46 protein-coding genes and 2 tRNA genes (2 of these 48 only partly in view) are annotated in these 57671 nt (G+C 62.4%); 13 read left to right on the top strand and 35 right to left on the bottom strand.

All coding sequences use genetic code 11. The annotated features are described in order from the left end of the window. A protein-coding gene (gene queC / locus AC1DUY_RS02230; protein WP_478111941.1) for a 7-cyano-7-deazaguanine synthase QueC crosses the window boundary here: on the bottom strand, positions 1-31 show its 5' end (the start). 686 nt of this gene lie to the left of the window's left edge; only the first 31 of its 717 coding nucleotides appear in the window; the start codon lies at positions 29-31; its stop codon lies off the left edge, out of view. A gap of 119 nt (positions 32-150) precedes the next feature. Here queC and mazG point away from each other — a divergent pair, with 119 nt between their 5' ends. Both mazG and AC1DUY_RS02220 read left to right on the top strand, forming a co-directional pair. Then, entirely contained in the window at positions 151-975 is an 825-nt protein-coding gene (gene mazG / locus AC1DUY_RS02225; protein ID WP_478111939.1) for a nucleoside triphosphate pyrophosphohydrolase, read from the top strand. Between the two features lie 31 nt (positions 976-1006). Continuing rightward, entirely contained in the window at positions 1007-1792 is a 786-nt protein-coding gene (locus AC1DUY_RS02220) for a sulfite exporter TauE/SafE family protein (protein WP_478111937.1), read from the top strand. Positions 1793-1809: 17 nt separating this feature from the next. On the opposite strand, the gene hflX is transcribed toward AC1DUY_RS02220, so the two are convergent. The 8 genes from hflX to dusB all read right to left on the bottom strand — a co-directional run bounded on the left by hflX (position 1810) and on the right by dusB (position 12109). Beyond that, entirely contained in the window at positions 1810-3201 is a 1392-nt protein-coding gene (hflX, locus tag AC1DUY_RS02215) for a GTPase HflX (RefSeq protein WP_089264307.1), read from the bottom strand. A gap of 23 nt (positions 3202-3224) precedes the next feature. Further along, entirely contained in the window at positions 3225-3470 is a 246-nt protein-coding gene (gene hfq, locus AC1DUY_RS02210; RefSeq protein ID WP_068731834.1) for an RNA chaperone Hfq, read from the bottom strand. Positions 3471-3657: 187 nt separating this feature from the next. Next, positions 3658-4515, bottom strand: a complete 858-nt coding sequence (locus tag AC1DUY_RS02205; RefSeq protein ID WP_441229655.1) for a D-amino-acid transaminase — start codon at positions 4513-4515, stop codon at positions 3658-3660. Positions 4516-4561: 46 nt separating this feature from the next. After that, positions 4562-5932: a nitrogen assimilation response regulator NtrX gene (ntrX, locus tag AC1DUY_RS02200; protein WP_089264305.1), complete on the bottom strand. Its 1371-nt coding sequence runs from the start codon at positions 5930-5932 to the stop codon at positions 4562-4564. 32 nt (positions 5933-5964) lie between these two features. After that, the gene (locus tag AC1DUY_RS02195; protein ID WP_478111933.1) at positions 5965-8250 is read right to left on the bottom strand and encodes a sensor histidine kinase NtrY-like; all 2286 of its coding nucleotides are present in this window, start codon (positions 8248-8250) and stop codon (positions 5965-5967) included. A gap of 192 nt (positions 8251-8442) precedes the next feature. Further along, positions 8443-9885: a nitrogen regulation protein NR(I) gene (ntrC, locus tag AC1DUY_RS02190; RefSeq protein ID WP_068731842.1), complete on the bottom strand. Its 1443-nt coding sequence runs from the start codon at positions 9883-9885 to the stop codon at positions 8443-8445. Between the two features lie 14 nt (positions 9886-9899). Then, positions 9900-11078, bottom strand: coding sequence for a two-component system sensor histidine kinase NtrB (locus AC1DUY_RS02185; protein WP_231080673.1), 1179 nt, complete (start codon positions 11076-11078; stop codon positions 9900-9902). Continuing rightward, a complete protein-coding gene (dusB, locus tag AC1DUY_RS02180) occupies positions 11075-12109 on the bottom strand; it encodes a tRNA dihydrouridine synthase DusB (RefSeq protein WP_283805448.1) in 1035 nt (344 codons plus the stop codon). The genes AC1DUY_RS02185 and dusB overlap by 4 nt, the downstream gene beginning before the upstream one ends. Positions 12110-12341: 232 nt before the next feature. On the opposite strand from dusB, the gene AC1DUY_RS02175 reads away from it, so the two are divergent. Next, complete coding sequence (locus AC1DUY_RS02175; protein ID WP_478111929.1) at positions 12342-13538, top strand: bifunctional 2-C-methyl-D-erythritol 4-phosphate cytidylyltransferase/2-C-methyl-D-erythritol 2,4-cyclodiphosphate synthase; 1197 nt, start codon at positions 12342-12344, stop codon at positions 13536-13538. Between the two features lies 1 nt (position 13539). Continuing rightward, positions 13540-14163 (top strand): CinA family protein, encoded by a 624-nt coding sequence (locus AC1DUY_RS02170; RefSeq protein ID WP_093758557.1) that lies wholly within the window; start codon positions 13540-13542, stop codon positions 14161-14163. Here AC1DUY_RS02170 and AC1DUY_RS02165 read toward each other — a convergent pair. Continuing rightward, the gene (locus tag AC1DUY_RS02165) at positions 14153-14638 is read right to left on the bottom strand and encodes a type II toxin-antitoxin system RatA family toxin (protein ID WP_478111927.1); all 486 of its coding nucleotides are present in this window, start codon (positions 14636-14638) and stop codon (positions 14153-14155) included. The two genes, AC1DUY_RS02170 and AC1DUY_RS02165, sit on opposite strands and share 11 nt — an antisense overlap. Positions 14639-14648: 10 nt before the next feature. After that, positions 14649-15608 (bottom strand): lipoyl synthase, encoded by a 960-nt coding sequence (lipA, locus tag AC1DUY_RS02160; RefSeq protein ID WP_184516693.1) that lies wholly within the window; start codon positions 15606-15608, stop codon positions 14649-14651. 100 nt (positions 15609-15708) lie between these two features. On the opposite strand from lipA, the gene AC1DUY_RS02155 reads away from it, so the two are divergent. Further along, positions 15709-16311, top strand: a complete 603-nt coding sequence (locus AC1DUY_RS02155) for a DNA-3-methyladenine glycosylase (RefSeq protein ID WP_478111924.1) — start codon at positions 15709-15711, stop codon at positions 16309-16311. A gap of 136 nt (positions 16312-16447) precedes the next feature. On the opposite strand, the gene AC1DUY_RS02150 is transcribed toward AC1DUY_RS02155, so the two are convergent. The 5 genes from AC1DUY_RS02150 to AC1DUY_RS02130 form a co-directional block, all read right to left on the bottom strand. Beyond that, a complete protein-coding gene (locus tag AC1DUY_RS02150; protein WP_478111922.1) occupies positions 16448-19321 on the bottom strand; it encodes a valine--tRNA ligase in 2874 nt (957 codons plus the stop codon). 176 nt (positions 19322-19497) lie between these two features. Next, entirely contained in the window at positions 19498-20241 is a 744-nt protein-coding gene (locus AC1DUY_RS02145) for a PopZ family protein (protein ID WP_478111920.1), read from the bottom strand. 291 nt (positions 20242-20532) lie between these two features. Further along, on the bottom strand, positions 20533-21924 hold the full coding sequence (locus tag AC1DUY_RS02140; RefSeq protein ID WP_478111918.1) for a TolC family outer membrane protein: 1392 nt from the start codon (positions 21922-21924) through the stop codon (positions 20533-20535). Positions 21925-22156: 232 nt separating this feature from the next. Beyond that, positions 22157-22735 (bottom strand): protein-L-isoaspartate O-methyltransferase family protein, encoded by a 579-nt coding sequence (locus tag AC1DUY_RS02135; RefSeq protein WP_478111916.1) that lies wholly within the window; start codon positions 22733-22735, stop codon positions 22157-22159. Between the two features lie 151 nt (positions 22736-22886). Beyond that, a tRNA-Asn gene (locus tag AC1DUY_RS02130) sits at positions 22887-22961 on the bottom strand. A 276-nt stretch (positions 22962-23237) separates the two neighbouring features. On the opposite strand from AC1DUY_RS02130, the gene AC1DUY_RS02125 reads away from it, so the two are divergent. Further along, on the top strand, positions 23238-23411 hold the full coding sequence (locus tag AC1DUY_RS02125; RefSeq protein WP_170849674.1) for a hypothetical protein: 174 nt from the start codon (positions 23238-23240) through the stop codon (positions 23409-23411). 48 nt (positions 23412-23459) lie between these two features. Here AC1DUY_RS02125 and AC1DUY_RS02120 read toward each other — a convergent pair whose 3' ends face one another. From AC1DUY_RS02120 to AC1DUY_RS02105, 4 genes are read right to left on the bottom strand one after another with little or no spacing between them, the layout of a single operon-like run. Further along, on the bottom strand, positions 23460-24164 hold the full coding sequence (locus AC1DUY_RS02120) for an ABC transporter ATP-binding protein (RefSeq protein ID WP_093758551.1): 705 nt from the start codon (positions 24162-24164) through the stop codon (positions 23460-23462). Beyond that, complete coding sequence (locus AC1DUY_RS02115) at positions 24151-26031, bottom strand: branched-chain amino acid ABC transporter ATP-binding protein/permease (RefSeq protein WP_478111913.1); 1881 nt, start codon at positions 26029-26031, stop codon at positions 24151-24153. Before AC1DUY_RS02115 ends, AC1DUY_RS02120 begins: the two co-directional genes overlap by 14 nt. Then, a complete protein-coding gene (locus AC1DUY_RS02110; RefSeq protein ID WP_068736430.1) occupies positions 26028-26903 on the bottom strand; it encodes a branched-chain amino acid ABC transporter permease in 876 nt (291 codons plus the stop codon). The genes AC1DUY_RS02115 and AC1DUY_RS02110 overlap by 4 nt, the downstream gene beginning before the upstream one ends. Before the next feature lie 8 nt (positions 26904-26911). Then, positions 26912-28228: an ABC transporter substrate-binding protein gene (locus AC1DUY_RS02105; RefSeq protein WP_478111911.1), complete on the bottom strand. Its 1317-nt coding sequence runs from the start codon at positions 28226-28228 to the stop codon at positions 26912-26914. A 346-nt stretch (positions 28229-28574) separates the two neighbouring features. Between AC1DUY_RS02105 and AC1DUY_RS02100 the strand changes: the two genes are divergently transcribed. The 4 genes from AC1DUY_RS02100 (at position 28575) to AC1DUY_RS02085 (ending at position 30513) form a co-directional block, all read left to right on the top strand. Further along, positions 28575-29546, top strand: a complete 972-nt coding sequence (locus tag AC1DUY_RS02100) for a LysR family transcriptional regulator (RefSeq protein ID WP_478111909.1) — start codon at positions 28575-28577, stop codon at positions 29544-29546. 173 nt (positions 29547-29719) lie between these two features. Further along, positions 29720-29899, top strand: a complete 180-nt coding sequence (locus tag AC1DUY_RS02095; RefSeq protein WP_068736432.1) for a hypothetical protein — start codon at positions 29720-29722, stop codon at positions 29897-29899. Positions 29900-29984: 85 nt separating this feature from the next. Next, positions 29985-30058, top strand: a tRNA-Cys gene (locus AC1DUY_RS02090). Between the two features lie 131 nt (positions 30059-30189). Further along, positions 30190-30513 carry a hypothetical protein gene (locus AC1DUY_RS02085; RefSeq protein ID WP_231080662.1) on the top strand — a complete coding sequence of 108 codons (324 nt, stop codon included), beginning with the start codon at positions 30190-30192 and terminating at the stop codon, positions 30511-30513. Positions 30514-30540: 27 nt separating this feature from the next. On the opposite strand, the gene AC1DUY_RS02080 is transcribed toward AC1DUY_RS02085, so the two are convergent. From AC1DUY_RS02080 to AC1DUY_RS02060, 5 genes are all read right to left on the bottom strand, one after another. Beyond that, positions 30541-31275 carry a tRNA-uridine aminocarboxypropyltransferase gene (locus AC1DUY_RS02080; RefSeq protein ID WP_093758548.1) on the bottom strand — a complete coding sequence of 245 codons (735 nt, stop codon included), beginning with the start codon at positions 31273-31275 and terminating at the stop codon, positions 30541-30543. Positions 31276-31331: 56 nt separating this feature from the next. Then, entirely contained in the window at positions 31332-34409 is a 3078-nt protein-coding gene (locus AC1DUY_RS02075; RefSeq protein WP_478112413.1) for an efflux RND transporter permease subunit, read from the bottom strand. Positions 34410-34441: 32 nt separating this feature from the next. Continuing rightward, the gene (locus tag AC1DUY_RS02070; RefSeq protein WP_478111906.1) at positions 34442-37564 is read right to left on the bottom strand and encodes an efflux RND transporter permease subunit; all 3123 of its coding nucleotides are present in this window, start codon (positions 37562-37564) and stop codon (positions 34442-34444) included. Positions 37565-37626: 62 nt separating this feature from the next. Then, positions 37627-39015 (bottom strand): efflux RND transporter periplasmic adaptor subunit, encoded by a 1389-nt coding sequence (locus AC1DUY_RS02065; RefSeq protein ID WP_478111904.1) that lies wholly within the window; start codon positions 39013-39015, stop codon positions 37627-37629. Further along, the gene (locus AC1DUY_RS02060; protein WP_478112411.1) at positions 39005-40441 is read right to left on the bottom strand and encodes an efflux transporter outer membrane subunit; all 1437 of its coding nucleotides are present in this window, start codon (positions 40439-40441) and stop codon (positions 39005-39007) included. Before AC1DUY_RS02060 ends, AC1DUY_RS02065 begins: the two co-directional genes overlap by 11 nt. Positions 40442-41131: 690 nt before the next feature. On the opposite strand from AC1DUY_RS02060, the gene AC1DUY_RS02055 reads away from it, so the two are divergent. Then, entirely contained in the window at positions 41132-42361 is a 1230-nt protein-coding gene (locus AC1DUY_RS02055; RefSeq protein WP_093758543.1) for an SAM-dependent methyltransferase, read from the top strand. A gap of 125 nt (positions 42362-42486) precedes the next feature. After that, entirely contained in the window at positions 42487-43527 is a 1041-nt protein-coding gene (locus AC1DUY_RS02050) for a cysteine synthase A (protein WP_309949045.1), read from the top strand. A 9-nt stretch (positions 43528-43536) separates the two neighbouring features. Here the strand turns inward: AC1DUY_RS02050 and AC1DUY_RS02045 are convergent, their stop codons facing one another. Genes AC1DUY_RS02045 through AC1DUY_RS02030 form a run of 4 tightly spaced genes read right to left on the bottom strand, consistent with a single transcriptional unit; the run spans position 43537 to position 48049 of the window. Then, positions 43537-44283 (bottom strand): amino acid ABC transporter ATP-binding protein, encoded by a 747-nt coding sequence (locus tag AC1DUY_RS02045; protein WP_120289657.1) that lies wholly within the window; start codon positions 44281-44283, stop codon positions 43537-43539. Between the two features lie 6 nt (positions 44284-44289). Further along, positions 44290-45810, bottom strand: coding sequence for an amino acid ABC transporter permease (locus AC1DUY_RS02040; RefSeq protein ID WP_184516718.1), 1521 nt, complete (start codon positions 45808-45810; stop codon positions 44290-44292). Continuing rightward, positions 45807-47018 carry an amino acid ABC transporter permease gene (locus tag AC1DUY_RS02035; RefSeq protein WP_184516721.1) on the bottom strand — a complete coding sequence of 404 codons (1212 nt, stop codon included), beginning with the start codon at positions 47016-47018 and terminating at the stop codon, positions 45807-45809. Before AC1DUY_RS02035 ends, AC1DUY_RS02040 begins: the two co-directional genes overlap by 4 nt. A gap of 14 nt (positions 47019-47032) precedes the next feature. Beyond that, positions 47033-48049, bottom strand: a complete 1017-nt coding sequence (locus tag AC1DUY_RS02030) for an amino acid ABC transporter substrate-binding protein (RefSeq protein ID WP_093758538.1) — start codon at positions 48047-48049, stop codon at positions 47033-47035. Positions 48050-48385: 336 nt separating this feature from the next. Between AC1DUY_RS02030 and metC the strand changes: the two genes are divergently transcribed. Next, a complete protein-coding gene (gene metC / locus AC1DUY_RS02025) occupies positions 48386-49582 on the top strand; it encodes a cystathionine beta-lyase (protein WP_478111899.1) in 1197 nt (398 codons plus the stop codon). A 26-nt stretch (positions 49583-49608) separates the two neighbouring features. On the opposite strand, the gene AC1DUY_RS02020 is transcribed toward metC, so the two are convergent. The 6 genes in view from AC1DUY_RS02020 to AC1DUY_RS01995 are tightly spaced (at most 56 nt apart) and all read right to left on the bottom strand, a layout consistent with a single transcriptional unit that may run on beyond the window. Beyond that, complete coding sequence (locus tag AC1DUY_RS02020) at positions 49609-49947, bottom strand: lipid-A-disaccharide synthase N-terminal domain-containing protein (protein WP_089264280.1); 339 nt, start codon at positions 49945-49947, stop codon at positions 49609-49611. Further along, a complete protein-coding gene (locus tag AC1DUY_RS02015) occupies positions 49948-50703 on the bottom strand; it encodes a glycosyltransferase family 2 protein (protein ID WP_120289651.1) in 756 nt (251 codons plus the stop codon). Positions 50704-50759: 56 nt separating this feature from the next. Next, complete coding sequence (locus AC1DUY_RS02010; protein ID WP_478111896.1) at positions 50760-51602, bottom strand: phosphatase PAP2 family protein; 843 nt, start codon at positions 51600-51602, stop codon at positions 50760-50762. Beyond that, positions 51602-53344 (bottom strand): ArnT family glycosyltransferase, encoded by a 1743-nt coding sequence (locus AC1DUY_RS02005; protein WP_120289647.1) that lies wholly within the window; start codon positions 53342-53344, stop codon positions 51602-51604. Before AC1DUY_RS02005 ends, AC1DUY_RS02010 begins: the two co-directional genes overlap by 1 nt. Before the next feature lie 50 nt (positions 53345-53394). Next, entirely contained in the window at positions 53395-55602 is a 2208-nt protein-coding gene (gene pbpC / locus AC1DUY_RS02000; protein ID WP_478111894.1) for a penicillin-binding protein 1C, read from the bottom strand. Next, positions 55599-57671: the 3' portion of an alpha-2-macroglobulin family protein gene (locus AC1DUY_RS01995; RefSeq protein WP_478111892.1), read on the bottom strand. Its footprint extends 3147 nt past the window's final position; the window shows 2073 of its 5220 coding nt (coding positions 3148-5220); its start codon lies off the right edge, out of view — the gene reads right to left on this strand; its stop codon occupies positions 55599-55601. Before AC1DUY_RS01995 ends, pbpC begins: the two co-directional genes overlap by 4 nt.

The raw sequence follows: 57671 nt of genomic DNA, 5'->3' as shown, positions 1-57671 counted from the left end.
GCGCGGTTTGATCTGGGAAAGTGTCGCTCATCGGCTGCAGATAGCACTCTGCAGCCCTGTGTGAAAGACAGGCAAAACCGGGCATTTCCGCTGGGCCACGCCGCCGTCCTGCGGCATAGCAAAGGCTCCTGCTGTGAACCGTGGTGCCTCATGACCCCTTCCCGCGATATCGTCGGCCTGATCGAGATCATGGCCCAGTTGCGCACGCCCGTGACGGGGTGCCCATGGGATCTGGAGCAGGATTTCGCGAGTATCGCGCCCTATACGATCGAGGAGGCCTATGAGGTCGCCGATGCCATCGTCAGGCACGATCTCCACGACCTCTGCGATGAACTCGGCGATCTCCTGCTGCAGGTGGTGTTCCATGCGCGGATGGCCGAGGAGCAGAACGCCTTCGCTTTCGGCGACGTCGTTGAGGCGATCACCCGCAAGATGATCCGCCGGCATCCGCATGTGTTTCCCGGCAAGGATGGCAAGATCGCACCGACGGATGTGAAGGGGACGTGGGGGCGTATCAAGGCCGAGGAAAAGGCTGAACGCGCCGCCCGGCGCGGCGTTGAGGCCACGCCGCCCTCCTCGTTCCTTGCCAGCGTTAAGGCCGGGCAACCCGCGTTGAGCCAGGCCATGGAGCTGCAAACAAAAGCCTCCAGCGTCGGCTTCGACTGGAATGATCCGCGTGCCGTGCTGGCGAAAATCCGCGAGGAAGCCGACGAGATCGAAGCCGCACTCGATCGCGGCGACCAGAGCGAAGTCGCGGCCGAGACCGGCGACTTGATGTTCGCGCTGGTCAATCTGGCGCGCCATGTGGACGCCGATCCCGAACTCGCACTACGCGGCACCAACGTGAAGTTCGAGCGACGTTTTGGCTATATCGAACAGGCGCTGGCGGCGAAGGGACGGACCCTGCAGGAGGCGTCGCTCGAGGAGATGGATGCGCTGTGGAATGAGGCGAAGGGTAACGAAATCGCGGATTGAATGACTCCCAACCGCCAAGGAACAATCGACGATGACACGGACTGACGTCCTCGGCGGTCTTCTGGCGGGCGGTGTCGGCGGCATGGCGTCCGGCTTGCTCGGTATTACCAGTGGCGGAATCCTCGTCCCGCTGCTGGTGCTCCTGCTTGGCAAAGATCAGCACGTCGCCCAGGGCGTTTCTCTCGTCGTGCAGGTCGTGCCCACCAGTCTTTCCGGCGTCCGCAACTATCAACGCAGCGGCCATCACGTGCCGCCGCGCTGGCTTGCCTGGCTGGCCATCGGATTTGCAGTGGGCGGGTGCGTTGGCGCCTTGCTCGCAACAACCGTTTCTGCTCGCGCGCTGCAATGGACTTTTGTCGGCTATCTGCTCGTTCTCGAAGTGATCGTCATCTGTCGGCCGTCACATCCCAAGCTCGAAGGCACTGCAGACGAAGCGAAAGAGGTGCCGTTACGCGGGTCAGCGCTCGTCGCCATCGGCGCGGTCGCGGGCTGGTCGTCGGGATTTCTGGGGATCGGCGGCGGGCTTGCGATCAGCGCCTTGATGACGGGCCTGCTGAAGGTGTCCCAGCATCAATCCCAGGCCCTTAGCCTTGCCGTTACAGCACTGCCCGTCACTTTACCGGCCGCCCTGCTCTATGTGCAGCAGGGCACGGAGCTGCCGTGGCTCACGATTGCAAGTCTGATCATTGGGCTGTGGATCGGTACCGGTCTTGGATCACGGCTGGCGAATCGCATGAGTCAGAGAGCTTTGCGGATAACACTCATCGCTGTCATCGCCGGCATGGCGGTGTTCATGGCGTTTAAAGCTGCCACCTGAACAACAACGGAGTTTCGTCAGGCACTCAGATCCGCGACCGGATGCAGCACTGCACTGAATCGACTCATGACGATATCGCGTTTGGTCTCATCGACACGCACCACCATGTCGAAATGGCCGTCGTGCAATTCTTTCACCAGTACTTCCGCATTGCGATGCAGCCAGCTCACGCCAGCACCGTCCGCAGCGTCGATCGACAGATCCAGCGTGATGCGGCTGGCGGCGAGCCGTGTTTCGATGGCAGCGAGCAGATCGTCGATGCCCTCGCCGGTTTCGGCTGAGACCATGAAGCACGGCTTGTCCAGCGGCCGCCGCGCCGCGATATTGGCGAGGTTCTCGCGCTCCTCCGGAGGGAAACGATCGATCTTGTTCCAGACTTCGAGAATGCGCGCTGTTGCATCCGTATCGATGCCGAGCTTGCGCAGCACGTTGTCGACGTCGCTTTGCTGCGCTTCCGCATCCTCATGCGAGATGTCGCGGACATGGAGAATGATGTCGGCTTCCAGTACCTCTTCCAGCGTCGCGCGAAACGCGGCTACGAGCTGGGTCGGCAGGTTGGAGATGAAACCCACCGTGTCCGACAGCATGGCCTTGCCGCCATGCGGCAGCGTCAGCGCACGCAGCGTCGGATCGAGGGTCGCGAACAACATGTCCTCGGCCTGCACGTCGGCGCGCGTCAGCCGGTTGAACAGCGTCGACTTGCCGGCATTGGTGTAACCGACCAGCGCAACAACGCGATACGGCACGCGCTGGCGGCCGGCGCGATGCAGGCGCCGCGTCGCCTGGACCTTCTTCAGATCGGCTTCGAGCCGCGCGATGCGGTCGCCGATCATGCGGCGATCCGCCTCGATCTGGGTTTCGCCGGGGCCGCCCATAAAGCCAAAGCCGCCGCGCTGGCGCTCCAGATGGGTCCATGAGCGGACGAGACGGCTGCGCTGATAATTGAGATGCGCGAGCTCAACCTGCAGCGTGCCTTCCTTGGTCTTGGCACGGCGGCCGAAGATTTCAAGGATGAGACCGGTACGGTCGAGCACCTTGGCCTTCAGTTCCTTTTCGAGATTGCGCTGCTGGATCGGCGACAGCGCGCAATCCATCACCACGATGCCGATCTCGTTCGCCGCGATCAGGCCGGCGATCTCCTCGACCTTGCCCTTGCCGAGATAGGTGGCCGGGCGGATCTGGCTCAGCGGCGCGGCGACGGCCTCGACCACGGTGAGGTCGATGGCGCGTGCGAGACCGACCGCCTCTTCGAGCCGGGCTTCCGTATCGCGGACATGAGAATAGGCTTGCGCGTCGGCGTCGCCCCGCCGTTCGCGCAGGTAAGGACCGACCACGAGGACGCGGCCGGTCGATTCGCTGCTGGCCGAGGGCCGGTCAGCAGCATTGCCTTCGAAGCTACGAAATTCCAATCAAGCGTCTCTCAGGAGTTCGCTCAAGCCGGATCCTCGCCACCCTCAAAAAGCTGAATCGGTGCGCCCGGCATGATGGTCGAGATCGCATGCTTATACACCAGCTGCGAGTGTCCGTCGCGCCGGAGCAGAAGACAGAAATTGTCGAACCAGGTGACAATGCCCTGCAATTTGACGCCGTTCACCAGAAAGATCGTGAGCGGAGTCTTGGTCTTGCGTACGTGGTTGAGGAAGGTGTCCTGTAGATTTTGTGCGCGGTCTGCCGCCATTTTTTTTAATCCCGCAGTCTGTTTTGTTGCTTTTTTTGAACCCGGCGCAGCCCTCTCCGGGGCCTTACCAAGCTGCCGCACTTTCCCCTGAGATCCCCCTCCGGGAGCGCGACGACGTGATTAGACGGCAGGCGCGCTTTTTAGGCAAGCCGGAACGCGGAATTGGTGCCTAAAAGCCCGGCAAATTTTATGAAATCGCTGCGAATTTATGGAATTCCTGCCTCAGGCGCGTCGCGATACCACCAGGCTTGCCGTCGCCGATCGGTTTGCCATCGATATTGATGACCGGCATCACGATCTGACTCGCCGACGAGACGAAGGCTTCTGCGGCGTCATAAGCCTCGGCTGGTGTGAAGTTCCGCTCTTCCAGCTTGAGCTGCATCGAGGCCAGGACCTCGATCAGTACGGCGCGGGTGATGCCCGCGAGAATGCCTGACGCGGCCGTGCGCGTCACCACCCTGCCGTCCTTGGTGACGATCCAGGCGTTGCACGACGCGCCCTCGGTGACGAAACCGTCGGCGTCGACATACCAGGCTTCATAGGCGCCCTTGTCGCGGGCTTCCTGTCGCGCCAGCACATTGGGCAGCAGGCCGACAGTCTTGATGTCGACGCGCGGCCAGCGATTCTCGGCCGTGGTGATGACCTTCACGCCCTTGGCAGCAGTCGCCTGGTTCTTGGCGAAGTTGAGCGATTTCGCCGTCACGACCACACTTGGCTTCACGTCCGGCGACGGAAATCCGTGATCGCGATGGGCGACGCCGCGGCTGATCTGCAGATAGACGATGCCGTAATTGATGCGGTTGCGACGAATGACTTCCTGCATCACCACCTTGAGCGATGTCAGCGGCATGGCTTCGGCGATGCGCAGCTCCCGCAACGAGCGCTGCATGCGCGCAATATGACGGGGAAAATCGACCATCTTGCCGCCGATGATCTCGCAAACCTCGTAAATGCCATCGGCGAACTGATAGCCGCGGTCCTCGACGTTCACGGCGGCATCGCGCAGGTTGACGTATTGACCATTCACATAGGCGATGCGCGACATGTTCGTTCCGAGGCTTGAGTTGAAAGCTTGAGGTGAGGTGAGTGATTTAGCCGACGCCGAGCGCCTTGAGCTTGCGGTGCAAGGCGGAGCGCTCCATGCCGACGAATTCAGCGGTGCGCGAGATATTACCCGAAAAACGGCTGATCTGCGCAATCAGATAATCGCGTTCGAACACTTCGCGGGCCTCACGCAGTGGCAGGCCCATGATGTGCTCGCCATTGTTGCTGGTCGGCATCGACGGCACCATCGAACCGACGTCCTGCGGTAGCATGTCGGCGGTGATGATCACCTCCGGCCCACCGCCCGCTAGGATCATGACGCGTTCGACGTTGTTGCGAAGCTGGCGGATATTGCCGGGCCAAACGTGGGATTGCAGGACCGCCATGGCGTCCTCGCCGATCTGCCGCTTCGGCAGGCCCGTCGCGATGGAGATCTGCTCCATGAAATATTCGATGAGCTCCGGGATATCCTCGCGGTGCTCGGACAGCGGCGGAACGCGGATCGGCACCACCGAGAGGCGATGATAAAGATCCTCACGGAAACGACCTTCGGCGATTTCCTCTTCGAGATTACGCGCGGTCGACGAGATGATGCGGACGTCGACATTGACCTTGGTGGTGCCCCCTGCCCGCATGAAAGTCTGGTCGACCAGCACGCGCAGGATCTTGTTCTGGGTCTCGCGGGGCAGATCGCCGATCTCGTCGATGAACAGCGTGCCGCCATGGGCTTCTTCCAGAGCGCCAGCCTTGCGCGCCTGTTCGCCATTGGACTGTTCGATGCCGAACAGTTCGACTTCCATGCGCTCCGGCGTAATCGCTGCAGCGTTGATGACGACGAACGGTCCCGTGGAGCGAGCAGAGGCCGTGTGCAGCGTGCGCGCGGCGAGCTCCTTGCCGGCGCCCGACGGGCCGACGATCAGAATGCGGCTATTGGCCTTGGCGGCGCGATCGATGGTCTGGCGTAGCTGGTTCATGGCGGCCGAGCGCCCCGTCAGCGAATTGGCGACCGGTGCGAGTTGTTTCAGTTCCTTGACTTCGCGTTTCAGCCGCGAGGTCTCAAGCGCGCGCGTCGCGACAAGGATCAGCCGGTCAGCTTTGAACGGCTTTTCGATGAAGTCGTAGGCGCCGCGCTTGATTGCCGCGACAGCGGTTTCGATATTGCCGTGGCCTGAGATCATCACCACAGGCAATTCGGGATTGTCGCGTTTGACCTGCTCGAGCAGTTGCAGGCCGTCGAGCTTGCTGCCCTGCAGCCAGATGTCGAGAAACACCATGTTGGGGCGGCGATTGGCGATTTCCGCGAGCGCGGAATCGCTGTCTCGTGCGGTGCGGGTGGTGAAGCCCTCATCGTCCAGAATGCCCGCAACAAGATCGCGAATATCGGCTTCGTCGTCGACGATCAGAATGTCATTTGCCATGGGTCAAAATATCCTGGTCACGTTTATTCTTGTCAGTTGCCGGTAGCAGTTTTGATCTTCGGTTCGTCATCAGGCGGGGCTTCCGGTTCACTCTTGTCCGCGTCAGCCTTCTGACCGGAGATAGAAAACCGCAGCCGCATCCAGGCACCGCGCTGTCCAGGACGAACGCTCGATGCGTCGCCAAGTTCGATGCCCCCACCATGATCCTCGAGCACCTTGCCGACGATCGCGAGGCCGAGGCCGGTGCCCTTCTCGCGAGTCGTGACATAGGGTTCGAGCAAACGCGACCTGTTGACGGTCGGCAGACCGATGCCGTTGTCGATCACGTCGATCAAGATCATGTCGTTCTCGCGCGACGCTGTGACATCAATACGACCTTTGCCGAGTTCTTCTGGCGGCACGGCCTCGATCGCCTCTGTCGCATTCTTGATGATATTGGTGAGCGCCTGCGAGATCAGCCGGCGATCGAACCGCGCGCGCATCGGCTCTTCCTTGATCTCGGCGGAGATGTCGAGCTCGGGGTGACCGACCCGCATCAGGAATACGGCCTGACGCACAGTGTCGGCGACATCCTCACCCTCGATCACGGGCTTGGGCATGCGCGCAAAGCGCGAAAATTCGTCGACCATGCGCCTGATGTCATCGACCTGCCGCACGATGGTGTCGGTGCATTGTTCGAAGATCGCCTTGTCATCGACGATCACCTTGCCGAATTTGCGCTTGATGCGCTCGGCCGAGAGCTGGATCGGCGTCAGCGGATTCTTGATCTCATGTGCGATGCGGCGCGCCACGTCGGCCCAGGCCGAGGTGCGCTGAGCCGAGACGAGTTCGGTGATGTCGTCGAGGGTGATGATGTAGCTGTCGCGCGACTGGCTGGTCTGTTCGGCGCTGACGCGCACCGACAGATTGCGCTCCTGCCCGTCGCGGGTGATCGTCACCTGGCCCTGCACCAGCCGCTGCGATCCCTCGCGTGCGGTCTGCATCAATTCATCGAGCTCGGGAATGATCTCGTGCAGCGGGTGGCCCAGCGTCTCGGACTCCGAATGTCCGACCAGCTTCTCGGCCGAGCGGTTGAGAATGCCGATCATGTTCGAGCCATCGACGCCGATGATGCCGGCGCTGGCCGATGACAACACGGCCTCGATGAAACGGCGGCGACTGTCGATGACGTCGCTGGCGCTGACCAGTTCGTCACGCTGGGTGCGCAGCTCCTGCGTCATCTTGTTGAAAGTCTCGCCGAGATGAGCGAGATCGCCCTCGGACTGGATCACCGGTACCTGGACATGAAGATCTCCGGTCGAGACCATGTTCGCAGCGCCCATCAGGCGGCGGATCGGCGCCACCAGCCAGTTGGCGAAATTCAGGCCGATCAGCACAGCGGACATCAGCACCGTCAGTGCGATCACGGTGAACATCAGCGCGAAGGCGACCTGAATGCCGAGCCTGCGCGATTCCAGTTCGGCATATTCGGCCGCGCCGGCCTGGCTCTGATTCATCTGCGCGACCACGCGCGGATCGAGCTTGCGGGCGACATAGAGGAACATGTTGTCGAACGCTCGCAATCGGATCACGGCGGCGACGTAATTTCCCTCGGGGATCACAGCGATGGCCGGCTCGGACGCGCTGACATTGACGAGGAAGTCTGCCGGCGGCGGTGAGAATTCCTGTTTGACGCCGGGCTGGTCGGGTTCGATGACGTTGCGATCCTTGTCGATCAACATGGCGCCCGGCAAATTGCGCGCGGTTGCATTTGCCATCATCAACGAACGGAACGTACCGCGGTCCTGATAGAAAAGCGGCTGGATGCGCGCGAGATCGTCGGCCATACCGAGGATATCACCGCCAATCAATTGGCCGTGCTCGTGCAGATAGGCGCTGGCGATGACGAGCGAATTGTTGATGACCGCCTTGGTTGGGCCGGAGAACAGCCGGTCGAGGCCGCGGTCGAGGGTCACATTGGCGACGATCGAGACGAGCACCGCCGGCAGCACGGCGATCACCGAGAACAGGCTGACGATCTGCACATGTAGCCGGGCCGCCGCCCTGCCCCTGCGACGCGCCTGGACAACCTTCCAGATCTCCCGCGCAATGATCAGGACCAGCAGGAGGACGCTGGCGGCATTGATCAGCAGGAAGGTGACGACGACCTGATGGGTCGGCGCGATCGGCGTGAGGCCATTCAGGACGAGGAAGGTCAGGCATGACGACAGGAGTGCCAGGCCGACAGCCAATGGCACGAACAGCCGCCGCAGGGTCCACCTGCGCGGCTCCGCCATCGACGGTTCATAGGCTGTAGCCGACGTGTCTGCGCTGGTCATTCCGACAATGTGGTGAGCGTGGACGCCGTGCGGCTGCCGGAGACAGCCCGGACCGCACTGATGCAATCATACAACAATGTTGCCCAATTACGACAAATCCACGGCGCAGACTAGCCAACGAAAACGCATACCCTGCGTTTTCGTGTGTTTTTGCGTCTCAAACCCTGGAATTGCTCGATCCCGCTACCGAGATCAGCCGCCGGTTCGATAGACCTGAATGTCGAGATCGCGAATTTTCTTCCGCAGGGTGTTGCGGTTGAGGCCGAGCAGATCCGCAGCGCGAATCTGGTTGCCTCGGGTCGCGGCCAGTGCTGCGGTCAGCAGCGGTACCTCGATCTCGCGGAGAATGCGGTGATAGAGGCCCGGCGGCGGCACGCCGTTCGGGAAGCCGGAGAAGTGCGAGGACAGATAGACCTCGACGGCACCACCGAGATTATCCACGCCGGTCGGCGCGCTACCACCCGAGGCCACAGCGGGCGGCGCCAGTTCGCCGTCGATCACCGAGCCGGTAATGACGTCCTGCGGATAGAGTGCTGCCAGACGGCGCGCGAGGTTTTCCAGTTCGCGAACATTGCCCGGCCAGCGATGCTGCTTCATGCGCTCAAGCGCCAAAGCGTCGAGCTTCTTCGGCGGCAGGCCGTCCTTCTCCGCGAGTGCAAAGAAGTGGCGGATCAGATCGGGCAGATCCTCGATGCGCTCGCGCAGCGGCGGCAGGCGCAATGGCACGACGTTGAGGCGGAAAAACAGATCCTCGCGGAACAGGCCCTGCTGGATCAGGATGCGTAGATCCTTGTTGGAGGCGGCGACGATACGCACGTCGGTCTTGATCGGCGTGCGGCCGCCAACCGTCGTGTATTCGCCCTGCTGCAACACGCGCAGCAAACGGGTCTGGGCTTCCATCGGCATGTCGCCGATTTCGTCCAAAAACAGTGTGCCGCCTTCAGCCTGCTCGAAGCGACCGGTGGCGCGGGCATTGGCGCCGGTGAAGGCGCCGCGCTCGTGGCCGAACAGTTCGGACTCGATGAGGTCGCGCGGGATCGCCGCCATGTTGACCGCAACGAACGGGCCATTGCGGCGCTTGCCGTAGTCGTGCAGCGCGCGGGCCACCAGTTCCTTGCCGGTGCCGGACTCGCCGGAGATCATCACCGTCAGATCGGTCTGCATCAGGCGGGCGAGGACGCGGTAGATTTCCTGCATCGCCGGTGAACGGCCGACCAGCGGGATCGAGTCGAACTCGCCGTCATCGGCGTGGCTTGCGACACGCTCCTTCGGCTCGGACAGCGCGCGACCGACGATGGCGATCAATTCCTTCAGATCGAACGGCTTCGGCAGATATTCATAGGCACCGCGCTCGGAGGCGCGGATCGCGGTCATGAAGGTGTTCTGCGCGCTCATCACGATAACCGGCAGATTGGGCCGCATCTTCTTGATACGCGGCAGCAGATCGAACGCGTTCTCGTCAGGCATCACCACGTCGGTGATCACAAGGTCGCCCTCGCCCTGGCTGACCCAGCGCCACAACGTGGCTGCGTTCCCGGTCAGGCGAACCTCATATCCGGCGCGCGATAGCGCCTGATTGAGGACGGTGCGGATCGCCGTATCATCGTCCGCAACCAGAATGCTACCTGCAGCCATCGTTAGTCCTCGTCTTACGTCTGTGAGGTGTGCGTCGGTGCCGCGGGGGCATCGGCGCTGCTCGGATCAAGGGTCTTGTCGTCCAATTTCTTGGCGGGGTTGAACATCGGCAACAGCACGCGAAAAGTCGTCTTTCGTGGCTGCGATTCACATTCGATGATCCCACCGTGATCGCCGACAATCTTCGCAACCAATGCAAGACCCAGGCCGCTTCCGGTGGGCTTGGTGGTGACGAAGGGATCGAACAGGTTGGGCAGCAGATCTTCGGGAACGCCGGGTCCGTTGTCCTTGACGCAGAATTCCAGCGGTAGCGAGACGCGCGATTTCTTGCCCGGCACTGACAGGCGGACGCCCGGCCGGAACGCGGTGGTGAGCTGGATCTCACCATCGGAACCGAGATCGACGATGGCTTCGGCAGCGTTCTTCACCAGATTCAGGAACACCTGGATGAGCTGGTCCTGATTGGCCAGCACCGGCGGCAGCGACGGGTCGTAATCCTCGATGAAGCGGATGTTGCGGGCGAAGCCGGACTGCGCGAGGCGCTTCACGTGATCGAGGACGGAGTGAATGTTGACCGGGCCACGCGCCACCGGGCGGTCGTCGCCGAACACTTCCATGCGATCGACCAGCGTCACGATGCGATCGGCTTCGTCCATGATCAGGCGTGTCAGCATGCGGTCTTCCGACGATGCCGACTGCTCAAGGAGCTGAGCGGCTCCGCGAATGCCCGACAGCGGGTTCTTGATTTCATGCGCCAGCATGGCCGCCAGCGCGATCACCGAACGCGCGGCGCTGCGATGGGTGAGCTGACGGTCCATCTTGTCGGCAATGGTGCGTTCCTGCAGCATCACCACGATATGGCCGGGACGCTCGGTGAGCGGCGCGACATGCAGATCGACCTGGCGGTCGCCGCCGATGCGCGGCGTGCCGAGATCGACCTTGTATTCGTTCACCGGCGAACCCGCGGCGCGAACCTGATCGATCAGCGCCAGCAGCGGACTGCCGAATGGCACCAGTTCTTTCAGAGACTGCCTGCGCAGGAATTGCGTAGAAATCTCGAAGAAGGATTCGGCCGCCATATTGGCGTCGACGATCTTGCCGTCGGGCGCGATCAGGATCACCGGATTAGGTAGTGCGTTGAGAATGGCCTCACTGTCGGTCGGGACAGGGCGACGGTGCTCTGCGGCGTTCATGCGGCAGCACTCCATGCGAAATCATCAAAAGCGTCATTCAGAGATCGCTGCACACCGGAGGGATCTTCGGATGTAAGGATCTTCTGTCGCCAGGTCTTCAGGGTCTCGGTCGGCGCGCAGCTCGTAGCCGCGGCCGCATCGAGCGCCCAGCCGAGATGTTTGCGTGCGTGGCGCAGGCCGATGCGCAGGCCGTAGTGACGGACCACATCGTCGTAGAGAGCGCAGATATAGGCGAGCTGCTGCTGCAGCGACGGCACGGCTTCCGCGATACCGGTTTCAAGACGTCGGCCGATCTGGCCGGGCAGCCAGGGCATGCCCTGCGCGCCCCGACCCATCATCACGGCATCGGCGCCGGACATCTTCAGCGCACTCACCGCCTTGTCGTAGGAGGTGATGTCACCATTGACGATCACTGGGATGCTCACCGCGTCCTTCACCGGGCGCACGGCGCTCCAGTCGGCTTCGCCCTTGTAGAACTGGCATCGCGTGCGACCGTGGACGGTGATGAGCTGGACGCCCGCCTGCTCTGCGCGCTGCGCAAGCTCAGGCGCGTTCAGCATGCGATCGTCCCAGCCCAGACGCATTTTGAGAGTCACGGGTACTTTCACGGCAGCGATGGTCGCCTCGATCAGCTTCAATGCGTGGTCGAGGTCGCGCATCAGCGCGGAGCCCGACTGGCCGCCGGTCACATGCCGCGCCGGGCAGCCCATATTGATATCGATGATGTCGGCGCCGGCGGCTTCGGCCACACGGGCCCCCTCGGCCATCCAGTGGGTCTCACAGCCGGCCAGCTGGACCACATGGGGCCCGATCCCGGTCGCTTCGCAGCGCAATACCGACATGGGACGACCATTGACGAGATCGTCGCTGGCGGTCATTTCTGACACGACGAGGCCGGCCCCGAGTTCGGCGGTCAGCCTGCGAAACGGCGCATCGGTGATGCCCGACATCGGCGCCAAAACGACCCGGTTGGCGATCTCGATGCCACCGATTTGTAACGGCTTGCTGTATACTGAGTCCGGGGTGGTCACAGACCTGCTCGTCGTTGTCTCGTCCGCTGCATTGCGGGCATAGGGCGCATAATGCGCACATTTGTTGTGCAGTCAACCGTCATGCCTACACATTAGACAGATGCGCTCATTTTGCAAGTGCAGTGCAGCAATGCACTCTTATGCAGCCACGAGAATGTAATCATACTGTTTTTGCGTGCGGCCGTGCTAAGGGCTGTGCGATCACCGCTTACCCCTTAATCACCTGACCCTGATGACAAAATCACCTAATCCTGCCGGTTTGAAGACAGCCGCCATTATCGTTGCCGCCGGCCGCGGCCTCCGTGCCGGCGCCGGTGGACCGAAGCAATATCGCATGATCGGAGGCCGCAGCGTTATTTCGCGGGCTATGGAGCCGTTTTGCAACCATCCCCAGGTCTTTGCGGTCCAGCCGATCACCAATCCTGACGATATCGCTGTGTTCAACGAGGCGGTCAGCGATTTGAGGTATCATGTTCCTGCCAATGGCGGTGCGACGCGTCAGGCGTCGGTGCATGCTGGACTCGAAGCGCTGGCAGATCACGCGCCGGACATCGTGCTGATTCACGATGCAGCCCGCCCGTTCGTAACCCCTGCTTTGATCGAGCGCGCGATTGCCGCGGCACAGATCACTGGCGCTGCGGTGCCCGGTGTCGCCGTTACCGATACGATCAAACAGGTCAACGAGGCCGGACACGTGGAAGCGACGCCGGACCGTGCACGCTTGCGCAGCGCGCAAACGCCACAGGCATTTCGTTTTGATGTCATCCTTGAAGCGCATCGTCGTGCTGCAAAGGAAGGCCGCGATGATTTCACCGACGATGCCGCGCTCGCCGAATGGGCGGGATTGACCGTGGCAACCTTTGAAGGCGATCTTGCAAATATGAAGCTCACGACTCCCGAAGATTTCATTCGCGAAGAAGCGCGTCTCGCCGCCTCGCTCGGTGATATCCGCATGGGCACGGGCTATGACGTGCACGCCTTCGGCGACGGCGATCACCTGATGATCTGCGGCGTCCGTGTGCCGCATACGCGCGGCTTCCTTGCTCACTCAGATGGCGACGTCGGCTTGCATGCGCTGGTCGATGCGATCCTGGGCGCGCTGGCTGACGGCGATATCGGTTCGCACTTCCCGCCGAGTGATCCCCAGTGGAAGGGCGCGGCGTCCGACAAGTTCCTGAAATACGCCGTGGACCGCGTCACCGCACGTGGCGGCCGTATCGCCAATCTCGAAGTAACGCTGATCTGCGAACGGCCCAAGATTGGCCCGCTACGCGATGCGATGCGCGAGAAGATCAGCGAGATCTCCGGCGTGGCACTGTCACGCGTCGCGGTGAAGGCGACCACCAGCGAACGTCTCGGCTTCACCGGCCGTGAAGAAGGCATCGCCGCGACTGCGGCTGCCACCATTCGCCTTCCCTGGATGGACTGACATGGCAGCGAGCGACGCACGAGCCCTCTCCCGCGCGCTGCTCGATCTCTGCCGCAGCCGCAAGCTGACGATCGCGACCGCCGAGTCCTGCACCGGCGGTCTTGTCGCCGGCGCGCTGACCGAAATTCCCGGCTCGTCCGATGTGATCGATCGCGGCTTCGTCACCTATTCCAATGCCGCCAAACACGCGATGCTTGGCGTCAAGACTGCGACGCTCGACAGCTTTGGTGCGGTCAGCAAGGAGACGGCGATCCAGATGGCGGTCGGCGCTTTGGAAGAAGCCGACGTCGACCTCGCAGTGTCGATCACAGGCATCGCAGGTCCCGGCGGCGCCACGCCGGGCAAACCGGTCGGCCTCGTGCATTTTGCTGTGGCGTCACGTGACGGCCGCATCGTCAACAAGGAATGCCGTTTCGGCGCCATTGGCCGCAGCGCGGTGCGTCAGCGCTCCGTGCTTGAAGCTCTACGGATGCTGATGGAATTGGCACGTGGGCCACAGCCGCCGGCCAAGAAGCGCGAAGCAGCGAGTCTGGCGCGCCCGCGCGTGGCGCGTTCGCCGCGACGGACCGCCGTCAAGCGTCGCCGGCCGACCGCGCCGCTAAAAAAGCCGACGACTAAGAAGTAGACGGAACGCCCGTGACGCGCGGCACACGATAGACTTCATCCGCGCGCTTCTCGAAGGCTACGGCAAAGCGCTGGAATGCCGCGTCGAACATCGTGCCCATCAGCATCGCCAGCATGCGGCTCTTGAACTCATAGGCAATGAAGAAGCCGACGTCGCATTCCTGACCTTCAGCCTTCGGATCAAAGGTCCAGCGGTTTTCGAGATTGCTGAACGGACCGCGCAGATATTCGACCATGATCTTCAGGTTCGGCCGATCCAGCGTCACGCGGCTGGTGAAGGATTCCTGGACCAGCTTGAACGACACGGTCATGTCGGCAACGATGATCTCGGTGCCATTCTCCTGCGGCGTGCGCTGGCGAATCTTCAACGACTTGCACAACGGCACGAATTCCGGATAGCGCTCGACATCGGCAACCAGATCGAACATCTGGGAGGCGCTGTGGCGCACGCGGCGCTTGTTGGCAAATCTCGGCATTGTCGCGTTCTCAGCGCGCGAGAGCGGCGCGCGCAGCCTGCAGCTTGGCGAAATCCTCGCCGGCATGATGCGACGAGCGCGTCAGCGGGCTCGCCGACACCATCAGGAAGCCCTTGGTGTAGGCGACTTTCTCATAGCCGCTGAATTCATCGGGGGTGACATAGCGCGACACCACGTGATGCTTGCGCGTCGGCTGCAGATACTGGCCGATGGTCAGGAAGTCGATATCGGCCGAGCGCATGTCGTCCATCACCTGCAACACTTCAGGGCGCTCCTCGCCGAGGCCGACCATGATGCCGGACTTGGTGAAGATGGTCGGGTCGAGTTCCTTGACCTTCTGCAGCAGGCGCAGCGAATGGAAATAGCGCGCGCCCGGTCGCACTGTCAGATAGCGCGACGGCACGGTTTCCAGATTGTGGTTGAACACGTCGGGCTTCGCCGCGACGACGACTTCGAGGGCGCCCGGCTTGCGCAGGAAGTCAGGCGTCAGGATTTCGATGGTGGTCGTGGGACATGCCGCGCGGATCGCACGAATCGTCTGCGCAAAATGTTCGGCACCGCCATCGGCGAGATCGTCGCGGTCCACCGAGGTGATGACCACATGATGCAGGCCGAGCTTGCGCACGGCTTCGGCGACATGCTCGGGCTCCATGCCGTCGAGTGCGTTGGGCATGCCCGTCTTGACGTTGCAGAACGCACAGGCGCGGGTGCAGGTGTCACCCATGATCATGAAGGTGGCGTGCTTCTTCTGCCAGCACTCGCCAATATTCGGGCAGCCGGCTTCCTCGCACACGGTAACGAGGCCGTTTTCCTTGACGATCTTGCGGGTGTCGCCATAGCCACGGCTAGTCGGCGCACGGACCCGGATCCAGTCCGGCTTCGGCGGCGAGAACGAATCCGGCCGATTCACTTTTTCAGGGTGACGTGGGCGGAGCTGCGTGGTGGATACGGTATCGAGGACGACGACCATGAACTGTCCGTTCTGAGTGAAGCCTTAGGTAATCCGCCGGGCCCTGTCCTGCAACCCGCCCTCGCCTTGCCCGGCCCTGCATCGTAACATAGCAGGCAGAATGGCTCCAAAACCTCACCAAATCCCCCAAAAGCTCGGCAAGGCACTCAAACGCAGCTTTTTCGCTCGGAGCGTGCACGATGTGGCCCCCGAACTGATCGGCGCGACGCTCCTGGTCGATGGCATCGGTGGCGAGATCGTCGAGGTCGAGGCCTATCATCACACCGAGCCCGCGGCCCATTCCTTCAACGGGCAGACGCCGCGCAACCAGATCATGTTCGGGCCGCCCGGCTTTGCCTATGTCTATCGCTCCTACGGCATCCACTGGTGCGTGAACTTCGTCTGCGAGGCCGAGGATTCGGCCAGCGCGGTGCTGATCCGGGCACTGCAACCGACCTTCGGGATTGGCGAGATGCAGCTGCGACGCGGGCTGCAGGATGAGCACATGCTGTGCTCGGGACCTGGCAAGGTCTGCCAGGCGCTCGGCATCAGCATCGCGCATAACGGGCTGGCTTTGGACAAGCCGCCGATTGCGATTCACGCAAGGACGGAAGTGCCGGACATTATCGCAGGTATCCGCATCGGCATCACCAAGGCCGTGGAATTGCCGTGGCGATACGGGGTGAGAGGCTCGCGTTATCTCAGCAAGCCGTTTGCGAGGTAATTATAGCGCCGTCATGCTCGGGCTTGTCCCGGGTATCCACGCCTTCGCCACTACTAGCACGGAAGACGTGGATGGCCGGGACAAGCCCGGCCATGACGAACATTGAGACTTGTAGCAGTCGCGGAATTGCGGCGCATCACACCGCGTTCTTGAGCCGCTCCAGCGCTTCCAGCGTCTTGGCCTTGCGGGCCTCGGCTGCCTCGCGCTTCTCGCGCTCTTCCTCGACGATCTCTTCCGCTGCGTTGGCGACGAATTTCTCGTTGGAGAGCTTGGCGTCGGCGCGCTTGATATCGGCTTCGGCTTTCACCAGTTCCTTGTCGAGACGGGTCTTCTCGGCGCCGAGATCGATCACGCCCTTCAACGGCAGCGCTGCGACCTCGCCGCGGATCAGAAGCTGCACGGCGCCCTGCGGCGCGACCTCGGCGAAGGATATGTCGCCGAGACGAGCGAGGCGCTTGACGACATCGCTCCAGCGCTGGGCACGGGCTTGAGTTTCGGCAGACGCACCGGCCAGCACGAGTGGCGTCAATGTTGCCGGCACGATGTTCATCTCGGCACGCACCGAACGAACCTCCGTCACCAGGTCGATGACCCAGCCGATTTCGGCTTCGGCGGCGTCATCCTTGAAATCGGCGACCGGTTCGGGATCGCCCATCAGGATCGGCGCGACGATCGGATCGCTCGCGGCGGTCGCGATGATCAGCGCTTCCTGCTCGCGCGTCAGGCCGCTCGCCTTGCGCGACCACGGCGCTAGCGCCAGCAGACCGTCGCGCGGCGCCGTCACGGCCCAGAGTTCTTCCGTGATGAACGGCATGAACGGATGCAGCAGCTTCAGGATCTCGTCGCGGGCCCAAGCGACCATCGCGCGGGTTTCGGTCTTGGCCGGACCGTCCTCGCCCATCATGAATGGCTTGGCGAGTTCGAGATACCAGTCGCAATACACGTTCCAGACGAAGCGATAGGCCGCGCCCGCCGCATCGTTGAAGCGATAGGCTTCGATGGCTTCGGTGACTTCGCGCGTTGCCTTCACGGTCTCATGCGCGATCCAGCGGTTGAGCACTTCCTTGGCCTTGGTCGGATCGAAGCCCGCCGGCAGCACGCACTCGTTCATTTCGGCGAAGCGGCAGGCATTCCAGAGCTTGGTCGCGAAATTGCGATAGCCCTCGACGCGCTGGGTCGCGAGCTTGATGTCGCGGCCCTGTGCGGCCATCGCAGCCAGCGTAAAACGCAGCGCGTCGGCGCCGTACTGGTCGATCAGGTTCAGGGGATCGATGACGTTGCCCTTCGACTTCGACATCTTGGCGCCCTTCTCGTCGCGGACGAGGGCGTGGATGTAGACGGTCGGGAACGGCACGTCCTTCTTGAAGTGCATGCCCATCATCATCATCCGGGCGACCCAGAAGAAGATGATGTCGAAGCCGGTGACCAGCACATTGGTGGGATAGTAGCGATCCACATCGACCGAGCTCTGCGGCCAGCCCAGCGTCGAGAACGGCCACAGCGCCGACGAGAACCAGGTATCGAGCACGTCTTCATCGCGCGTGATGAAGCCCTCGCGCTTCGCTGGATCGAGCGCCATCTCGTGGCCCTGCTCTTCCGTGATCACTTCCTGCTCGACATAATAGCCGAGCGCGTTGCCGACCGCTTCTTCCTCGGTCTCGGCGACGAACACCTTACCATCCGGGCCATACCAGGCCGGGATCTGATGACCCCACCAGAGCTGGCGCGAGATGCACCACGGCTGGATGTTCTCCATCCATTCGTAATAGGTCTTTTCCCAGTTCTTCGGCACGAACTCGGTCGCGCCGGTGCGCACCGCGGCGATCGCTGGCTGTGCCATGGTCTTGGCGTCGACGTACCACTGGTCGGTCAGATAGGGCTCGATGACGACGCCGGAGCGGTCGCCATGCGGCACCATATGCGTGTTGGGCTCGATCTTCTCCAGGAAGCCGAAATCTTCCAGCCGCTGCACGATGGTCTTGCGCGCCTTGAAGCGCTCCATGCCGTGCAATTCTTCGACCAGCTCTGACGCCGCGAGCGGCAGTCCGCGCAGATAGTCCTCGTTGTCGGCGAGTGCGAGCTTGCCTTCGATATCGAGGATGCTGATGCGTGCAAGGCCGTGGCGGTTGCCGACTTCGAAGTCGTTGAAGTCGTGTGCCGGCGTGATCTTCACCGCGCCGGAGCCCTTCTCCGGGTCGGAATATTCGTCGGCGACGATCGCGATCAGGCGGCCGACCAGCGGCAGAACCACGTTCTTGCCGATCAGATGGGTGTAGCGTTCGTCATCCGGATTCACGGCGACGCCGCTGTCGCCGAGCATCGTCTCGGGACGCGTGGTGGCAACGGTGATGAACGAGGTCGGATCTTCCGGATCGAAATTCTTGCCTTCGAGCGGATAGCGCAGATGCCAGAGGTTACCCTTGACCTCGACCTGCTGCACTTCGAGATCCGAAATCGCAGTCAGCAGCTTTGGATCCCAGTTCACAAGGCGCTTGTCCTTGTAGATCAGGCCCTCGCGGTGCAGCTGCACGAACACCTTGATGACGGCCTCGGACAGGCCCTCGTCCATGGTGAAGCGCTCGCGCGACCAGTCACAGGATGCGCCGAGGCGCTTCAACTGATTGACGATGACGCCGCCGCTCTCGGCCTTCCACTTCCAGACGCGTTCGAGAAATGCCTCGCGTCCCATGTCGCGGCGACCGGGCTCCTGGCGCTCCATCAACTGGCGCTCGACCACCATCTGGGTCGCGATGCCCGCATGGTCGGTGCCGGGCTGCCACAGCACATCGCGGCCGCGCATGCGCTCGAAACGACAGAGCACGTCCTGCAAAGTGTTGTTGAGGGCGTGGCCCATATGCAGCGAACCGGTGACGTTCGGCGGCGGGATCACGATCGTATAGGGCTCGGCATCCACCCGGTCCGCGCGGCCCGCCTTGAACGCGCCTTCGGCTTCCCAGGCAGCGGCGATGCGGGTCTCGATATCGGCGGGCTGATAGGTCTTTTCGATCATGACAATTCAATCAAATCAGGGGTTTTTGGCCACGGTTTTGAGGCCTGGGGCGAACGCAGGAAGCCGATGGCGCTAGAAACCCGCCAGCGCGGCTCAAGTCAACATATAGGGCTGTTTAGCCACCCCGGAGGGCCAAACGAAGGCCCCGAAAGGCCGTCGTTGCTTGTCTCGCGGGCCTAGCGGCCGCCACCGCGTGAGACGCGCTCGATCTCAGCCTTGACGATGCGCTCGACGAGGCCCGGCAGGTTGTCGTCCAGCCAGGACTTCAGCATCGGACGCAGCATCTCCTTGACGAGATCCTCGAGGGTCCGCGCATTGTTGCTCAGGACCGTATTGGCCAGCGCATTGAAGGCCGACTCCACGGACGACACGGTGCTGTGCGACAGGATCTGCTGCTGCGGTGCGACCGGGGGCGGATCATAGGACGGCGGGTCGAAGCGCGGTGCGGGGCGTTGGCTGCTGGCGGCTACAGCTTCGGCGAATTCGAGGTCGTCATCCGGCTCGACATGCTGGAATGCGGGTTCCGGCTCGGGCGCGGCGACCACCATCTCGTCGGTCAGTTCGAATACGTCACCGTCGGGCTGCGCCGGGCGCACCTCTTCCTCGGTGGTCGCGGCTTCCAGGCTAGCCAACATCGCGTCGATGTCGTCCTGGCTGTTGGAGGCAGCAGGCTCCGGCGGCGGCGGCGCGGGCTTCGGGGCTGGCGGCGGTGCTTTGGCGGCAGCAGCCTGCGCGGCAGGAATCGCCGACGGCGGGATGTCTGTCATCGCAGCAGGCTTGGGTGCAGGAGCCGGCTTGGGCGGCGGCGGAGGAGCAACTTCGGCGACGGCCGGCTTCGCTTCGTCGTCGGCGATGATACGTCGGATCGACGCCAGAATCTCCTCCATCGAGGGCTCCTGGACCTTTGCAGGTTGCGTCATGTCCGACTCCGCATCATCAACGCTCTCGTCAATATTTTACACCAGACGAGGCTGAATTTGCGGGTTGTCGTTTTGACGACCGTTCGATTCAGCGCGTAAGCCTGACTTGTCCCCAAGATCAAGCGACGCCTGACCACCAACTGTCGCGTGGGAAATGCCCAAGGAATTAGGAGAGGCATTCCGAATCGCTAAGCCAGCAATGCAAACGGTACGTCATCGGACAAATTGATTGCAAGCAAAGGGCCGCACAAGCGGCCCTTTCGACACGATATCAGGTGATATCCGAGCGCGTTAGCGTCCGTCGGGCGTACGCACGCCGACCCAGCTATCGCGCACCTGATGATAGTGCACGCTGGGGTCATACACATTGGTGTTCAGCTTCATCACCATCGGTGACAGACGGCCAACTGCGTTGAGCACCGAGTATGATGCCACCACACGATCATGCTGCGCCGTGACAAGCGCGACGCGCGCGTTCACCAGCGCCTGCTGGGCATTCAACACGTCGAGCGTGGTGCGCTGGCCGGCCTTGGCTTCTTCGCGAACGCCGTTCAGCGCAATTTCGGAAGCCTGCACCTGTGCCTGTGCGGACGAGACCTGCGCCCTACCCGCCAGCAACTGCCCCCAAGCCTGCACGACGCTCGCGCGCGCCTGATCGCGCGTCTGGTCGAGAGCGAGGCGTTGCTGCGCGAGCGTTTCCTTGGACTGACGGATCAGCGAATATTCGCCGCCGCCCTGGTAAACCGGGACCGACACCTGGGCGATGCCTGATGCCGTCAGACCGCGCGGCTGCGAGATCGACTGTTCCCAACCCTGCTGGATGTTGGCCGTCAGCGTCACTGTTGGAAACAGTGCGCCTTCGTTGACCTTGGTGTTCAGGAAACTGATGTCGACCCCGAACATCGCTGCGGTCACGCTCGGATTTTCAGTGAGGCCGAGCTCGATAGCGGCAGGTAGCGTGGCGGGCAGAAAGCGGTCGACTGGCGAACCTGCCTGCAAAGCCACCGGCTCGTTGCCGATAATGCGGCGGAAATTCGAGCGCGTGGTCGTCAGCGTCGATTCGGCGCTCAGCAACTGCGTACGGCCGGCGGCGAGCTGCGCCTCGGACTGCGCCACGTCGGTGCGGGTGACTTCGCCGACATTGAACCGGTCGCGGGTCTGCTTCAGCGTCTGCTCGAGCACACGCACGTTGCTGCGCTGAACCTCGACGGTGGCCGCGTCGCGCAGGTAATCCATGTAGATAGTCGCGGCGGAAAGCAACACTGACTGTTCCAGCACGCGCAGGCCTTCGCGTGCGGACGATACCTGGCTTTCGGCAGCTCGGGTACGGTTTGCAGTCTGCTGGCCGTTGTACACATTCTGAGTGATGGTCGCGCCAACGGCGCGGGGAACCTGCACGCCGTGAATTGCGGTCGCAGTACCTGCAATGCTGTTGACCGCGTCCGTGTACTGATAGCCGCCGCTCGCGGTGATAGCGACCCTCGGCCGATAACCCGACAAAGCCTGCGGCACGTTCTCGTCAGTGACGCGCACCGAAGCGCGCTGGGCATTCAATTGAGGATTGTTCTGATAAGCGCGAACCAACGCCGCTTCGATCGTATCAGCCAGAACGGGTGACGTTCCGGCAAATGCCAGCAAAAGGGCCACAGCTGCAGCACCGGTGAGAGCTTTTACGCCGCCCATTCTTGGTAATCCATTCATGCCGTTCACTGATCCGGGCGCACACTTATGGCGACCGAACAGATGATGTCCGTTAGCGAGTCTCCACTCACCATATTCCTCGCATGGGCGAGACGGAACCTCTCGTGGAAACTTGACAGTGAAAACTTGGCGAATGGGACATCCAAGCCACACTTGTAATTACCGCTGGCGATATTAGCGGTGCCCCGATGCCCGATAAGGCGGACAGTCGGCCCTAGAAAACGAATGACGGGAGCTTTTCCATGCCCGGCAGAACCGGCGCGGTAGCATCGAACAGGGGGCGGGAGCCAAAATCCTCGTGGGAATGGGTCACGATCACGGCGCGGGCGGGCTTGGTCAGGGCGAATACGCCCACTAGCTGACCATCGGGGGCCAGCTGCTTGTAAAGCCCGGTCGGGAAGACTTCCGTCGCGCCGGCCAGAACGATCAGATCATAGGGGCCGTTCGCGGCATCGCCATCGGCCGGCATGCCGGCCGCGCTGGTGACCTGCCCGGCAAACTGGACGATCACGGCGGCCGCATAGCCCGTGGGGCAACCGACCACCAGAACCTTGTCGGTTGCCTTTACGTCGGAGGCCTGCAGCATCCGCGCCAGCACCACCGGCTTGATCAGAAAGCGATTCGGGGCGACTTCGAGGTCGAGGTCGAGATAGGCCATGGCGCGCTGGCTGGCAGGAACGAACTCCTCGCGCGGCACCGCGAGCATGGCATCGATGATGCGCAAATCGGTGACATCGCTGGGACGCACCTGACCATCAACCATCTTCTGGCGTGCGGTCGAAAAGTCGGACATGAGCAATCCCTTGCAAACGGCTGGAAGTTCCTTTTGCAGGAATTACGGCAGCGCACAGCGGGATGCAAGGTTCGTAAAAACACAGCAGCCAACGCGCTATCGAGGCGGTCCCGAGCGCGGTTTCTGGCAGCCTTTTTTGCGGAAGGATGTTTGGCTCCCCGGGCTGGATTCGAACCAGCGACCATTCGATTAACAGTCGAATGCTCTACCGCTGAGCTACCAGGGAACGTGCGAAGCTTGTTCGCAGGCCGCAGCGTATAACAAAGCGATCCGCGCTTGGAAAGCAGGAAATGCACCTCTTCCCACAGAGGCCGCTAATCGGGGAAAACTCAGAAAAAGCCTCATGTTACGGGATTTTCTTGATGCTCGGCCCGTTCTCACCGGGCCCATGTCGCATGCGCGCGCAGAATAATCTTTCCAACCGTGTCGCTATTTAGTCTTATTGCACCGCAAGACTGCCCGTTGCGACGTTGAACAAGTTCCGAATCGAACGAGGTGACCGATGCCAGCCACGCACACCGACCGCGCGCTTCCGACCGACCTCAACTCCCTGCCCTTTATCAGTGATGACGAATGCGTCACCCGGCTCGCCGAAGCCGTGGAGGCGCATGACAGCGATCACCTCGATGAGGTGGCGCTCCTGATCGGGCGCCTCGCGGTGCCGATCGAAATCTAGGGAATCAGGCAGCCGGGGACCTCGTCCCCGGGGATGATATCCAGGGAATCACATTCCGACGCCGAGGAAGTCCCGCATCAGGTCGGGGCTGGCGTTGAGGTCCGCCGGCGTGCCTTCGAACACCACGTGGCCGTTATTGAGCCCATAAACGCGATTGGCGAAGCTCAATGCCGCCGCAACGTTCTGCTCGACCACAATCATAGTGCGGCCCTCGGCGGCGAGATTGCGTGAGACCTCGACGAGATCACGCACGATCAGCGGCGCCAGGCCCTCGAACGGCTCGTCCAGCAGGATGATGCGTGCATCACGGATCAACGCGCGGGCAATCGCCAGCATCTGCTGCTCGCCGCCCGACAGCGTGCGTCCGGCCGATTTGCGGCGCTCCTTGAGGCGCGGAAACACGTCGTAGATGCGATCGTAGGACCAGGCATTCGGCGCCGTCAGCGCTGCGATGCGCAGGTTTTCCTCGACCGTCAAGCCGCCGAAAATGGCGCGCTCTTCGGGCACAAGCTGGACGCCCATGCCGGCGATGGCCGAGGGCGGCAGGCCCTCGATGGATTTGCCATCAAGACGGATATGGCCGCTGCGCGGTGACAGCACGCCCATGATCGAGCGCAGCGTCGTGGTCTTGCCCGCGCCGTTGCGGCCGAGCAGTGCCACGACCTCGCCCTGCTCGACCCGGATCGACAGGTCGAACAGCACGTGGGAATCGCCATACAGCGTATTGATCTTGTCGACTTCAAGCAGGCTCATGCGCGTGCAGCCCTCCCAGATAGGCGTCCTGCACGGCCGGATTGCGCCGGATCTCGTCGGCGGTGCCATCCGCCAGCAGCCGGCCCTCATAGAGCACAGTGATGCGCTCGGCGAGTTCGAAGATGGCGTCGAGATCGTGCTCGACGATGACCACGGTTCGCGAGCGCCCGATATCGCGAATGAAGGCGCAGGTCGCGAGGCGTTCTGCCGGGCTCATGCCGGCCAGCGGTTCGTCAAGCAGCAATACGTTCGGGCTGGTCGCCAGCGCCATGCCGATTTCGAGCCGGCGCTTTTCGCCGTAGGCCAGAATATGTGCCGGCGTATCGGCGCGTTCGACGAGATTGAGCAGGCCGAGGATCGAGACGATCTGCTCCTCGACGTCGGGAATGCTGCCGGCTCCGCGCAACAGGTCAAAGCGCATCGGGCCGCGACGGCGTGCCAGTGCCGCGATCCGCAGGTTCTTGCGCACCGACAGGTTGGGAAACAGCTGATTGAGCTGGTTGCTTTTGGCGATGCCGAGCTGCGCCGCGCGGCTGACGCCGACACCCGTGACCTTCTCGCCGAACAACAAGACTTCACCGGAGGACGGGCTGACCTCGTCAAGCAGCATCTTGAACAGCGTGCTCTTGCCGGCGCCATTGGGGCCGATCACCGCATGGATCGAGCCCCGGCGGACCTTGAAGGAGACGCCATCGACGGCTTTGAGACCGCCATAGTGGCGGGCCAGAGATCTAGCTTCGAGTGCGATGTCGCTATCACCTGTCATGGGCTCGGCAAGGGTCAGCCTGACCTCCTTGGGCGGCGCGACGGGTTTGGTGGCGACGTCGATATTATGCGCCTCGATGGCTTCGGTTTTAGCCTCGGCCGCCCGTGCGGCAGCCAGGTTACGGCGTTCGTTCCACCAATGGGCGATCTCGCCGCAGATGCCGCGGCGCAGTCCGATCACCAGAATGATGAAGGCGATGCCGAGCACCAGCTTCCACAGGATCGCAAAGCCCGGAATGAGCTGCAGATTGTCGCGCAGCCACAGCCAGACGGCCGCGCCGACCAGCGGACCGATCAGCGTGCCGGCACCGCCGACAATGGTCTGAACTACGAGTTGCCCGGAGGTTTCGAGCGAGAACGCATCCGGCGGCATGTAGCTCTGGAACGAACCGAGCAGACCGCCGGCAAGGCCCGCATAGAGCGCGGCGATGACGAAGGCCGTCAGCTTGTAGGCCGGCACGTTATGGCCGAGCATTGCGACGCGACCGGTGTTCTCCTTGATCGCCAGCAGGATCGCGCCGACCGGCGAGCCGACGATGCGGCGCGCCAGCACATAGCCGAGAAAGAAGATCACCGCGAACAGGATATACATCGGCATGCCCGCGCTGATGCGGATCGCATTGGCGCCGAAGCCGAGCACCGGCACCGGCACGCCGGGGATTCCGTTCTCGCCGCCGGTGTAGTCCGACAGCGGGGAATTCTCGATGAAATAGGCCATCTGGCCGAAGGCCAGCGTGATCATCGTGAAATAGATGCCAACCCGGCGCACGGCGAACCAGCCGACCAGGAGGCCGAACAGGCCGGCTGCAACGGTGCCGATCGCCAGCGCCAGCCAGACGCTATCGATGGTGTGGGACACCAGCAGATAGGCGCTGACAAAGCCGCCGACGCCGAAAAATGCGGCCTGTCCAAAGGACAGCAGGCCCGTCAGGCCGAACAGGATATCGAAGCCGAGGCCGATCAGGCCCCAGTTCAACACACGTGTCAGCAGATCGGTCGAGAAACCGAGATGCGGAAACACGATGGGTGCCACGATCAGCGTGCACAGCACCGCGAGTTCGGGAAGCCAGCCCCGCAAGCCGCCGGAACGAGGACGCATCATGCGCGGCCTTCCGAACCGAACAGGCCTTGCGGGCGCATGATCAGCAGCACCGCCATCAGCGCGTAGAGCATCACTTCCGAATAGGACGAGTTGAAAGCGCTGGTCAGGCTGATGATCTCGCCGGCAATCAGGCCGCCGATGACTGCGCCCGGGAACGAGCCAAGTCCGCCAAGCACGATGACCACGAAGGATTGCGCCATGAAGTTGGCGCCCATGTCCGGCGTCACGGCCACGACCGGCGCATAGAGCATGCCGGCAAGGCCTACGGCGACCACGCCGATGGCGAAGACCAGCAGGAAGGCGCGGCGCACATTGATGCCGAGGATGCCGACCATGCCGGGATTCTCGATGCCGGCGCGGACCACGAGGCCCATCGAGGTGCGATAGAGCACGAGATAGAGGCTGAGCAGCAGGCCGGCGATGATCGCGATCAATTGCAGGCGATAGGTCGGATAGATCAGGAAGCCCATCTGGGTCGCGCCCTGCCCCCAGGACGGCACCGGCACACGCTGCGCATTGCCTCCGAAGGCTGCACGCACGCATTCGACGAGCACGATGCCCACGCCGTAAGTGACAAGGATCTGATCCTCATGGGGACGGTCGTAGAAATAGCGGATGATGATACGCTCGAGCAGGAAGCCGAGCGCCAGCATGAAGCCGCAGCCGACCACGATCGCGAGCACGAAGGACGAGGTGTATTGCAGCAGCACGAAAGCGGCATAGGCACCCACGGCGAACAGCGCGCCGTGAGCGAAATTGAGGACGCCAAGCGTGCCCAGGATGATCGTCAGACCACTGCTGACAAGGGCCAGCAGTGTGCCGAGTGCGAGGCCGTTGAAGGCCTGCGAGATGAGGACGGGCCAGCTTGGCATGGTGATCCTTAGGTGTAGGGGCCGAGCTTGCAGCCGAAGAAGTCCGGCGCGTTCATCACGCTCTCGCCATCCGCAATATCGACGATCTCGTAGAAGTCTTCCTTGTTCTTCATCTCGGACGGCTTCTTGCCGCGCAGGATCGGGATCGGCCGCACCATCTGATGATCTTCGGCACGGAAATAGACCTTGCCGATGGTCGTCTCGTAAGGCTGCGCCTTGGAGCTCTCCATCGCCTTGATCACATCGACCGGATTGAACGTGCCGGCGCGCTCCACCGACATCGCCCACAGATAGGTCTGCATGTAGCCGATATGCGCGCCCCAGCGCGGATAGTACTTGTTCTGCGCCACGAAGCTTTCGACGAAGGTCTTGGCGAGCGGATAGGTGTCCTGCAGGCCCCACCAGAAATCGCAGCTGCCATAGACGCCCTGCATCAGCTCGGCACCGAGCTCCTTGTCCTGGAACGAGGACAGGTTCGGCACCACAAGCTTCATGCGCTTCAGCACGCCGAACTGCTCGGCCTGCTTGGTCGACGCAACGGCGTCGCCGCCGAAGGCGATGTTGACGAACACATCTGCGCCGCTGTTGGCGATGTTCAGGAGCGCCGACGAATAGTCGGTGGTGCCGAGCGGCACGACCTCCTTGGCGACCTGCTTCCAGCCCTGCTCGGCCGAGAATTTGGCGAAGCTGTCATAGACGGTGTGGCCATAGGTGTAGTCGGGCACGAGGAAGGCGGACTTCACGTTCTTGCCGAGCGCCTTGGCGACGACCGGCGCCATCGCCTTCGCGGCCATGTAAGCGTTCTGCTGCGAGCGGAAGCCATAGCGCTGGCAGTTCTTGCCGGTGATGTCGTTGGAGCCGGCGATGCCGACCATGTACAGCACCTTCTCGCGCGATCCGAGTTCTTCGAGCGCAATGGCGCTGGCTGATGACACCGAGCCCGACACCATGATCGCCTTGTCGCGCTGGATGAACTGCGTCGCGCTCTGCACGTCGAGGTTGGGCTTACCTTCGGTGTCGGAGACCTTGTACTTGATCTGGCGGCCGAGCACGCCCTTGCCCTTGAGGCCCCACTTCTGTGCGATGTCGCCGCCGGCATTGATCTGCGCGATGGCCAGTTCATAGCCGAGCTTGAGGTCGCCGCCGTCGCCCGAAAATACGCCGGTGAGCGGGATGGTCAGACCGACGAACACAGAATCCGCCGTGACGCCTTCCGGAAATGTACCGATCGTCGCCGGCGATTGCGCGAACGCGCTGCCTGGAAGCAAGAGGCCCGCGGCAGTGCCGACTCCCCCGAGCAAAAGCTGTCGACGGTCAAACTGCATGACACACCCTTCTTGTTCGATCACCGCCGCCATTGGCCAGTGAGCTGCGATGGGGGCTGGCCCCCGCGAAATTGAGCTTCTGGAACGGCATGCCGTCGCGACTCTCGTGGTGCCTGCGAGATCATCGCAGGAGCCTCATTCGTGGTCACTCGCTGAACCTGAAATACCGGCAGCGCTGCGTCCGCAAAGCGAGAGAGACGGATCGTTCTTTGTTCCCGTCAGGCTAGGTTGCTTCGGATCGCACGGGGTATAGACAATCCTGCAAAGGGCCTTGCAGACTGGCTTTTCCACCGCGACATGGCGTCCCAGCGACGCGCACTGGCACAGCTCTTGCTGTTACTCTCGGATGGACAATTTCAAATCGCTCGATTGGGATGACCTCAAGGTCTTCATTCACGCGGCGCGCGGCGGCAGCCTTGGCAGTGCGGCCAAGCGCCTCCGGGTCGATCAATCCACCATCAGCCGCCGCATCGCGCATCTGGAGAGCACGCTGGGCGTGGCGCTGTTCGAGCGACTGCCGTCGGGATTGAAGGTCAACGAGACCGGCGACCGCCTGCTCTGCCACGCCGAACGCATCGAGAGCGCGGTGATTGCCATGCGGGAAGACGTGCAATGCGGCGGCAGCCGTATGGCCGGCCGGGTCCGTCTCGCCACGATGGAAGGCATCGCCTCGCTCTACCTCGCCTACCGCTTCGTCGAATTGCGAAAACAGCATCCGGACCTGACCGTCGAATTGCTGACATCACCGCAGAGCGTCTCGGTGAACCGGCGCGAGGCCGATCTGTTTCTGAGCTTCTTCCGCCCGACCGGTCAGGGCATGGTCTCGGAGCGTATCGGCTGCTTCCAACTTGGGCTCTATGCGTCGCAGAGTTACCTGGACGCACATGGCATGCCCAAGAACGCATCCGAGCTCACGGAGCACTGCTTCGTCACCTATATCGACGACCAGATCCAGCTCGACTCGGTGCGCTGGCTCGATGACATCATCAAGAGCCCGCCAGTCTCGTTCCATTCCAACAGCATGTGCGCGCAGATGAACGCTGCGGCCGGCGGCATCGGGCTCGTGCTGCTGCCGAGTTTTGCGACGGCGCGCCGTCCTGACCTGATCCCGGTGCTGCACGACAAGCTGTCCACCACGCGAGAGCTGTGGATCAACGTCCACAATGACCTGCAATTCGTGCCGCGTATCCGCGCGGTGTCGAGCTTCCTGAAGTCGACCTTCAAGGCAGATCCCCTGATGCAGGCCAGTACCAAGGGCCGCAAGATGCTGGATACGCTGCTGGAGACCGACACACCCGCTACCGAGCAAACAGTTTGATGTTACCGCGAACCATTTGATCGGTGCCGGGAAACCCCACACCTGATTCAATGAGGTAAACGTCCCGGTAACCATGACGGGCCTCGCGTGTGGATCGGTACAATTTGAACGATCCATTCAACAGCCCAACAAAGGCTTTGCGTCAGATTGCTCCCAAGACAGGGAGCTAGAAGATGAGCGAAGCCGAATTTGACTATCTGCTGGAGACGGTCCGGGCCGAAATCGAGGCCGATGTGCGGGACGATCTGCGCAGCCAGGAAATGTTCTTCGCCCCGATTCCGACCGCTGCGAACGACAATGACGGCCCTTGGCCGCTGATCCCGTTTCCGGATGGCTGGCAGGCCTCCTGCTGATCTTGTGTCGGTATGTCGGAACCCATGAAAGATTTCAGCCGGGCATTGCCTAAATGGCGAACGGTCTGTAACTAACCCGCTATGGGGCCATGTGGCGGAATGGTTACGCGCCGGTCTGCAAAACCGTTTATTCGGGTTCGATTCCCGACGTGGCCTCCATCAATCCAATCAATAACTTAGCCTGCCAGACCCGTGATCGGGGCGCGACTGCTATGAGTGGTGCGCTGCAACACTTCGCTTGGCAGGATTGGACTATTGATCGTAGCATCCTGCTAACCCTAGGGGGCACGATGAACATCCGGGTCTTGATCGCCACATTGCTGATGACCTCGCCAGGCTGGGCCCAGGCCAAACCGCCCGTTCCGGTTCGCACCGATCCCTGTGCGCCGATTGGCCGGACCGCCGACGGCCAGCTGGTCTATTCCCTGAAGTGCGAGAAGCTGCCGGTTCCGGTGGTGCCGCCGCAGGCTGCAGCCCCGGCACCGCCTCCCGCACCCGTCGTGGAAGAAGCTCGCGGCGGACTGTTCCGCAATCCGTTTTCGTCGCTCGTCAGACCGTCATCATCGAGTGACGAGCGTGAAGCCGGCGTCGGTCCGCCGCCCAGCAGCCGATAGGCCGGGATCAATCAAAACCGAACGCGATCAGGCGTGCTTCTTACGCCGCCAGTCGCGCTTGGGTTTGGGCTTTGGCGCCAGTTCCGGCATGACGGTCTGGGCTTCGCGATATTTCGCCAGCATCCGCTCGAAGGCCTCGTTCAGTGTCGCTTCGATATCCGGTTTCCGTTCGAGGCTGGCCAGCAGCATCCCCGCGGCTTCGATGGTCGACAGGCCGTCCTTGCGCGGTTCGCGGCGCAGCTTGCCGTAAAGCGACGGTTTCGCCGGTCCGAGAATGACGCGCTGGCATTTCAGCATCCATGCGTTGCGCCACCACAACGCCTTGGCCTGGCTCCAGGTGCCGTCGAGCAGCACTATGCCCTGAATGTCTTTCAGCAGTGCGCGCTGGTTTTCCTCAGCCTGACCCTTGCGGTCGATGGCGAGGATATCACGGTCGGTCTCGTAATCGGTGACCTTGGCCGAGCCGAGATAGAGGATTGCCCAACGAGCGGGATCGGCGACCGGCTTCCCCAGCGCCTTGGCGAGGCTCGGCCAGGACAGGCCGATCTTGACCGTGGCCTTCTTGAAATGTAGCGCGGCGACGCGGGCGGTGCCCAGCGCCCTGTCCTGCTCCTGCGGATGCTGCAGGATCAGGAGCTCGATCTTGTTGTCGATGGGCGTGATGCTGTCGCAGATGCACAGCGGCATCGGCTTTTGGCAATGCGGACATTCCGGGATCGCCTCGGCGACCTCGGCGGCTTGCAGATCTGATTTCTTGGACATTGCCCGCTATACGCCGCGCGGCCCGAGGCTTCAACCGCCGTAATGCCCGGATCTGGCTATTCAGCCGGGGCCGGCACCGGCGCCGGGCGGAAGCGGTTATGCAACCGGTCGATCAGGAGATAGATCACCGGCGTCGTGTAAAGCGTCAGCACCTGCGAGACGAACAACCCGCCGATGATGGTGATGCCCAGCGGGCGGCGCAGCTCGGTGCCCGGCCCGGTCGCGATGACCAGCGGGATCGCGGCGAACACCGCGGCCAATGACGTCATCAGGATTGGGCGGAAGCGCACGGTGCAGGCCTCGAAGATCGCCTCGGCGGGCGACAGTCCGCGATGCCGCTCCGCCTCGATGGCGAAGTCGACCATCATGATTCCGTTCTTCTTGACGATACCGATGAGGAGAATGATGCCGACGAAGGCGATCACGGTCAGCGGCGTATTGGTGATCTGCAACGCCAGCAACGCGCCGAGTCCTGCCGAGGGCAGCGTCGAGATGATGGTCAGAGGGTGCACCAGGCTCTCATAGAGCACGCCCAGCACGATATACATCGCGATCAGCGCGCCGAGGATCAGCAGCGGCTGCCGCCCCGTCGTCTTGCTGAAGTCACCGGCATTGCCGTCGAAGCCGCCGCGGATGCCTTCCGGCATATGGAGTTCGTCGACGGCGCGCTGGATGTTGCCGGTTACGGCATCGAGCTGCACCCCGGGTAGCGTGTTGAATGACACCGTCGTCGACGGGAAACCCTGCGAGTGGAACACCGCCAGCGCGGACAACGTGCGCGACATGCGCACAACCGCCGACAGCGGCACCTGCGACCCATTCAGGCCCGCGACATAGATACGATCGAGATCGGACGGATCGTTCTGGAATTTCGGATCGATTTCCAGCACCACCTTGTATTGGTTCCGCTGGGTATAGATCGTCGAGATCTGCCGCTGCGAGAACGCGTTGTTCAAGGCGTTGTCAATGTCCTGCACCTTGACGCCGAGGCTCGATGCCATCTTGCGGTCGATGGTCAGCGTCAATTGCAATCCGCCGGGATCGCGGTCGCTCGACACGTCGGTGATGCCCTCGACGCTCTCCAGCCGTTTGCCGACCAGCGGTGCCCATTTCTGCAGGAGATCGAGATTGGTCGAGGTCAGCGTGTATTGATAGTTGGAGTCACTCTGGCGTCCGCCGGCGCGCAGATCCTGCGCAGCAAACATGAAGAGACGAATACCCGGGACCGCGCTGAGCTTCGGACGCAACCGATTGATGACGTCTTCAGTCGATGCGCCGTTGCGCTCCTCTGGTGGTTTCAAGGCGATAAACATGGTGCCCCGGTTTGCGCCGCCGCCGCCCGGCCCGCCAGTGCCGCCAAGCGACGAACCGATACTGGCCACGCCAGGATCGCTCAGCACGAGATCAGCCATATGCTGCTGCAATCCGAGCATCGCCTGAAACGAGACATCGGCCGATGCGCGCGTTGCACCGATCACGAAGCCACTGTCGTCGTTCGGGAAAAAACCTTTCGGCGTTTTGATGTAGAGTGTGACCGTCAGCGCGATGGTGGCGAAGAACACCAACAGCGTCAGGAGTGGAAAACCCAGCACCACATGCAGCGTGCGTTCATAGAACGCCACGACGCGTGACAGCGTGCCTTCGACGATACGGTCGAAACGGGTCTCGGTGCTCGACAGACCGCTCTTGATATATTGCGCACAGATCATCGGTGTCACCGTCAGCGATACCAGCGTCGAGACGACAATCGAGAATGTCAGCGTCAAAGAGAATTCGCGCAGCAATCGGCCGACCAGACCATCCATGAAGATTAGCGGGATGAAGGCGGCGATCAGCGACAGGCTGATCGACAGCACCGTGAAGCCGATCTGCCTGGCGCCTGCGAGCGCCGCCTGCATCGGCGCCATGCCCTCTTCAAGATTGCGGTACATGTTCTCGATCATGACGATGGCGTCGTCGACCACGAAGCCGACAGAGATCGCCAGCGCCATCAGCGACAGGTTGTTGATCGAGAAGCCGGCCAGCCACATGCCGACGCAGGTGCCAGCCAGCGCCAGCGGCACCGAGACGCCGGCTGCGATGGTGGGCGTGCCGCGACGCAGGAACAGGAACACCACGGCCATCACCAGCACGGCGGTGGCAAACAGCGTCCACTCCATGTCCTCGACCGAGGCGCGAATGGTGCCGGTACGATCAGTCAGAACCGAAATCTCGATCCCCGCGGGAATCCATTGTTTCAGATCGGGGATCAGCGCTTTCACGCGATCGACGGTGTCGATGACGTTGGCGTCGCCCTGTTTGGTGATCTGGATCAGCACCGCCGGCTGCTTGTTGAACCAGGCAACCGAGCGGCTGTTGCGCGTGGCGTCCTGAACATCCGCGACATCAGACAGCCGCAGATAATTACCGTTCGAACTCTTGACGATGATCTCGCGAAACTCTTCCGCCGTGCGCATCTGCGGATTCATCGAGATCGTCTCGCTCTGCCGCGATCCCTGGAAGATGCCGACTGGACCAAGCGGATTGGCATTGACGATGGCGGTGCGCACGTCGTCGGTGGCAATCCCGGCATTCGACAGCGCGACCGGATTGAGCTGGATGCGCACCGCGGGCTGGTCGGCGCCGCTGGCAGTGACTTCGCCGACCCCCGGCACCTGCGACAGCCGCTGTACGATCACGGTGTCGGCGACGTCGTAGATCGCGGACGCCGACATGGTTGGCGACGTCAAAGCGAGAATGAAGACAGGTGCGGCTGACGGATTCGCCTTGCGGAACGTCGGTAGCGTCGGAAGATCGGTCGGCAGATCGGCCATCGACGCATTGATGGCAGCCTGGACGTCACGCGCGGCGCGATCGACATCGCGGCCGATGGCGAACTGCAACTGGATGCTGGTCGAGCCCAGCGAACTCGTTGAGGTGATCTGATCGAGGCCTGCGATGATGCCCAGACGTCGTTCCAGCGGCGCAGCAACGGTCGCCGCCATGATTGACGGGTCGGCGCCGGGACGCGACGCCTGCACGCGGATCATCGGGAAATCGACATTGGGCGTCGCAGCGACCGGCAGGAAATGATAAGCGACGACGCCGAGAAGAAACAGTCCGATCGCCAGCAACGTAGTGCCGACCGGCCGCATGATAAATGGCGCTGAGATGGAGATGGAAGCCACTAGGGCGCCCCCCCTGCTCCCGCTGTCCCGGCTGCACCAGCGACGGGCGGTGCACTCTTCTCGAACCGGCGATTGATGCGATCCAGCGCCAGATAGATCACCGGCGTGGTGTAGAGCGTCAGTATCTGGCTGAGCAGCAGACCGCCGATGATCGACACACCGAGCGGGAAGCGCAGCTCTGCGCCGGTGCCGCTTTCGATCGCCAGCGGCAACGCACCAAACAATGCTGCCAGCGTCGTCATCATGATGGGGCGGAACCGCAGCAGGCAGGCTTCGACGATCGCCGCTTCCGGCGCCATGCCGCGATTGCGTTCGGCATCCAGCGCAAAGTCGATCATCATGATCGCGTTCTTCTTGACGATGCCCATCAGCAGGATGATGCCGATCAGGCCGATCACCGACAGGTCCTGTCCTGTCAACATCAATGCGAGGATTGCACCGACGCCAGCCGATGGCAGCGTCGAGAGAATCGTGATCGGATGAATGTAGCTCTCATAGAGCACACCGAGCACAATATAGATCGTCACCAGCGCCGCGAGGATCAGCCAAGGCTGCCCTGACAGCGACTTGGAGAATTCCGCAGCATCGCCGGAGAACATCCCGACAATGCTGGTCGGCATGCCGATCCGGGTCTCGATCTTCTTCACTTCGTCGACCGCATCCCCAAGCGCCTCGTTCGGCCCGAGGTTGAAGCTGAGCGAGATCGCGGGGAATTGCGCCTGATGCGAGATCGCCAGTGGCGCCGTGGTACGCGTCAATGTGGCTACGGCAGACAGCGGCACCTGCGCGCCGGCCACACCCGGCAGATACAGTTTCGACAGCACATCGGGATCGCGCTGCTGTGACGGCAATGCCTCCAGCACAACGCGGTACTGATTGGCCTGACCGTAGATGGTCGAAATCTGGCGCTGCGCGAAGGCGTCATTCAGCGTGTCGGTGACGCCCTGCAGATTGACGCCGAGCTGACCGGCACGCTGCCGGTTGATATCGAGCGAGGCCCGCAATCCGCCAGTCTGGGCTTCCGAAGACACATCGCGGAACATCGGATCGCGGCGCAATTCGGCGACCAGCTTCTGCGACCATTCGGTGACCTGCGCCGCATCAGTCCCGGTCAGCGTATATTGATACTGCGAACGGCTCGCTTGCGTGCTGATCTGGATATCCTGCACCGGCTGGAAATACACAGTCATGCCAGGGATCGCGGCGACGCGATCCTTGAGCCGCGCGATCACGGCGGTCATGTCGTCCTTGCGCTCGCCGCGCGGCTTCAGGGTCATCACCAGCCGGCCAACATTGGTGGTCGGATTGACCGAGCCGCCGCCGATCACCGAGATGATTCCCGTCACATCCGGATCGGCCTGGATCGCTGCGGCTGCCGCGCCCTGCCGGCTCTGCATTTCTGCGAAGGACACGTCGGCACCAGCCTCCGTCACAGCCGTGATCGAGGCCGTGTCTTGCAGCGGCAGGAAGCCCTTGGGGGCGATGACATAGAGGCCGAGCGTTGCGACGATGGTCAGGAACGTGACAACCAGCGTGGCTGGCTGATGCTGCAACACCCACAACAGCGTGCGGTGATAGAATGCCACCATACGGTCGATGAAGCGGCTGACGGCTCCCAGACCCGGCACCTGCCATTCATCCCTGGTGTGCTTCAAAAGCCGCGAGCACATCATCGGTGTCAGAGTCAGCGAGACCACGGCGGACATCACCACGGCAATGGTCAGCGTCATCGCGAATTCGCGGAACATGCGGCCAACGAGGCCGGACATGAATAGCAGGGGGATGAAGACAGCGATCAGCGACACCGTCAGCGAGATCACCGTGAAGCCGATTTCCTTCGCTCCCGCCAGCGCCGCTTCCATCGGGCTCTCGCCCTCTTCCATGTGACGGACGATGTTTTCGATCATCACGATGGCGTCGTCGACGACGAAGCCGGTGCCGATGGTCAGCGCCATCAGGCTGAGATTGTCGAGACTGAAGCCGGCGAAATACATCACGCCGAAGGACGTGATCAGCGACAGCGGTAGGGCCACGCCGGCAATTAACGTTGCCCGCAGCGACCGCAGGAACAGCAGCACCACCAAAGTCACGAGGATGACGGACAGCACCAGCGTGAATTGCACGTCATGGACCGAGGCGCGAATGGTCACGGTGCGGTCGCTCACGATGGTCAGCTTGACACCGGCCGGCATCGAGCGCTGCACCTTCGGAATTTCCTCGCGTATCTGGCGAACGACCTCGATGACATTTGCACCGGGTTGCCGCTGGATCTCGATGATCACGGCTGGCGTGCCTTGATACCAACCGCCAGTGCGGTCGTTTTCCAGGCCGTCGACGATCTGCGCGATGTCGCCGATGGTGACAGGGGATCCGTTGCGATAAGCGATAATGATCGGTCGATACTGATCCGCCGCCGCGATCTGGTCGTTAGCCGCAATCGTGTAGGCCTGCTGCGCGCCATCGAGCGAGCCCTTGGGACCTGACACATTGGCGCCGGCAATCGCCGTACGGAGGTCTTCCATCGCGATGCCATAGGCAGCGAGCCGCGCCAGATCCGCCTGCACACGCACCGCCGGCTTCAAGCCGCCAAGCACGGCAACCTTGCCGACACCCGAGATCTGGCTGAGCCGCTGCGCCAGCAATGTATCGGACAGATCGCTCATCGATCGCAGCGAGATGGTGTCCGAGGTCAGCGCCAGCGTCATCACAGGCGCGTCGGCCGGATTGACCTTCGCATAAACCGGCGGGTATGGCAGGTTCTTCGGCAGCACACCGGCGGCCGCATTGATCGCCGCCTGCACGTCCTGGGTCGCGCCATCGATATCGCGGTTCAGATCGAACTGCAGTGAGATCTGGCTGACGCCGAACGAGCTCGTCGAGGTCATCGAGGACAGCGATGGAATCTGTCCAAGCTGACGTTCCAGAGGCGCGGTGATCAGCGACGCTGTCACTTCGGGGCTCGCGCCCGGCAATTGCGTCGAGACCTGCACGGTCGGGAAATCGACCTGAGGCAGCGCCGATACCGGAAGCCCGAAGTAGCCAAGCGCGCCACCGATCAACAACGCGATGCCGAGCAGCGACGTCGCGATGGGCCGGCGGATGAAGGGCTCCGAGACGCTCATGACTGTGCGCTCTCTTGTATCGAAATCATCAACTCAAGCGATCGATCGTGCGAACATCATGGCTACTTCGCTCCCGATGGCGCGGCACTCGGTCCAGCTGGAGGCGGCGTCTGGCCAATCGGCGCCTGCGGATTGCCTTGGCCACCCGCACCACCTGAATTCTGGCCGCGCTTGCCACGACGCTCGCCGGCATCATTGCCCTTGCCCCCGCCACGCTTGCGTGGGGCCAAGTCGGCGGTCGGCTCCTGATCGTTGGTGCCGACAGAAACCTTCGATCCTTCTGCGAGATTGGCAAAGCCAGTGGTGACAACACGCTGGGTCGCCGACAGGCCCTTGGCGATGACGGCCGTGGTCTCGTTCTGCTGCGTCACGGTGACCGGCACCGCCTTGACGATGTCGCCCTCCTCGATCACGTAACTGAACGTGCCGGCGGGACCGCGCTGCACAGCCGAGGTCGGCACCACCATCGCATCCTTCAGGGTCTCGACCTTCAGCCGCACATTGACGAACTGACCGGGCCAGAGCTGATAATTCGGGTTCGGGAACTCGGCCTTCAGCTTCACGGTGCCCGTCGTGGTATCGACCTGATTGTCGATGCCGGTGAGCGTACCGGTGTCGATGACGGTCACGCCGTCATTGCCGAACACATCGACCATCAGCGTGCCCTTGGCAGCAGCGGCATTCGCGCGAACGATTTGCTGCTGTGGCAGGCTGAACAGCACGGCGATGGGCTGCAGCTGCGTGATCACCACGAGGCCCGTGGTATCGGACGCGTGGATGATGTTGCCCTGATCGACCTGACGCAGGCCGGCACGGCCAGAGAGCGGCGCGATGATCTTGGTGTAGCTCAGCGTCGCGGCGGCATTGTCGATGGCAGCCTGATCGGCATTCACCAGCGCCTCCTGCTGGGCGACGAGCGACTTCTGGGTGTCGGCCTGCTGCTTGGAGCCGGCGTTTGACGTTGCGAGCTGCTGGTAGCGGATCAGGTCGAGCCGCGCATTGGCCAGCGTCGCCTCATCCTGCGCCTTCTTGGCAACAGCCTGATCGTACAGCGCCTTGTAGAGAACGGGATCGATCTCGCCGAGCACATCGCCAGCCTTGACGTCCTGACCTTCCTTGAAATTGACCTTGATCAGTTTGCCGTCGACCTGTGCGCGCACGGTGACATTGTTCAAGGCCTTCACCGAGCCGACGCCATCGAGATAGACCGGCACGTCCTGGATCTTCGGCGTCGCTGCCAGCACCGGCACCGTCATCATGTCCGGTCGGAAACCGCCGCGGTTGGCGGTCTGACGCTGCTGGAAGGCGTTCCAGCCGATATAGCCGAGCCCGCCGAGGATCAGCAGCGTCACGGCGATCGACACCGTGCGTCGGCGCGCCTTGCCGGCGACCCTGGCGACACCATCGCCCGTCGCTTTCGCGGCCTCTTTCAACTCCGGCTTAAAGAGCATTGACCGGTCTTTCCATTTTCGGCTCCCAGCCGCCCCCCAGCGCCTGATAGAGGCTGACGATAGCCTGCAGCCGCGCCAGTTGCGCCTGCGACAGGACATCTTCCGCCTGGAACAGCGTCAGCTGGGTGTTTAGCACAGTTACGATGTCAGCGGTTCCAGCCCGCAATTGCTGCTCGGACAGTTCGAAGGCCCGCCGGGACGCCCGGACGACCTCGCGCTGCAGCCGCAGCCGCTCTGTGGTCTGGCGGATCGCGACCAGCGCGTTGTCCACGTCGGCAAAGGACTGCACGACCGTCTTGCGATAGGTCTGCAGGAGCTCGTCCTGCCGTGCCTGGGTCAGCTCGAAATTGCCCTGGATGCGCCCGCCATCGAAGATCGGCTGTGTCAGGCCGCCGACGAGGCTGAAGAAGGCGGCATTGGGTTGGAACAGCGAGGCCAGCGCTGCGCTCTGATAACCGCCCGAGCCGGTCAACTGGATACTCGGAAAGAACTGCGCCCGGGCGCTGCCGACATTGGCCGTGGCCGAGGCCAATTGCGCCTCCTGCCGGCGGATATCCGGCCGCTGGGTTAACAGCTCTGACGGCAGGCCGGGCGTGATGCGCGGGGCTGCGATATTGTTCAGCGACCCGCCGGCCACGCGCACGCTTTCAGGGGGGCGGGACACGAGCGTCGCGAGCGCATTGACGTTCTGCGCCAGCGTGGTCCGCAGCGGCGGCACCGCAGCGCGCTGATTGGCCAGCACGCTTTCCTGCTGCGCGACATCGAGATCGGTGCCAGTGCCGGCACTGAAGCGCTGTTTGATCGCATCAAGGATACGCTGCGCGCTGGCGATGTTGCGCTCCGCCGTGCGAATGCGGTCCTGCGATGTCAGCACCTGGAAATAGGCATTGGCGACCGCCGCCATAGTGGTCAGCGCCACCACGTCGCGGTCGAAACGATTGGCCGTCGAGGTTTCTTCCGCAGCCAGCGCCGCGTCGCGGTTCTTGCCCCAGAAATCGATCTCGTAGCTGGCCGAGAGCGAGGCCGAATAGGTCACCACCTCGCGGCCGCCGTTGGTCAGACCGCTGGAACTGGAGCCCGAGGTCCGCGAATAGGTCTCCTGCCCGCCGCCGCTCACGCTGGGCAGCAGCGCTGCGCCGGTGATTCGTGCCTGCGCATCGGCCTGCATGATTCGCGATGTTGCCGCAGCGATATCGAGGTTGACCGTCTGGGCCTCCTCCATCAGCTGCGTCAGTTCCTTGGAGCGAAAGCCGCGCCACCAGTCCAGTGTCGGCGTGGCGCCGTTCGGATTGGCCAGCCGTGCCGCCTTGTAGCCTTCAGGGATATCGAGCGCCGGATCGGGCAGATCCTTGGTCAGGATGCAGCCTGCCGAACTGGCAACGACGGCAAAGGCGACGACCGAACGCCCGATCTTTTTCGCAAACAGGAGACTCACCGCACGGACATCCGGACAAGGCTCCGCCGCGCGCGCTTTGCGCCGAGATTCGAGGCGTTGGAGTATGTAGCCTGAGACACGTTCACCGGGTGATGCTTGGTCAATGAAACGAGCCCGCATTCTAGCTGCCCAATCATCCTGCGGACAGTGTTCTTACGTGTCGCAACGTGCAAGCGACACGAATGCTGGATGCCCGCAAATGAGTGGATTTGCACAGATTCTCCCGATTTTGTGGGGTTTTTTGGTCCCTAACAGAAGCGCCGGCAGGTCAGGCTTACGAAGATTTCATGTGTTCATTTGTTGCTGACGCCCGGATTGCGTTCCCCTGTGCACCGGCAGCGTTTTGAAACCCGCCGGGATGTGATGTATGCGCGGCTCAAGCCCATGGGCCATCGCTTCAGTTGCCGCGTGAAGATCTGTTGGTCGATCATGATCGGCTTGACGATGCGGACCGGATGCCACCGCCGTTCGACGTCAATCGTGCCGCGTGAAGCAAACCATGCAAGAAATACCCGCTTGGCGAGCAAACAAGGCCGCGCTTATACTCCTGCAAAATCGTCCGCGCGTTGACCGAATTTCGCAGCGCACAAAGACGATCCTGTTCGACAAAAGAGCGGCGGCCACATCCTTCCATGCGACTTGAATTCGGGCACAGAACCACGAACTCCCCTGGATCTGCACATGTCTGATCTGATCGTTCTCACTCCGGAAAATGTCGACAAGGCGCTGCCCGATCTGCCGCGCATCGTCCGGCTGGCATTGGGCTTCGGCTCACGTCTGCGCCGCGGCACGCTCGACGTGACACTTCCCGATGGCCGGCGTGTCCGCCTCGGCGGCATGGAACCTGGTCCTGCCGCGGAGATGACGATCACCAGCTATGCGTTCGCGTCGCGTCTTGTGAATGGCGGCGATATCGGCATCGCGGAAGCCTATCTACACCGCGAATGGGACACGCCGGATCTCACGCAATTCCTGTATCTGTTCTGCGTCAATCACGATCTCATTCAGGTGATGCTCGGCAACAATCCGCTGATGCGCTTCGTCCAGATCGTTCGTCACTGGTTCAATCGCAACACCAAGCGGCAAGCTCGCAAGAACATCTACGCGCACTACGACATCGGCAACGCGTTCTATTCTGCGTGGCTCGATCCGAGCATGACCTATTCGTCCGCGATTTTCGAAGACGGTACGCAGGATCTCACGGCCGCGCAAAACAACAAATATCGCCGGCTTGCAGAAGCAATCGATCTGAAGCCCGGCCAGAAGGTGTTGGAGATCGGCTGCGGCTGGGGTGGCTTTGCCGAATATGCCGCGAAAAACTACGGCGCGCATGTCACCGGTCTCACCATCTCGACCGAGCAGCGCGATTTCGCACGTAAGCGGATGCAGGACGCGGGCCTTGGCGACAAAGTCGAGATCAAGTTTCAGGACTATCGCGACGAACGTGGACAGTATGACCGCATCGCTTCGATCGAGATGATCGAGGCCGTCGGCGAACAGTTCTGGCCGCAGTATTTCTCACAATTGCGCGACCGGCTGCTGCCCGGCGGATTGATCGGTATCCAGGCCATCACGATCCAAGACAAGTTCTTCCAGACCTATCGGCGCGAGGTCGACTTCATTCAGCGCTACGTCTTTCCCGGCGGCATGCTGCCGTCGCCGGAAATCCTGAAATCCCTCGGGGCCAGATACGGCGTTCCTGTCATCAAGGAACGCATATTCGGACTGGATTATGCCAAGACGCTGGCGACCTGGAGAGATAGTTTCCGCGCGGCCTGGCCAAGCCTGACGCCGCTCGGTTTCGACGACCGGTTCCGGCGGCTCTGGGAATACTACCTGGCCTATTGCGAGGCCGGTTTCCTGTCGGGGAATATCGACGTTCGCCAGGTCGTATTCGCAAAAGCCCCATAGTCCGCGCTCTGGACTTTCCGCACTGCGGCACCAGATCTTGAGGCCAGACCCTTCCCTTGTCTGGCCCGGCGGCCTCCACTAGGGTCGCCGCGAGATCGACAACCCGAGCGAAGAATTTCAGCATCATGACCTTCAACAAAGACGTCGTCGAGGCGATCGGCAACACGCCTCTGATCAAGCTGAAGCGCGCATCCGAACTGACCGGCTGCACCATTCTCGGCAAGGCCGAATTCATGAATCCCGGCCAGTCGGTGAAGGACCGCGCGGGCAAATGGATGATCCTTGAAGCCGAGAAGCGCGGCGATCTGAAGCCCGGCGGTCTCATTGTCGAGTCGACTGCGGGCAATACCGGTATCGGTCTCGCCGTGGTGGCGAGCGCGCGCGGCTATCGCACGCTGATCGTGATCCCGGAGACGCAGAGCCAGGAAAAGAAAGATATGCTGCGGCTCAACGGCGCCGAACTGATCGAAGTGCCCGCGCTGCCGTTCGCCAATCCGAACAACTATCAACATGTCGGACGACGACTCGCAGATCAGCTGCGCAAGACCGAACCGAACGGCGTTCTGTTTGCCGACCAGTGGAACAATCTCGACAATGCCAAAGCCCATTATGAATCGACGGGCCCCGAGATCTGGGAGCAGACTGCCGGCAAGGTGGACGGCTTCATTTCGGCAGTCGGTACCGGCGGCACGCTAGCCGGCACGACCCGCTACCTGAAGGAAAAGAACAACAACATTGTTACGGCCTGCGCCGATCCAAATGGCTTTGCGATGTATAACTGGTTCAAGCATGGCGAAGCCAAGTCCACGCCCGGCGATTCCATCACGGAAGGCATCGGGATTGGCCGCGTGACGCCGGTCATCGAGACCGCGAAGGTCGATACCGCCTTCTTGATCCCTGACGAGGAAGCCGTCGCCGTCATCTACGACCTGCTCCAGCACGAAGGCCTCTGTCTCGGCGGCTCGACCGGAATTAACATCGCCGGCGCGATCCGTCTCGCGAAGGACTTGGGCCCAGGCAAGACCATCGTCACCCTTCTCTGCGACTCCGGCGGCCGCTATCAGTCGAAGCTGTTCAATCCCGACTTCATGCGCAGCAAGAACCTGCCGGTGCCGGCATGGCTGGAGACGAAGAACAATATCTCGGTGCCGTTCGAGAAAGTCTGAGGCAAAGCCTCAGCGGAGAATCTGGCTCAGAAACAGCTTCGTCCGCGCATGCTGCGGATTGGCGAAGAACTTGTCCGGTGTATTCGCCTCGATGATTTGCCCGGCATCCATGAATACGACGCGGCTGGCGACTTCCCTGGCAAAGCCCATCTCGTGCGTGACCACAAGCATGGTCATGCCCTCGCCGGCAAGATCGACCATGGTGTCGAGCACTTCCTTGACCATTTCCGGGTCCAGCGCCGATGTCGGCTCGTCGAACAGCATCACCTTCGGCGTCATCGTCAGCGCCCGGGCGATCGCCACACGCTGCTGCTGGCCGCCGGAGAGCTGACCGGGATAGGCATTGGCCTTGTCTGGAATGCGCACCCGCTCCAGATACTTCATCGCCGCAGCATCGGCGTCCTTCTTCGGCATATGCCGTACCCAGATCGGCGCCAACGTGCAGTTCTCAAGCACCGTCAGATGCGGAAACAGGTTGAAGCTCTGGAACACCATCCCGACATCACGCCTGATATCGTCGACGCGGCGCAGGTTGGGACCGAGTTCGATGCCGTCGACCGTGATGCGGCCTTCCTGAAACTCCTCCAGCGCATTGATGCAGCGGATCAGCGTCGATTTGCCCGAGCCCGACGGCCCGCAGATCACGATGCGCTCGCTGCGGCCGACCGCAAGATCGATGTCGCGCAGCACGTGGAAATCGCCGAACCATTTGTTGAGGCCGGCAACCGAGACGATGGGATTCACGGATACGGACATGTCACCTCAACTCCGTCGATGCACATTGAGCCGGTGCTCGACGAATAGCGAATAGCGCGAGATGCCGAAGCACATCACGAAATACATGATGCCGGTAAAGGCAAAACCGGTGAACAAGGTCGTCGGCGTCGACCAGTTCGGATCTGCGAACGCCGCGCGGAGTTGGCCGAGCAAATCGAACAGCGCCACGATCGACACCAGTGACGTATCCTTCAAAAGCGCGATGAAGCTATTGACGAGGCCGGGAATAACATGGCGCAGCGCCTGCGGCATCACCACCAGACGCGTGGTCTTCCACCAGGACAGGCCTAGCGCACTTGCCGCCTCCGCCTGACCGCGCGGGATCGCCTGCAACCCGCCGCGGATCACCTCGGCATTATAGGCACCAGCGAATAGCGCTATGCCGATCAGCGCGCGCACCAGCCCATCAACAGTGAAATTGCCCGGCAGGAACAGCGGCAGCATATAGGTCGCAAAGAACAATACGGTGATCAGCGGCACGCCGCGCCAGAATTCGATGAAGGCAATCGAGAACAGCCGGATCAACGGAATGGTCGAGCGTCGGCCAAGTGCCAGCGCGATGCCAACCGGCATCGACGTGACGATGCCTGTGATCGACACCACCAGCGTCACCAGCAATCCGCCCCAGAGCCGCGTATCGACGATCGGCAATCCGCCACGATCAAGCCGCAGCAGGGCGATGACGACGGCGATGCCAGCGAAGACGGAGATACTGTTGGCCAGCGCACGCCAGCCGCTGCGGAAGTGGCCGTTCAACAAGAACATAAGCAGCGAGACAATGATGGCGGTTGTCGTCAGTTCGAACCAGACAGGTTTGCCATGATTGACGCCTTCGTTGCGTAACCACTCAAACGGCAGCGCGACGAGTTGCAGGCCGTCGCCGAATGCTACGACGCCGTCGCCTATCAGCGTAAGCGGATAACCGATGACAGCAATATCGGACAGAAGGCCGATGCCCCTGAGCCGGCGACCGACATCCGTGATGTGGACCGCGACGGTCGACAGAAAATCCGTGGCCCAACTGATTCCGAAGCCATTGATGCCACCGCCATACAGCAGGAAGAACGCCACGACAGGGAAGGCAAGGAAGAACAGTCCGGCATTCACGCTCTTCGCGGGCAGACGCGGGATCAGCAGCGGCAACAGCAATAGCGCGCCCAGCAGGAAAGTGAGATTGACGCGCCAGCGTTCCGACTCAGGATAAAAGCCGTAGATAAACTGCGTGAACTTGGCCTGCACGAACGGCCAGCAGGCGCCAACGGCGTGGCCAACGTTTTCCGGCAGGCACGCTGTGCGGTCTTGCCCCTGCCAGACGGCGTCGATCAGCAGGAATTTGACCGTGGGGGCAATGGTGAACCACAGCAGCAACAGGCTGATGACAGTCAGCAGAATATTGGTCGGTGAATTCAGCAGCCGTGTCTGCACAAAGCCGACGAAACCCGTGCTGCGCACCGGAGCGGCGCGCTCTGCAACCAGTTCTCTTGCAACGAAGCTGGTATCGCTCATGCGCCCATGCTCCGCGAGATCCGCCAGCCATAGACGCTCATGAGCGCGCTCGTGACCAGCGAGATCACGAGATAGACCGCCATGGTGATGGCGATGATCTCGATGGCCTGCCCGGTCTGGCTCATGGTCGTCCCGGCAAAGACCGAGACCAGATCGGGATAGCCGATGGCAACAGCCAGCGACGAATTCTTGGTGAGGTTGAGATACTGGTTGGTCAGCGGTGGCAGGATCACGCGCATCGCCTGCGGCACCACGATCAGTCGGAGCGTTGCACCCCGGCTAAGTCCAAGCGATGCGCCCGCTTCGGCCTGTCCCTTATGCACCGACTGGACGCCTGCGCGCACGATCTCGGCGATGAAGGCGGCGGTGTAGGTCGAGAGCGCTAGTGTCAGCGCGACGAATTCCGGCAGCACACGCAGGCCGCCTGAGAAATTGAAGCCTCTCAGTACCGGATACTCGAATGTCACGGGCTTGCCGAGCACGAGCACCGTCAGCAACGGCAAACCGATCAGCAAGCCCAAGGTGATCGGCCAGACGGCTATTACACGCCCCTTGGCGAAGAGCTGCTGTCGCGCATAAACGCGCAACACCAGCGCGGCGATGATCGCAACGATCACAGCGACCGCGAACGCCGTAAAAGCCTCCGTCCCGATCGGCTTCGGCAATCCAAAGCCGCGATTGCTAAGAAAGAAACTGTCCAGCAACGAGATACTCTGCCGCGGCTGCGGCAGTGTGGCGAGCACGGCGAGATACCAGAAGAGGATCTGGAACAGCAGCGGCAGGTTACGGATCAGTTCGACATAGCCGCCTGCGATCCGCGCCAGCAGCCAGTTCGGCGACATCCGGCCGAGGCCGACGATGAATCCGATGATGGTCGCAAAGAATATGCCGATCAGCGACACGACGAGTGTGTTGACGAGGCCGACGAAAAACACCTGCAGATAGGTGTCCGATTCCGAATACGGGATCAGCGCCTGACTGACCGCAAAGCCCGCGGTATTTGATAGGAATCCGAAGCCGGATGCGATCTTCTGCGCGGCCAGGTTGGAGCGTGCATTCTCGACGATCTCATAGCCGATCCAGACAAGGGCTGCGACGAACACGACCTGGAGCACAAAGCCGCTCCAGCCCGCCTGCCCGCCCAGCACACGTCGCAGTTTTGCAACGAGTTGCAGCGGCGGTTTTCTGGCTTCGGTCGATGTCGCCACGGGCGATGATGCGCTCAGCGGATCGGCGGTGCGTATTGGATGCCGCCCTTGTTCCAGAGCTGGTTCAGTCCGCGCGAGATCCCGAGCTTCGAGCCTGCGCCGACATTACGGTCGAACACCTCACCGTAATTGCCCGTCGCCTTGATGATGCGCGCGAACCAGTCCTTGGTGAGGCCCAGCGTTTCACCGAGATTGCCGTCGGTGCCGAAGATGCGCTTTAGCTCTGGCTTGTCGGATTTCGCCTGGTCATCAACGTTCTTCTGGGTAATCCCGAGCTCTTCGGCATTGACCATCGCGAACAGCGTCCAGCGCACCACATCGAGCCACTGATCATCGCCATGACGCACCAATGGGCCAAGCGGCTCCTTGGAAATCACCTCAGGGAGCACGGCATGATCTGCAGGCACTGTGAGCTTCAGGCGTTCTGCATAAAGTTGCGAGAGATCAGCCGTGAAGACGTCGCAGCGGCCCGACTCATAGGCTTTGATAGTCTCGTCGGCGGTCGAGAACGCGATCACTTCATACTTCATGTTGTTGCCCTTGAAATAGTCGGCAACATTCTGCTCGTTGGTGGTGCCGGTCTGCAGGCAGATCGAGGCGCTATTCAGCTCGAGTGCCGAATTCACCTTGAGCGCCTTGCGGACCAGAAAACCCTGGCCGTCATAGTAGTTGATACCGGCGAAGTTCACGCCAAGCGACGTATCGCGCGACAGGGTCCAGGTCGTATTGCGCGACAGCACGTCGATCTCGCCGGACTGCAAGGCAGTAAAGCGATCCTTCGCCGAGAGCGGCACATATTTCACCTTGGTAGCATCGTTGAAGATCGCCGCCGCGATGCCGCGGCACAGGTCGACGTCGAAGCCCACCCAGTTGCCCTTGTCATCCGGCGCCGAGAAACCCGGCAAGCCCTGGGTGACGCCGCAGGACAGCATGCCGCGGTCCTTCACGGTCTTGAGCGTCTGCGCAGATGCGCCTTGCGCGGTCAGACTGGCGGCAAGAGCGAGAGAGAACATCAAGGTTGCGCGTTTCATGTAAGGCCTCTTTGGGGACGTCAGGACGCTCGGTCGACGCAAAGAATTGAATGACGAGCCTACGGATCAGTTCCATAGCCGTGAATGGCCCGACCGGAAAGGCGAACGACAGCAGAGACGATCTAAAAAGACCGTACGAATCAGCAGGAAATCGCAGATTTCGCGGCAGGCCCCTCAACGTGCCGCGGGGGATCGCGAGGTCCGCAACAGAGAACGATCAGCCAGCCGGGTCAAGGGGTTGACGGCCATCCGCCGTGTCCTCTTAGTGACGGAACCAGCCATTCGGCAACCCAGATGCCAATGGCCTTGCAACACCTGCAGACCGGCGGCCCCATTATGACAGCTTCGAACGATAATCACGGCACCACCTCGCTCGACACGGACACCGTGATCGTCACCGCCGGCCGCGACACCAAATCGCAGCGGGGCTTCGTCAATCCACCGGTCGTGCGCGGCTCCACGGTGCTGTATCCGACCGCCGACGACCTCCACGCGCATCGCGGCGAGTTTCAGTATGGCCGCCACGGCACGCCGACCACCAAGGCATTGCAGGAAGCGCTGATGGCACTGGAAGGCCCGAAATGTGCCGGCGTGGGGCTCGTGCCATCGGGCCTCGCCGCGATCTCGAACGCCCTGCTATCGGTGCTCAAGGCCGGCGATCATCTCCTCGTCAGCGACAGCGCCTATCGGCCGACACGCAATTTCTGCAACGGCATGCTGGCACGCTACGGCATCGAGACCACCTATTTCGATCCGCTGATCGGCGCCGGCATTGAAGCGCTGTTCAAATCGAATACCCGCGCCGTCCTGGTCGAAGCGCCGGGCTCACAATCCTTCGAAATGCCGGATGTGCCTCTCATTGCCGGCATTGCGCATGCGCGCGGCGCGCTGGTGCTCGACGACAACACCTGGGCCACGCCGCTCTATCATCGCTCGCTCGAACAGGGCGTCGATATCAGTATCCAGGCGGCGACCAAATATATCGGCGGCCACTCGGACATCATGTTCGGCACCATCTCCGCCAATGACGCAGCGTGGCCGCTGATCAGCGAAGGCATCAGGCTGCTCGGGACATGTGCCGGTCCGGACGACGTCTTCCTCGCGCTGCGCGGACTACGCACTATGTCGGTGCGCCTCGCGCATCATCAGCGCTCGGCGCTGGAGATGGCCCGGTGGCTGGAGACCCGCCCCGAAGTGCTGAAGGTGCTGCATCCCGCTTTGCCCAGCCATCCAGGCCACGCCATCTGGAAGCGCGACTTTACAGGCGCATCCGGCCTGTTCAGCATCATCCTGAAGCCGTCGCCGCAAAAGGCCGTCGATGCCCTGCTCGACACCGTCAAGCTGTTCGGCATGGGCTATTCCTGGGGTGGCTTCGAGAGCCTCGTGATCCCGTTCGACTGCTCGGATTATCGCAGCGCGACGACATGGGCGCCCGGCGGTCCGGCGCTGCGGTTTCATATCGGCCTGGAAAGCGTGGATGATCTGAAGGCCGATCTGGAGCGCGGCTTGGCGGCGTTCAACGCGGCGCTTTGATCGGCGAGGACGCCAGACGAAGACGCTCAGCTCTCGAGCGTCTTCGATCCGCTGCCGCGGTTCTTGATGATCAGCATGATGTTACGGACATAGATCACCGTGGCGAAGGCCTGGCCGAGGATGATCACCGGCTCGCGCTTCGCGATGCCGTAGATCAGCGTCATGAAGCCGCCGGCCATGGAGAAGAACCAGAAGGCCATTGGCACCACGCTCTGTCCGGCGCGTTCGCTGGAAATCCACTGCACGAGAAAGCGCGCGGTAAACAGCAGTTGCGCGATCAAACCAAAGGCGAGCCAGAAATCGAACTTCGCGACGAATACGTCGTAGATATAGTCGCCAAGCGCCTGACCGTATTGAATCAGCATTTATTTGAACTCGGTTGCGACCGGCGTCGTACGCTTGCGGCGGATCAGCCACCAGACGCCAGCGAGATCCATGATGCCGATCCAGAGCCGATCGAAAAAACCATAATTGGACACACCGGAATGGCGCGGCCGATCGGTGACATCGACATAAGCGATGTCGAAGCCCTCACGACGCACCAGCGCCGGGAGGAAGCGATGCAGACCATCGAAATAAGGCATCGACAAGAACACATCACGGCGGAACGCCTTCAGACCGCAGCCGGTATCTCGGGTACCGTCCTTGAGGATCGCATTGCGTACGGCATTGGCGATCTTCGATTGGGCTTTCTTGAAGCCGGTATCCTTGCGGCCAACCCGCTGCCCGGCGGCGAGACCAACACGTCCGCCGCCATCCTGAATGGCCAAAATCAGGTTGGGCAGGAATGCCGGATTGTTCTGGCCATCGCCGTCCAGCGTGGCCACGATGGCGCCGCGGGCGTTGCGCACGCCGGTTCGCACGGCTGCCGACTGGCCCGATGACGCAGCGTGGTCGATGCGGCGCAGGTTGGCGCGCGTTTGCATCAACTCGGCGAGCCGTGCTGGCGTCGCGTCGGTGGAGCCGTCATTGACGTAGATGATCTCATAGGGCCAGCGGCCGTCGAGCGCGGCGGTGATCTCGGCGATCAAAGGCGCGACATTGTCCTGCTCGTTGCGCACGGGCACGACAATGGAGACGTCGACGGGGGCAGCTTCGGGAGCGGACAAATCGGAGCTCATGGTTGGAGGGCGGTCCTGCGGGAACTTGTCGCAGCCGGCCCGGCGAAGACCGCTTATTATGGGGCCGCGGTCCCGCGGGCAACCCTTTTGAGATGGCCTGCGGACGGCCCTGGCAGCGGGGCGATCGTGCCGTCCTGGTGAATGGTGAACGCCAGATGTCGGGCCGCAAACCAGTATCGCACCGTCATGGCGCCAATCCAGCCGACCAGCCCGCCGCCGACCACGTCACTGGCATGATGCGCCAGCAGGACGAGCCGACTGGCACAGATGGCGACAGCGTAGACGATCATCACCGTGCGCAGCCGCGGCCAAAGCGCGGCGACCGCGAAAGCCAATGCGAAACTCGTGGTCGCATGACCCGACGGGAAACTGGCATAGGCCGGCGTCCAGGCGAAATGCGAAAAGTGGAAAGGATCCGCCGCGCCACTGACGAAAGGTCGGCCACGGCCGAGCATGCCTTTGATGATTTCAGCCACGAAGACTGACAGCGCGACCGACAGGAAGATGTACTGAATGCGCGTGCCGAAGCTGACAAGTACGGCGCGCGACGTGCCGTGCCGCAGCGGCGCCAGCAGGGCCAGAACGATCATAAACGCGAACAACGCCAGCAGGACATATTCGTCCTTGCCGAAGTCAGTGAAGATACGCAGCGGCCACAGGCCAGCCGTGCCCCGCGCCGGCATCAGTCCGATCTCGGTGGCATCGACGATGAACATCAGTGCGATGATGATCACGGCTGTCACGGCGCCAAGCGCCAGCGAACGGCGCGCCCAATAACGAGCAGCTTCGGCTCGCCGCGAATGCGACGGTGCGCGAACGAGCTGTGCGAATGACTGCCAGACCAGCGCAACGAGTTGCGACAGATAGGTCTGTGGCTGCGATTTGTCCGGGGCTACCATTACTCGGTCCCTTCGGAGCGATAGATCGCCACCGAAATCGCTTTGCCCTGCGAGAAGTTATAGCCGTCGATGCGGGTTGCCATGTTGTAGCGCAGGCCGATGGCCTCAGCGCGCATCGCGAACTGGCGTTCTGAACGCAGTTCGACAAGCGCGAAGCGACAGCTGCCCTGCCCGAGGAAATCCGCCGCGCCGGCACCATCAGTGAGTTGTGTGGATGTGCCGGTCATGAACACCAGGCTCGGCTCGTGATATCCCGCTGCCGCAGCCTTGGGACCGACGCAGACCACGTTACGCAGCGCACGTGCGATCTGCACACTCGGAAACAGCGGTCGGAGCGACGGCAGCAGCACGCCATAAAAGGCGGCGCTCATGAACAATGAGGCCACAACCGCATTCAGCAACGAGCGTTCTGCGCGGGCGTTATCATACAGCCACCAGGCAAACAGGCCGAAGACCAGTGCTGCGGCGGCAAATGGCCAGGCCAGAAACACCGGATGGCGGACGATCGCGACGGCACCGATCTCGGCGACCACAGCGGTTAGCGCCGGGATCGCGAACCACCAAGCCGCGCCGCGCGCCAGCCAATTGCGCGCCAGCACCTGGCGTTCAAGCGCGCCGATGACGAGGATGGCGATCGCCGGATAGAGCGGCAGCACGTAATGCGGCAGCTTGGTCATCACGACTTCGAACACGATCCAGGATGGGATCAGCCAGGCCAGCAGATATTGTGCGCCGGGCTCGCGGCGCGCGCGCCAGATCGCCGGCGTGGCCATACCGGCCAGCGGCGCTCCGGGCCAGAAGGTGATCCAGAACAGCAGGAAGTACATGCCCGGAGGCGCGCCGTGGGATTCTTGTGCAGCCAGTTTGCTCAGCATGTCGCCACCGAGCGAATTGGAGAAGAACGCTTGCCCCGACTTCAGGAAGATCGCGACGAACCACGGCAGCACCAGGAACAGCATCCAGATGACGCCGACCAGCGGCCGTAATCGCCACAGCCATGCGACCGAGCGATCCATGATCGCCAGCGCAATGATCGTCAGCCCGACGAACATCAGGATCAGCGGGCCCTTGACCAGAATGCTGATCGCCATGGCCGTCCAGAACACCGCCGGCTCCTGCCAGCGCGACTTGTCGGCCTCCTCGCCGCGCTGCCACGCCAGGTAAATCCGCGCCATCGCGCCCATCACGGCAATGACCGTCAGCAGCAGCATGGCGTCGGTCTTGGCGAGCCGGGCCTCGACGTTGAGCAAGACCGAACTGCACATGATCAACGCAGCCAGCACGGCGCCGCGCCGCGCCAGGAAGGCCAGCGCGGTCCAATAGGTCAGCAACACTGCACCAATGGCACCGATCAGCGATGGCACGCGATAGAGCCAGATGCGAACTTCGGCGTTCTGCAAGCCCAGCGCCTCAGCGGTCTCGACCACGGCCGCCTGCATCCAGTAGATGCCGACCGGCTTCTTGTAGCGGACCTCGTCCTGGAACCGGATGTCGACGAAATCGCCTGTCTCGACCATCTGCTTGGTCGCCTGCGCGAAGCGCGCTTCGTCACGGTCGATCGGCGGGATAGTGAAGAAGCCGGGCAGGAAGAACAGGAACCCGCAAATGGTTAGGAACGCGACTGCGCGGGCATGGCCGGAGCTGACGAAATCAAGCACGCGCACCAGTCTGCTGCCTGGATCGACACGGGTTTTCGGCTCGCGCGGGGCGCCAAATCGGGGTCTTGGATAGGTCTCGGCCATGCCTGTCGCATACGCTGAAACCGCCGACCGGACAACCAGTTAGCCCGTGCTTATTGGATTCTGACCACAACTGTGTCTGCGGTGCCCATGGCGTCCATGACCGTCAGCCGGACGAAACCCGGACCAGGCGGATCGACCAGCCGCTGGCGCCGGCTGTCGAGTTCCCCGGCGGCCATGCCATTGACCAGGACGGTCATGGGCAGCACCCCGCCGGCAACCTTGACCGGGACTGCCGAAAGCTGCCCCTCGCCGCCACTGGCATCGATCCGGGAACCGTTTAGCGGGAACTGGATGTGCAGGGCCTGATCGCTGCCAGTACGGATCAACTCGCCGACCGGGCGGAACCGACGCAGCGGCAGCGGCAATTTTGCATTATTGGCCATTAGCACGCCCTTGGGCGCCTTCGGCAACGGAGCCGGCAGCTTGCCGGTCCGGGCAAAGGCATCGAACAGGATCGGAGCCGCGGCCGTGCGACCGACCAGGCCGGGCACCGGCGCGCCATCGGGCCGGCCGACCCAGACGCCGATGGTCATGCGTCCGTCGAAACCGACCGACCAAGCGTCGCGATAGCCGTAGCTGGTGCCGGTCTTAAAGGCGATCCGGTTATGCGCGGCATTCTCCGGTGGCGGCGTGCCGATCAGGACATTGCCGACCTGCCAGGCTGCGACCGGATCCATCAACCGCAACGGCTCGCGATCGTCGCCGCCATTGGCCTGCATGATCTCCCGCAGCGGCTTGGAACTGCCGAGCCGCGCCACGCCTGTATAGAGCTGCACGAGATCCTGCAGCGTAATGCCGACGCCGCCGAGGCCCATGGCGAGACCGGGCGCCTCGCCGGGCGGCAGCACCAGATTGCCACCCGCCTGCTTGAGCCGTGACGACAGCCGCGATGCGCCGACACGATCCAGCAGCGCAATAGCCGGCACATTCAGTGAGAGCTGCAGCGCCTTGCGCACCGGCACGGTGCCCTGAAAGCTCATGTCGAAATTTTCGGGCGCGTAACTGCCGAAGCGCACCGGCCGATCCTCGATCAGGCTTTCCGGATGCACGAAGCCATCTTCAAAGGCGAGGCCGTAGATGAATGGCTTCAGCGTCGAACCGGGCGAGCGCACCGCGCGGGTCATATCGACCTGCCCCGCGCGGCGATCGTCGAAATAGTCGGGCGATCCGACATGGGCGAGCACGTCGCCGCTCTCGTTATCGACAGCGATGAGGCCGATGGAGATATTGTTGCCCAGCGTCGCCGCGCGATCACGCGCGAGGCCTTCAAGCGCACGCTGGATACCCGCATCGAGCGCGAGCCTGATAATCGAGCGATCCTTGTGCAGTGATGTCGCCTGATCCGCCGAATGCGGCGCCAGGATCGGCATCGGCTTGCGCAGCTTTGGCACGCTGACGGATTTCGCCTGCATGGCATCGGCAGCCGACACCCTGCCCTCGCCGACCATACGTTCGAGCACGCGGTCGCGCGCCACGCGGGCATTGCCGGGATGGCGATCAAGCCGGCGGTGTTCCGGCGATTGCGGCAGCGCTACGAGCAATGCAGATTCCGCCAGCGACAGCCGTTTGGGCTCCTTGCCGAAATAGGCGATCGACGCGGCGCGAAGACCTTCGAGATTGCCGCCGAACGGCGCCAGCGCCAGATAGAGATCGAGGATCTGATCCTTGCTCATCTGCCGCTCGATCTGCAGCGCACGGATGGCTTGTCTGATCTTCGCCGATATCGAGCGTTGCTGCCGTGGTTCGATCAGCCGCGCAAGTTGCATCGTGATGGTCGAACCGCCCGACACGATCTCGCCGCGGGTGACGAGCTGCAGCGCGGCGCGGCCGAGCGCCAGCGGATCGACGCCATGATGGCTGTAGAAGCGCTTGTCCTCGTAGCCGAGCAGTATGTTGAGATAACCGGGATCGACGGACGTCCTCGCATCGACCGGAAGCCGCCAGCGACCGTCGGTCATGGCATAGGCGCGCAAGAGTTTGCCGTTGCGATCGATAACGGTGGTGGAGATTTCGCGAGCCTGGTCGAGCGGCAAAGGGCCGAGGGAGGCCACCCACGCGGCGGTCGCTGCACCAGTCAGGACCACAACTACGGTGGCAGCGGCGACAGCCTTTCGGATAAGCCACCAGCCTCTTCTCACGTCGTGGCCGGGCTTGTCTCGGCCATCCACGTCTTGCCCACGATCCACACAAGAAGACATGGATCCCCGGGACAAGCCCGGGGATGACGGAGTGTGTGGTGTGGACGTGCCCTCGCTCATTTCGCCTTCGCGACCTCGACACTGCCCGTCCCCGTCCGCGCGTAGCGCGACGGATTATACATGTCTTCCACATAGGCTTGCGGCAGCACGTATTTGCCGGGCGACACCGCACGCACGATATAGGCGACGGTGAACACCGCCTTGTCGTCGCTCTTGCGGTCGATGGCCGCGGTGAAGCGGTCATCGCGGAATTCGGTGTTCTCGGGTTCTTCGCCGTCCTCGATCCAGTCCAGCGTGCCGCTGTCGCCCGACGACACCAGATGCGGGTTGTCGATCTCGAAACCGGCCGGGAGATAGTCGGCCACCATGATGTGCCCGTATTCCGGCTTGGCCTCGGTGATCTTCAGCACCACGGCAAAGCGATCATTCTGCTTCGCCTTGGTGACGTCGGCTGGCTTGCCGTCGAGCGTGAAGTAATTGCGCTCGATCTTGAAGCCGTTGGATGCCGCCGGCTCTGGCGTGATCGGCGAACCGGACACCGAGACGACCGCCTGCACCGGCGTATCGCCAGTGTTGGTGATCTTGATCGGTTGCCCGGACATCTCCGCCGCCTTGTAGCTGCGATAGAGAGCGGTCTTCACAGCCGAGCCGTTGACGTCGAGCGCCAGCGTGTTGGCTTCCTTGGCCAGCGCACGCGACGCCAGCACCAGCCACGCATTCTCCTGCGTGGAGGTGAACGGCGTCAGGCCGCGCGCGGCCTCGACACGCTGGACCGCCTGCGTCAGCGTTGCACGCGGCGCATTGCCTTCGCTGGCAAGCGAGACCAGCGCCGCAGCATCGCGCAGCGCGGAGCCGTAGTCGACGCGGCCGAACTCGATGATCGGCTTCGGCGCGAGGCTCTCAACCGCTGCCGCGTAGACGCGTTCTGCACGGGCACGGTCACCGACCAGCGCCAGTGCCGCCGCCAGCTGCGACTTGGCGATGGGCGTCGCCAGGTTCTTCAGTTTGGTGTCGGCGAGGTAGCGCAGATCGCCGATCGGCGCGGTGCCGTTCTTGGCCAGCACATAGAGGCCGTAAGCGAGATCGCGACCGCCGTCCTTTTCGGGTTCGTCAGCATTGACGACCGAGTTGCGTACGCGGTCCAGCGCGGCACGGAACAGCACGTCCGGCACCACAAAACCCTTTTCGCGAGCGCGGGTCAGGAAGTCCGTGACATAAGCATCGAGCCAGGCATCGTCACCGCCCGCCGACCACAGGCCGAACGAGCCGTTCGAGCCCTGACGCGCCAGCAGTCTGTCGATCGAGTCCTTGATGCGCTGATCGACTCCGGTGTCCATCGCCAGATGCGCGCCTGCCGCGAGATCGTTCACATAGAGCAGCGGCATCGCGCGGCTGGTGATCTGCTCGGAGCAGCCATAGGGATAGCGATCCAGTGCCTTCAGGATGGTCGCTGCATCAAGTGCTGTGGACAGGCTGACCGACAGCGAGACGCCGCCGGTGCCCGATACGAGATCGGAGAACATGTCCGACGTCAGCGTCAGGCTCTCGCCCTTCGCCAGCGTGCGGATCGAGCGCCGCGCCAGCACCTGCGTGGCCGCCTTGAAGTCGAGCACATAGTGCCGAGCCAGTGTCAGCCCGTTCGGTCCCTTGATATCGACATCGAGCTGGGCCGTGCCGGCACCGGATGCATCGATGGCCAGTGCCATCGAGGTCCGCTGTTTGGCGGCGAGCTTGATCGTCGTGGCCGGATTACCCGTCACCTTCACGGGGCCGGAGGTCTTTACGGCGATGGTGTAGTCGCCGGGGGCGCCTTCGACATTGTCGAGGTCGAAGCTCATGGTGCCCTTGTCGCCGGACAGCAGGAACCGCGGCAGGGTCGCAGTGAGCACCACGGGATCGCGCACCGTGACGTCCACGGTGGCGCGGCCGAGTTTGGTCGCGGTCCAGGCCACGGCCATCACGCGCGCGGTGCCGGCGAACTCCGGAATCTCGAACTCGATCTGCGCAGTGCCGTCGGCGGCCATGGTGACGATGCCGGAATACAGCGCCATCGGTTTCTGCGTGGGCGGCGAACCCTCGATCTGCGCCCCGGCACTATCGCCACCAGTGCGCAACTGGCCGCGTGTGCC

Source organism: Tardiphaga sp. P4_G1 (genome assembly GCF_056401215.1).
The sequence above is the reverse complement of the archived record's forward strand: the minus strand, read 5'-3'. Positions and strand labels throughout refer to the sequence as shown.

Coding starts and splice junctions, on each gene's coding strand:
- mazG (WP_478111939.1), top strand. CDS start 151: ATGACCCCTTCCCGCGATATCGTCGGCCTGATCGAGATCATGGCCCAG.
- AC1DUY_RS02220 (WP_478111937.1), top strand. CDS start 1,007: ATGACACGGACTGACGTCCTCGGCGGTCTTCTGGCGGGCGGTGTCGGC.
- hfq (WP_068731834.1), bottom strand. CDS start 3,470: ATGGCGGCAGACCGCGCACAAAATCTACAGGACACCTTCCTCAACCAC.
- AC1DUY_RS02205 (WP_441229655.1), bottom strand. CDS start 4,515: ATGTCGCGCATCGCCTATGTGAATGGTCAATACGTCAACCTGCGCGAT.
- ntrX (WP_089264305.1), bottom strand. CDS start 5,932: ATGGCAAATGACATTCTGATCGTCGACGACGAAGCCGATATTCGCGAT.
- AC1DUY_RS02195 (WP_478111933.1), bottom strand. CDS start 8,250: ATGACCAGCGCAGACACGTCGGCTACAGCCTATGAACCGTCGATGGCG.
- ntrC (WP_068731842.1), bottom strand. CDS start 9,885: ATGGCTGCAGGTAGCATTCTGGTTGCGGACGATGATACGGCGATCCGC.
- AC1DUY_RS02185 (WP_231080673.1), bottom strand. CDS start 11,078: ATGAACGCCGCAGAGCACCGTCGCCCTGTCCCGACCGACAGTGAGGCC.
- AC1DUY_RS02175 (WP_478111929.1), top strand. CDS start 12,342: ATGACAAAATCACCTAATCCTGCCGGTTTGAAGACAGCCGCCATTATC.
- AC1DUY_RS02170 (WP_093758557.1), top strand. CDS start 13,540: ATGGCAGCGAGCGACGCACGAGCCCTCTCCCGCGCGCTGCTCGATCTC.
- AC1DUY_RS02165 (WP_478111927.1), bottom strand. CDS start 14,638: ATGCCGAGATTTGCCAACAAGCGCCGCGTGCGCCACAGCGCCTCCCAG.
- lipA (WP_184516693.1), bottom strand. CDS start 15,608: ATGGTCGTCGTCCTCGATACCGTATCCACCACGCAGCTCCGCCCACGT.
- AC1DUY_RS02155 (WP_478111924.1), top strand. CDS start 15,709: ATGGCTCCAAAACCTCACCAAATCCCCCAAAAGCTCGGCAAGGCACTC.
- AC1DUY_RS02150 (WP_478111922.1), bottom strand. CDS start 19,321: ATGATCGAAAAGACCTATCAGCCCGCCGATATCGAGACCCGCATCGCC.
- AC1DUY_RS02145 (WP_478111920.1), bottom strand. CDS start 20,241: ATGACGCAACCTGCAAAGGTCCAGGAGCCCTCGATGGAGGAGATTCTG.
- AC1DUY_RS02140 (WP_478111918.1), bottom strand. CDS start 21,924: ATGGGCGGCGTAAAAGCTCTCACCGGTGCTGCAGCTGTGGCCCTTTTG.
- AC1DUY_RS02135 (WP_478111916.1), bottom strand. CDS start 22,735: ATGTCCGACTTTTCGACCGCACGCCAGAAGATGGTTGATGGTCAGGTG.
- AC1DUY_RS02125 (WP_170849674.1), top strand. CDS start 23,238: ATGCCAGCCACGCACACCGACCGCGCGCTTCCGACCGACCTCAACTCC.
- AC1DUY_RS02120 (WP_093758551.1), bottom strand. CDS start 24,164: ATGAGCCTGCTTGAAGTCGACAAGATCAATACGCTGTATGGCGATTCC.
- AC1DUY_RS02115 (WP_478111913.1), bottom strand. CDS start 26,031: ATGATGCGTCCTCGTTCCGGCGGCTTGCGGGGCTGGCTTCCCGAACTC.
- AC1DUY_RS02110 (WP_068736430.1), bottom strand. CDS start 26,903: ATGCCAAGCTGGCCCGTCCTCATCTCGCAGGCCTTCAACGGCCTCGCA.
- AC1DUY_RS02105 (WP_478111911.1), bottom strand. CDS start 28,228: ATGCAGTTTGACCGTCGACAGCTTTTGCTCGGGGGAGTCGGCACTGCC.
- AC1DUY_RS02100 (WP_478111909.1), top strand. CDS start 28,575: ATGGACAATTTCAAATCGCTCGATTGGGATGACCTCAAGGTCTTCATT.
- AC1DUY_RS02095 (WP_068736432.1), top strand. CDS start 29,720: ATGAGCGAAGCCGAATTTGACTATCTGCTGGAGACGGTCCGGGCCGAA.
- AC1DUY_RS02085 (WP_231080662.1), top strand. CDS start 30,190: ATGAACATCCGGGTCTTGATCGCCACATTGCTGATGACCTCGCCAGGC.
- AC1DUY_RS02080 (WP_093758548.1), bottom strand. CDS start 31,275: ATGTCCAAGAAATCAGATCTGCAAGCCGCCGAGGTCGCCGAGGCGATC.
- AC1DUY_RS02075 (WP_478112413.1), bottom strand. CDS start 34,409: ATGCGGCCGGTCGGCACTACGTTGCTGGCGATCGGACTGTTTCTTCTC.
- AC1DUY_RS02070 (WP_478111906.1), bottom strand. CDS start 37,564: ATGAGCGTCTCGGAGCCCTTCATCCGCCGGCCCATCGCGACGTCGCTG.
- AC1DUY_RS02065 (WP_478111904.1), bottom strand. CDS start 39,015: ATGCTCTTTAAGCCGGAGTTGAAAGAGGCCGCGAAAGCGACGGGCGAT.
- AC1DUY_RS02055 (WP_093758543.1), top strand. CDS start 41,132: ATGTCTGATCTGATCGTTCTCACTCCGGAAAATGTCGACAAGGCGCTG.
- AC1DUY_RS02050 (WP_309949045.1), top strand. CDS start 42,487: ATGACCTTCAACAAAGACGTCGTCGAGGCGATCGGCAACACGCCTCTG.
- AC1DUY_RS02045 (WP_120289657.1), bottom strand. CDS start 44,283: ATGTCCGTATCCGTGAATCCCATCGTCTCGGTTGCCGGCCTCAACAAA.
- AC1DUY_RS02040 (WP_184516718.1), bottom strand. CDS start 45,810: ATGAGCGATACCAGCTTCGTTGCAAGAGAACTGGTTGCAGAGCGCGCC.
- AC1DUY_RS02030 (WP_093758538.1), bottom strand. CDS start 48,049: ATGAAACGCGCAACCTTGATGTTCTCTCTCGCTCTTGCCGCCAGTCTG.
- metC (WP_478111899.1), top strand. CDS start 48,386: ATGACAGCTTCGAACGATAATCACGGCACCACCTCGCTCGACACGGAC.
- AC1DUY_RS02020 (WP_089264280.1), bottom strand. CDS start 49,947: ATGCTGATTCAATACGGTCAGGCGCTTGGCGACTATATCTACGACGTA.
- AC1DUY_RS02015 (WP_120289651.1), bottom strand. CDS start 50,703: ATGAGCTCCGATTTGTCCGCTCCCGAAGCTGCCCCCGTCGACGTCTCC.
- AC1DUY_RS02010 (WP_478111896.1), bottom strand. CDS start 51,602: ATGGTAGCCCCGGACAAATCGCAGCCACAGACCTATCTGTCGCAACTC.
- AC1DUY_RS02005 (WP_120289647.1), bottom strand. CDS start 53,344: ATGGCCGAGACCTATCCAAGACCCCGATTTGGCGCCCCGCGCGAGCCG.
- pbpC (WP_478111894.1), bottom strand. CDS start 55,602: ATGAGCGAGGGCACGTCCACACCACACACTCCGTCATCCCCGGGCTTG.